Origin of the sequence: Alkalispirochaeta alkalica DSM 8900, assembly GCF_000373545.1 — a bacterium.
GTDB classification, from domain to species: domain Bacteria; phylum Spirochaetota; class Spirochaetia; order DSM-27196; family Alkalispirochaetaceae; genus Alkalispirochaeta; species Alkalispirochaeta alkalica.
Genome location: NZ_KB891761.1, coordinates 1 through 57,671, shown reverse-complemented (window position 1 = coordinate 57,671; position 57,671 = coordinate 1). Strand labels below are relative to the sequence as shown.

The window sequence follows — 57,671 nt, the reverse complement described above, 5'->3', positions numbered from 1 at the left end:
TGGCGTCAACCGCAGCGACCTTGCTGTCGTTTACTCGCGTCTCGTAACCTTGTTTCATCTCAGTCTCCCATCGAAACCCGGACACCGGGACCCATCGTTGAAGAAATTGCAATGGTCTTTACAAAGACACCCTTTGCCTCGGGTGGACGCCGTTTCTCTACCTCGGAAACGATCGAACGAACGTTTTCCTCGACAGCGACAGGATCCATGGAGGCCTTCCCCACGGCGATGTGGACAACGCCGGTCTTGTCGGAGCGGAACTCGACCCGCCCCTTCTGAAGCTCGGCCAGAGCCCCCGTGATGTCCATGGTAACGGTCTGCGTCTTGGGGTTGGGCATCAAACCGCGACGACCCAGAACAGGGCCCAGACGGCCCACGTCTTTCATCATGTCGGGCGTGGCCACGGCCACGTCGAAATCGAGCCAGCCGCCCTTGATCTTCTCGATCAGGTCGTCATCGCCAACGTAGGCCGCCCCGGCAGCGCGGGCTTCCTCGGCCTTGTCCCCCTTGGCGAAGACCAGAATCTTCTTGTCCCCCGTGAACTGGTTCGGAAGAACCAGGGTATCACGCACGGTCTGACTCTTTTTCAGATTCAGGTTCAGGGAGAGCTCGATGGTCTCGTCAAATTTCGCAAACGCCAGCTCTTTTACCAGTGAAACCGCCTCGGAGAGGGGGTAGTTTCTGGCTCGATCGATCTTTGCGATCGCTTCCCGGTATTTTTTTCCCCGCTTCATACTAGGCCTCCACCTCAACACCCATGCTTCGGGCTGTTCCCGCGATGATCGTCACCGCAGCATCCAGGTCGTTCGCGTTGAGATCGGCCATCTTCGTTTTGGCGATCTCCTCGAGCTGAGCCCGGGTAATCTTCCCGACCTTGGTCTTGTTGGGCTCTCCCGACCCCTTGGCAAGACCGAGGGCCTTCTTGATCAGAACGGCCGCAGGCGGCGTTTTGGTCACGAAGGTGAAAGACCGATCGGAGAAAACCGAGATGATTACAGGAATCGTGAGACCGGGCTCATAATTCTTTGTTGCATCGTTGAACTGCTGAACAAACTGCGGAGCACTCACACCGTGAGGACCCAGGGCGGGCCCAACCGGGGGCGCCGGTGTCGCCTTTCCGGCGGGCACCTGCAGTTTGATCTGCGCCACTACCTTTTTCTTAGCCATATACCCTCCTCGTGGTTCTACCGTCCCCGGCGCATCCTTGCCCGGGTGACTCCCACCAGATTTTTGCTCGTGCGTTCACCCGCGCAAAAACCCGGGCGCAGAATCTGCTTCAGCACAAACTGTGAAAGCAGAAACCGCTAAATTTTTTCTACCTGCGAGAAATCGAGCTCCACCGGCGTAGAGCGCCCGAAGATACCCACCGTAACCCGGAGCTTCGCCTTCTCGCTGTTTACTTCCTCGACTACCCCGGTAAAGGTGTTGAAGGGCCCCTCGGTGATACGAACCGTCTCGCCCTGAACGAAGGAGTCCTTCTGGCGATGAACGGCGTCACCCTTGATCTCACCGGTTTTCTGGAGGATGACCCGAGCCTCCTCCTGGGAGATCGGCCGGGGTTTTGCCCCCGGAGCAGAACCGACAAAGCCGGTAACCCCGTTGATGCGCTTGATCTGCGCCATCACAGAGTTCCACCCCGCATCGGGGAGGTCCATCTCCAGGAGAATGTACCCGGGGAGAAACTTCTTGCTTGTGACGCGACGCTTGCCGTCTTTTGTGCGCTCCTCCACATCTTCGGCGGGGACCTTGATATCGATCACCGCCTCACCAAGCTTCCCCTCATCCATGAGCATACGAATAGATCGTTCGATCTTGTTCTCGTAGCCCGAGTAGGTGTGAAGCACGTACCAGTTTTTTGCCATAATGTATCGCTCCAGAGTAGCAGCGATCAGAAAAGGAAATCAATCCCGGCCAGGAAAAAGTAATCCAGCGCACCGAGAATGACAGCAAAGATGAGAACCGAGACCAGCACCACCCGGGTGGAAGATCCCACCTCTTCGCGCGAGGGCCAGGTCACCTTTTTCAGCTCTGCGTAACTGTTCCTGATAAATTCGACTAGTTTCTTCACCAATGACTCCTCGCTCGACCCCGGAACGCTCTAGACAATCCCGGCGAGAGACAGGCCAGGCAGGATTCGAACCCGCAACATCCGGTTTTGGAGACCGGCGCTCTACCAATTGGAGCTACTGGCCTATAAAAAACGGACCCGCACCGCGAGTCCGCCGCAGCCCTCGATCGGACTTGAACCGATGACCCCATCCTTACCATGGATGTGCTCTACCGACTGAGCTACAAGGGCAACTGTCAGGCTGGACGGAAGGTATCAGTTCCCCGAAAAAGTGTCAACCGCTGGCGGGCCACCGGGGGAGAAAAACCGTGCAGAACAACCGGCGGTCCTGTTGATTCTGCAGGACCTCACCGGCTATCATGACGCCGGGTCCGGGTACTCCGGCCCCGGACCCGGCTGCGCAGGTACCGCTCATACATACATGACTGTATCACTGAGCAAACCCTATGGAGAGAACAAAACACATGCACTACTACTTACTCCCCCTGGGATGTCAGATGAACCTCTCCGATGCCGAGCGCATCCGCACCGTTCTGGAGGAGACGGGGTACACCCCCTGCGAGACAGAGGAAGAGGCCGATCTTATCGGACTGGTGGCGTGCTCGGTCCGGCAAAAGGCGATCGACAAGGTCTACAGCAAGATCCACAAGTGGAACCAGTGGAAAGCGGACCGCCCGCTTGTCACCTTCGCTTCGGGATGTATTCTGCCCGAGGATCACCGGAAGCTTCTTGGCCGGTTCGACCTGATCTTTCAGATTCAGGATCTTCCCCAGCTCCCCCAGATGCTCCGCCAGTACGGGGTCACCACAGCTTTGAACGGAGCTTTCCCCGCTCTGTCCGGAACGACCCAGGAGCCCGGGGAGGAGGACTACTGGAAGGTGTCACCCACCTACACCTCCCCCTTCGAGGCCTACGTGCCGATCCAGAACGGTTGCGACAAGTTCTGCACCTTCTGCGCTGTCCCCTATACCCGGGGCAGGGAGGTATCACGGCCGAGCAGCGAGATTCTGCGGGAGATCGAGACGCTCCTGGAACGCGGCTACCGCACCATCACCCTGCTGGGGCAAAACGTGAACAGCTACGGCCTGGACCGTCCGGGCCGGGAGATTACCTTTCCCGAGCTGCTGGATCGGGTGGGCTCCCTCACCCGGGGACACCCCCTCTGGACGTATTTCACCTCTCCCCACCCCCGGGATATGGGGGAGGACGTGCTGGAGCGGATCGCGGAATACCCCACGCTGGCACAGCAGATTCATTTGCCCCTTCAGAGCGGGGACGATACGGTCCTCACCAGGATGAACCGGAAATACCGCCTCCAGGACTACCGTTCGATCATTACATCGATCCGGACCATTCTTCCCGAAGCCACGCTCTTTACCGACATCATTGTGGGGTTCACCGGTGAGACCGAGGAGCAGTTTCAGAATACCTGCGCAGCCCTGGAGGAGTTCCGCTTCAATATGGCCTACATAGCCCAGTATTCGCCACGCCCCGGGGCGGCGAGCTCCCGCTGGGCCGACGACGTACCGCAGGAGATCAAGAAGGAGCGCCTTCACAGGCTCACCGCCATTCTGGAGGGGACCGCAGGGAACTTTACCCGCTCTCTCCAGGGGAGCACCCGGCGGGTCCTTGTGGATGGGCCCGACCGGAAACCGGGGTTTCTCAGCGGCAAGACCGAGGGGCGCATCCCCGTGCGCATGAGCGATCCCGGGGGGATCGAGCCGGGGACCTTCGTGACGGTTCGAATCACCGGGGCGCGACCTCTTTCGATCGCCGGGGAGATCATCGATCCGGCCCGGGGCGGGAACCGGTGAAGGTTGCCTTCGAGACGCTGGGGTGCAAGCTCAATCAGTACGAGACGGACTCGATCGCCACGACCCTCAAACAGCGGGGCTGGCGTCCCGTGTCCTTCCACGAGGAACCTTTGGCCGACGCCTACGTGATCAATACCTGTACCGTAACGAACAAGGCCGACCGAAAGAGCCGCAACATCCTCTACCGGGTCCTGCGCCAAGCCCCCCCGGGGGCGCCGGTGATCCTCACGGGGTGTTTTGTGGAGAGCAGTCCCGATTTCTCTCCGGAGAGCGACCGGGTATACCTGGTAGACAACAGCAGGAAGAGCACCATCCCCCATCTTCTGGAGGCTCACCTGAGCGGAGAGATGGTCGATCCCCGCAAGCTGGCGGGTGACATTTTTGGCTTCACCACGCCGGAGCAGCTCTTTCATACCCGAACCAGCATCAAGATCCAGGATGGGTGCGATAATTTCTGTTCCTTCTGCATTATCCCCTTTGTGCGAGGGGCCGCCACGAGCCGCCCCGCCGAGGCGGTGCTGAATGAGGCCCGCCAGGCTCTGGAGGGAGGCTCCCGCGAACTGGTACTGACGGGGATCAATATGAGCCGCTACCGGTCTCCCCGGGAGGGCACGGGCTTCCCCGCCCTGGTGCGAGAGGTGCTGGAGCTCCCCGGGTCATTCCGGCTTCGAATATCCTCGCTGGAACCCGATCAGCTGACGCCGGAGTTCCTGGAGCTCTTTTCCCACCCCCGTATGACCCCCCATCTCCACCTGTGCCTGCAGAGCGGCAGCGACCGGATCCTGAAGGCGATGAACCGCACCTACACCAGCGAGAGTTACCGGAGGACCCTTGAGGCCCTGCGCAGGGAGAATCCCCTCTTCAATGTGACCACCGATATTATTGTGGGGTTTCCCGGGGAGAGCGAGAGCGATCTCGAGGAGAGTCTTCGGGCGATACGGGATATGCGGTTCGGCCACGTCCACACCTTCCCTTTCTCGGTCCGGAAGGGCACCGGGGCGGCCCGTCTGGCGGGATCAATCTCGACAGCCGAGAAGCGACGCCGCAGCGAGGCGGTTCTGGCCGAAGCTACCCGGGCAAAACGAAGCTACCGAAGCGAGCTGAGGGGGGTCGGCGAGGTTGTTCTGATTGAAGGGGTTGCTGAACAGCCGGGGTCGACCACCGGGGTGGTTCTGGCCGAGGGGCTGGGAGCGCACTACGTGCCGATCCGGTTCTCCGGGGAGTCTTCAGCGGCTGGGCCGGTACCGAACCGGTTCTACCGGGTGGTTCCCGAGGCGCTCGAAGCGGAGGGCGACGATCCCTTCCTCCTGACCACACAGCTGGAAGAGTTTTCGCCCTGACCTGTCTGACCTGTCTGGTCTGTCTGGGCTGCCTGACCTTCCTGGTTCTGCATGGCCAGGCAGCCCGTGCAGCCGGAGCACCCGCAGCACTACCAGGGGAAAAATTTCAGGCGGGAGCCCCGGGAGAGGCGAGAACAGAGGCCAGCTCCCCGGGACGGTAGCTCCCCCGGGCGGCCCGATGCAGCCTGTCCACCAGCCCCTCGGCCAGACCCGGCGGGGGATCCTCGGCCAGGATGAGGGAACACCCCCGTTGCTCGGCTTCCCAGAAGGCCCGGTAGACCCCCTCGGCGTAGGCGTCGTACCCCCCGAAAGACCCGGCCGAGAGGACCCTCAAGGCCCCGGAAGAGAGCAGATCCAGGGCCTCCTCCCTGGCCCGCTCGAGGTCCGGCGGGGCCACCAGGACCACGGGGACCCGGGGCGTATAATGACGGTAACGGGTTCCAGGAGAACGACGGTCCCCCCGGGTCTGGAGCCGGACCGCACACCCCAGACGGCGCGCGATCTCGTCGCGGCTGATCGTCCCGGGTCGGAGGATGACCACGTCCCTGTCGCTGGTGGCGTCCACCACGGTCGATTCGATCCCCACGGCGCAGGGGCCGCCATCGACAATGGCAGCTACCCGCCGGGCCATCTCTTCCCAGGCCATCTCCCGGGAGGTGGGGCTGGGACGCCCGCTGCGGTTGGCGCTGGGTGCCGCCACGGGAACACCCGCCCGGGAGATGATCCTCCGGGCCAGGGGGTGGTCGGGAACACGGAGGGCCACCGTGGGCAGACCGCAGCGCACCTCGGGAACAGCCCAGGAGGGAGCGGGAATGATCACCGTGAGGGGTCCCGGCGCGAAGGCCTCCAGCAGGGCCCGGGTAAGGCCGAGGGGAGGAGGAACCACGGCAACCGCATCGGAGGAATCTCCAAAATGTACGATCAGGGGGTTATCGAGGGGACGCTCCTTGGCAGCAAAGACCGCCCGGACAGCTCCGGGGTCCACAGCCGAAGCGCCCAGGCCGTAGACCGTCTCGGTGGGGATGACCACAAGACGGCCCTCTGCAAGCAGACGACCTGCCCGGTCGACCCCGGAGGCGTCCAGGAGAAGGGTCTCCTCCTGGCCCGGGAGGTCTTCCCCCCCCGAGGCGACCTGCCCCTGGATCGGGTGGTTCGGCTCAGACCTTGACGTAGACCACCCCCTCTTCGACCTTGACGGGGTAGGTTTTCACGGGGCTCGTGGCGGGAAGATCCAGCACGGCCCCGGTGGTGATGTCGAAGCGGGAGCCGTGTTTCGGGCAGTAGACGTGGGGCCCCACCACCATCCCCTCGCAGAGCGGTGAATATTCGTGGCTGCAGGAGTTGGCGATCGCGTAGATACCGTCGTCCAGCCTGAAGAGGGCGATCTCCTTCCTGCGGTGCGTGAAGGAGGTCGCCTTGCGGAAGGAATCTTCCCGACAGGCCTCACGCCATTGCGCCATTGCTCTCGTCTTCCACGGGGATCCGGGAGTCTACGATCGCCTCGATCCGCTCCCGCGCTTCCCGGGGAAAGGAGGCCGAGACCTCGGCGAAGAACCCTTCGATGAGAATTCTCCGGGACTCCTTCGGCGTGTACCCCCGGGTTTCCAGGTAAAAGAGCTGGCGGGCGTCGAGCTTGCCCGTGGTGGAGCCGTGGCTGCACCGCACCTGATCGGTGTTGATCTCCAGCATGGGGATCGAGTCGGCCTCGGCCTCATCCCCCAGAACAAGGTTGTTGTTGGTGAGGTAGGCGTCGGTATCGAGGGCGTCGTGGTCGACCTTGATGAGGCCCTGGAAGACGCTCCGGGCCTCGTCGGCCACGGCCCCCTTGTAGAGGGCAAGGCTGTGTGCCTTGGGCGCCCGGTGGTCCTGAACCGTCCTGAGATCCACGTGCTGATCCTGGTGGGGAAAGTAGATCCCGCCAAAAAAGGCGTCGCCTCCGGGGCCCGCCATCTCGCCCTCCATGCGGTACTTGCTCAGGAGCCCGCCGAAGACGGCGGAATAGACGCGGAGCGTGGCGTCGCTCCCCACCGAGGCGTAACTGTTGGAGAAAAAGGAGGAATCGATGTTCACGTCCTGGAAGAGGAAATAGTCCACCTTGCTTCCCCGGGCGAGATCGAGGATGATCCCTTCGTTGAAGAGGATCTCCCCGGAAACGTCGGTATCGCTCTGGTGAAGAAGGGAGAACCTCGCCCCCTCGTCGGCGATCACCACCACCTGGGGTGCGCGCATGATCTCCGAGGCACCCTGGGCGCCGCCCGAGGCTGTCTCGTTGAAGGTTACCCTGAAGGGCTCCTGAAGCTCCAGAAAGGGAGGAACATAGAGAACCGCCCCGTGGGTCATGGTGACGTAGTGCCACAGCGCCAGGCGGTTATCGGCCCGGTCGAGGCCCTTCCGCAAGGCAGCGGCTACACTGCGGGCCACCTTCTCGGGGAGTGCTCCCGCAGCGATCTCGTCGAAGCTCAGAAGAAGGCACCCCTTTCCGGCCAGTTCCGGGTCGAGGTATCTCCCCGCCAGGGAGGCACCCTCGAAGGCGATCTCCCCCGGTGCGCTTCCGGCTGCCGGAGCGGCCCCCTCCGGAGCGGGACTGCCCTCGCCACGGGAAAAGCCCCAGGATTCAAAGTCGAAGGACGAAAGGTCGGTGCGGCGAAACTCCTCGTCCCGGGCCGAGGGCCAGGGGAGGCGAGAAAAGCGTTCCAGGGCGTCGCGGCGGATCCCGGTGAGCCAGGCCGGCTCGGTAAGCCCCTCGATGTAGGCCCCCAGGGTCTCGGGGGAACTGCTGGTATAGACGGCGGTACTCATCCGATGGATCCCTCCATTTCGAGCTCGATCAGGCGGTTCAACTCCACGGCGTACTCCATGGGGAGCTGCTTCACCAGCGGATCCAGGAAGCCGTTGACGATCATGCCGGCGGCTTCTTCCTCGGTCATACCGCGGCTCATGAGATAGAAGATCTGGTCGTCGCTGATCTTGCTCACCGTTGCCTCGTGCTCTATCGCTACCTGGTCGCTCTTGATGTCCATGTAGGGGTAGGTGTTGGTGGTGCTCTCTCCGTCGATCAGGAGGGCGTCGCATTCCACCTTGCTGCGGGCGTTCTGCACCCCCTGGTCGACCTTGATAAGGCCCCGGTAGGTGGAGATACCCCCGTCCTTGCTGATGGACTTGCTGGTTATGGTGGAGGTGGTGTTGTGGGCGGCGTGAACGATCTTGCCCCCNGAATCCTGCTCCTGACCTTTTCCTGCGAAGGCGATCGAGAGAACCTCTCCGTGGGCGCCCTCGCCCTTGAGGTAGACTGCGGGATATTTCATGGTGCGCTTGCTGCCCAGGTTGCCGTCCACCCATTCCATGGTGGCGTTCTTGTGGGCCACGGCGCGTTTGGTCACCAGGTTGTAGACGTCGGAGGACCAGTTCTGGATGGTGGAGTACCGAACCCGGGCTCCGTCCAGAATAATGATCTCCACCACAGCGCTGTGGAGGCTGTCCGTGGTGTAGACCGGGGCGGTNCAGCCTTCCACGTAGTGAACAAAGCTCTCCTCCTCGGCGATGATCAGGGTCCGCTCGAACTGGCCGAAGTTCTGGCTGTTGATCCGGAAGTAGGCCTGGAGGGGGACATCGACCCGCACTCCCCTGGGAATATAGACGAAGCTNCCCCCGCTCCAGACCGCGGTGTTGAGGGCCGCGAACTTGTTGTCGTTATAGGGAATAACCGTGCCGAAATACTTCTTCACGATCTCGGGGTGCTGTTCCAGAGCCTGTTCGGGGGAGAGGAAGATCACGCCCTGCTTCTCGATATCTTCGCGAATGCTGTGGTAGACCACCTCGGAGTCGTACTGGGCTCCCACGCCGGAGAGAAACTTCTGCTCTGCCTCGGGGATTCCCAGGCGGTCGTAGGTTTCCTTGATCTCTGCGGGCAGGTCCTCCCAGGAACGAGCCTGCTCNTCCGTGGGTTTTGCGTAGTAGTAGATATCCTCAAAGTCGATATCGCTCAGGTCGCATCCCCAGGAGGGCATGGGCAGTGTCTGGAAGGACTTCAGGGCCTGAAGGCGGTACTGGAGCATCCATTCGGGCTCGTTCTTGGCGGCGCTNATGGCGCGGACCACCTCTTCGTCCAGCCCCTTGCGGGTCTTGAAAACCGACTTGTCCTCGTAGTGNAAACCGTACTTGTAGTCCTCAAGCGAGACCTGCGGGTTGCTGCTCATGGCTCGCCTCCTCCTGTATGCCGTGCTGCTTCTTGACCCAATCGTAGCCGTGCTCTTCCAGCTCCGCCACCAGATCGGCGCCACCGGAGGTCACGATCCGGCCCTGGTACATGATGTGCACGAAATCGGGCTTGATATAATCCAGCATCCGCTGGTAATGGGTGATGATAAGTGCCCCGAAGGAGGTTTCATCGCGGAGCTTGTTCACCCCCTGGGAGACGATCTTGAGGGCGTCGATGTCGAGGCCGCTGTCGGTCTCGTCCAGGATGGCGAACTCCGGCTGGAGCATGAGCATCTGGAGGATCTCCATGCGCTTCTTTTCCCCCCCCGAGAAGCCCTCGTTCAGGTAGCGGTTGATGAACTGCTGATCCATCTCCATGTACTCCATGTTGGAGCGCAGGTGCTTTACAAANGACCGCACCCGGGCATCGTCACCGGGAAAGCGGATCTCCGAGGCCCGCTTGAGGAAGCGCCCCACCGTAACCCCGGGAATCTCCACGGGGTACTGAAAGGCGAGAAAGAGCCCCAGCTGGGCGCGTTCGTGGGTTTCCATCTCCAGAATGTCCTGGCCGTCCACCAGNATCTGNCCCCCCGTGACCTCGTAGGCCTCGTTCCCGAAGATCACGTTGGAGAGGGTCGACTTGCCGGAGCCGTTGGGCCCCATGAGGGCGTGAATCTCTCCGCTATTGAGGGTGAGATGTACCCCCTTGAGAATATCCGTATCGGCGATGCGGGCGTGCAGATCCTTGATCTCTATTTTCATTGTGCTTCTCCTGCAAAAAAATGATTCGGTAATTTGGTTGAGCTAGATGGGGTATCCCAGGCTTACCCGAGCGTCTTCGCTGAGAAACTCCATGCTCCAGGGCGGGTTCCACACCAGGTTGGTCACCACCTCCTCCACGCCGTGATCTTTCTTGATCACATCGATGATCTCCTGATTGATCGTATCGGCCAGGGGGCACCCCGGTGATGTGAGGGTAAAATCAACCTCCACGGCTCCCTCCCGTGGCTCGACACGGTAAATGAGCCCCACATCGACGATATTGATCCCGATTTCGGGGTCGATGACCTTCTTCAGGGATTCGAGTATATCGGTCTTGCTAATCATGTTTATTGTTCCTAACTCCTCTTGTAAGGTACCGCTTTCGAGGCCGCTTGAGCAACCTTTTTTGCTCTTTTTTTAAGAACAATTCCGAATAAGACGCCTGCACAAGATGAATGATTTTTTTCTGTACCGAGAGTATACTGAAAGATAGGGGAAGAGGGAACGCGTTTGTGACCAGTTTAGTCGTCTACAGTCACCCCAGAACGGATAGTTTTACCCACGCNATCGTGGAGCGGATCGTCTCCGCCCTGGATGACGGGGGGCACGGGGCCTGGTGCCACGATCTCTACGCCGAACATTTCCAGCCCGTTCTGGAAAACGAGGAGATTCGCCGGCGGTTCAGCTTCGACGACCTTGTGACGCAGCACACCCGGGAACTGCGCGAGGCCGCAGGGCTCATCCTGGTCTACCCCGACTGGTGGGGGATGCCTCCGGCGATTCTCAAGGGCTGGGTGGACCGGGTTCTGCGCCCGGGNGTGGCCTTCGACTATGAGGGGCCGGAGTTTCTCCAGAAGGAGNGGGTCCCTCTTCTGACGGACAAGAAGGGCCTGGTTATCTCCACCACCGACGAGACCAATCCCCTGAGCCAGGATGCGATGAATACGATCTGGCGGGAACGGGTCTTTGCCCAGGCAGGAATCCGTTCGGTGACGTTCAAGACCCTCTACGGGGTCCGCCAGAGCTCCCTCCGGGAGCGGCGGGAGTGGCTTCTGGAGGTGGAGGAGCTGATCCTGCGCTGGCTCTGAGGAGCTGCGCGGACGCCGAGGGCTCCTCAGGAAAAGCGGCGGAGAATCGCCTGACAGCTGGAGCGGTAGCTCCCCCCGAAGAGATTCATGTGGTTCATCAGGTGGTAGAGGTTGTAGATGTCCCGGCGTTCGCCATAGCCCGGTTCCAGGGGCCAGACCTGGCGATAGCCTTCATAAAAGGAAGGGGGAAACCCGCCGAAGAGCTCGGTCATCGCCAGATCGGCTTCGCGGTGGCCGTAGTATACCGCGGGATCGATGATCACCGGCGTGGCGGTGCTGTCGGCCATGAAGTTGCCGCTCCAGAGGTCCCCGTGCAGGAGCGAGGCCTCCCCCTGATCGACCTCGGGAAGGATATCCGGCAGACGGTGCAGCAGAGCCTCGAGGGAGCGGAGGTCCCCTGCNCCCCAGAGCCCCCGGGATCGGGCCAGCTCTCCCTGAAAGCGAAGCCGATGGTCCGAGAAAAAGGGTATCCACCCCTCCGTCCAGGGGTTCGGCTGGGGAGTCGCGCCGATATGGTTGTCCCGGACAAATCCGCAGCTCCCGTTCCGGCAGGTCTGGTGAAGCGCCGCCAGGGCACCCCCGAAGCGGGGGAAAAAATCCCCCCGGGGACGCCCAGGTTCGATGTATTCCAGCAGAAGATACTGGCTGGCGTTACCGGAGAAGAGCGCCAGGGGCCGGGGAACGCGGGGACCCCGGGGTGCTGCGGCCAGAGCAGCGAGCCCCCGGGCTTCCTCCCGGAAGAGATCGCCCTGACCCAGGCCGTTCTGCTTGAGAAAGACCTTCCCTCCCGAGGAGAGCTCGAGCAGGGCCGTGTCGTTGATGCTGCCCCCGCCCACGGGGCGCCGTGCGCTGATCGAGACAGACCGTCCGAAGAGGAGCGCCACCGCCTCGTCGGGGCTCTCGACGGGCAGGAGGATCTCATCACCCTCGGGCGGGCCGGGCACACCAGTCAGGCCGGGCACGCCGGGACCGTTGCTCACGGCAGGCGGCCCTCCTGGATCCCGTTCAGGATCTCGTCGCAGGTACGTTCCACGATCCGGTAGACCTCGTGAAACCCCTCGGGTCCTCCATAGTAGGGGTCGGGCACGTCGGGGGCCTTTCCCCCGCCCGGGAGGGCCGGGTCGAACTCCCGGAAGAGGAGCACCCTGGCCCGGGCCTGCCCTCCCCTGCGGCGGTCGATCTCCCGGATCGCCTTGAGATGGTTGCTGCCCATGGCAAAGATCAGATCGAAGTCCTGCAGGTCCCCGGGGGAGAACTGCCGGGCCCGATGATCCAGGGGGACACCCCGGGCAGCGGCCGTCTCCCGCATACGAGAATCGGCGTTCTCGCCCACGTGCCACCCGTCGGTCCCCGAGGATTCGACCTGAAGGTGCTCCGCCACGCCCCGATCACGAGCCATTTTCTCCAGAACGGCNTGGGCCAGGGGACTGCGGCAAATATTTCCGGTACACACGAACATTACCCGCACGNCTGCCTCCTTGCGTTGTGCNTTTCCTGATGGCCGGTCGAGCTCCCNCACCGGCTCTGCCATTGTACCATCTGATTCATCCCCGGGCCCGCTCTAGATTTCCGGGGCTTCCCTGAGCAGATAGGCCTCGGCCTCGGCGCTCCAGATATTGTTGTTCTTTCCGCAGATTTCCGCCAGGGCGGCNTAGAAGGGATCGGTTGCTCCCCGCGCGGCAAAATCGTCGATCGCCACCAGAGGCAGGTTCTTGTGGGTGTAGATCAGCTTTTTCCCCCCGGGAATTGCGGGGAGATTCAGGGTTGTCTCTATTACCGCATTGAGGCCTCCCACGTGGGTGATCATCCCNGCGGGGTTTACCAGGCCACNGCCCATCAGGTCCAGAGCCTCGCGCATGTCGTCGGTGTTCCCGCCTGAGGTACCCACCAGATGGTGAGCGGAGTAGTGGACCTCGTAGAAGTTCAGCTCCGCCCTGAAGTCGGGGCTCGAGGGCCCTGCGAAGAAGTTCAGGCACCCGTCGTGACCGAGGAGACGGTCCCCCTGCTCGAGCACGGGCCGTACCGGTGCAAAAACAAAGACGTCGTCGTAGCCCGCCCCTCCGGTGAGGTCCAGCAGTTCCTGCTCCGAACCCTGACGGGAGGTGTTGATATAGTGAAGCTCCACACCCTGCCGACGCGCCTCCTCCACGGTGTACACCCGGGAGGCCCGATCCAGCCGCTCCTGGTCGATATCGGTTACCACGAGCAGCCCCGGTTTTCGGGGGTTATGAATGGCGTAATCGATCGCAGCGAGCCCCATGGGACCGACTCCCGCGAGGATCGCCGTCTTTCCGCCCTCCACGATTCCCATGGAGTGCTCGTAGGACCCCTGGCGGGTGTGATAGTTGGCGTGAAAGGCACCGGCAACGCAGGAGATAGGTTCTGCCAGGGACCCCAGAAAAAAGGCATCGCCCTGGTACTCCAGGAGGCAGTCCATCTCCATCACCTCTTCGGGAATGATTACACGGGTGGCGTCTCCCCCGATATAGGGATAGGAGTACCCCGGGGCATCGAGGGTCCCCCGGTAGTTGAGGGCCGGCTGAATGGAAAACCGCTGCCCCGGAGAGAAGCGATCCTTCCACCGGTCCCCCACCTGGAGGATCTCGCCGCAGAGCTCGTGGCCGAGCATAACCGGGTGACGATCGATATCGNCGGGAACCCGCTTGTGGGAGCTCCCCTGGATCGCGGCTTTATAGGAAGACATGCAGAGGCTGTCGGAGACCACCTGTGCCAGGATCTCGCCCGGTTTCAGGGGCGGGAGCTCAAACTCCTCCAGCCGAAGGTCTTCTTTCCCGTACATTCGNACGGCTTTCGTTTTCATTCTCTCTACTCCTCGCAATGCTTGCGTTCAGCTTTTCATAATACTACCANGATATGGTTAAATGAAAAAGAGGAGAAAGGGTTAACAAAGAGATCAGTAACGCAGGAGCGCCAGCAGCCCCTGGTCCGCGAGAGAGGCCACAACCTCGCCGGGCTTCCACCGGAGCAGAATGGTTCCGGCCCCGTCGGGGAGTTCCTCCTCTGTGGGCGGCAGGTCCCCCGCAATCCGGTTCTGCGGGGACTGATTCTGCGGGGGCTCGCTGTGCGGGGACTGGTTCTGGAGCGGCTGGTTCTGCCCGGGAAGGGCGTCCCCGGTAACAGAAGAATCCTCCGAGGCGGCCACCACCAGGGCTTCCAGGGGAATCGAGAGCTCTCCTTCGGNGGAGCTGTACCGGGGAAGCAGGCCCGCCCGGCGGAGTTCCGCCAGAGAAAGCAGTGCCAGCGAGGGNCGATCCTCTCCGCCGGCGCGATCGAGGATCACGGCGTAGGTGAGGTCGGGCTCGGGGAGGCGCTGGACCAGGATCTGCCCCGAGGGNCCCTCAAGCCGGTAGCCCCCCTCCTGCGGGGCAGCANCGCTCCGCCAGACCCCCTGGAGNGAAGCCCCCCGGTAGAGAGACACCTCCGCCGTGGAGGANGTGTCCAGCCCCGCGCCCCCCGTGTGGAGCAGGAGGGCAACCATGACCATGGCGAGGGAGGTCATCCGGCCAACCGCTTCACCACCTGCAGGAGNTTNTCCGAGTTAAAGGGNTTGACNATCCACCCCGTGGCACCGGCCGCCTTGCCGGCGCTCATCTTGCTCTCCTGCGANTCCGTGGTGAGCACCACCACGGGGGTGTACTTGTAGGCTTCGAGCTCCCGGACCTTTCCCGTGAGGGTGATNCCNTCCATGTTCGGCATGTTGACATCGGTAACGATCAGATCGAAGGCGGTGCCATCGAGCATNCCCAGGGCGTCCAGACCATCCCCGGCCTGAACAACCTCGTAGCCGGCCTGATCCAGAACATAGGAGACGCTCTCGCGAACCGCTGCGGAATCGTCAACTACCAGTATCCGTTTAGCCATATTCTTTCCATCTCCTGTTTTCTCGCTCTTCTGTNTTCNCGCTCTTCGCGAGTCTCTGCNAGTCTGTNGTTGTACGCGCTCTCTCAGTCAATCATAGAACCTGTGNGGGGGTTTCTTCAACTCGCNGGGAGGAGCTTCGGGGAGATTGATCGCTCCCGAGCGNTTACAACCCCGGGGAGCGCCCGCCAGCACCCAGGCCAGTNCCTTCGATGGTGCCAAAACTCCCGCAAACCCGGGGCTAGGGACCGGCCATGCGGTAGGGAAGGAAGATCTCCTCCGGAACATCGCTGCCGCGAAGGGCCGCCGTGGCCCGAACGAGGGCCACNTAGCCGATGGCGAAGGGGTCCTCCACGAGAATTCCCCGGATAACCCCTTCCTCGAGAAGGGCTTTCGTGCCGGGGGTCTTGTCGAACCCCGCAACCACCACCCGTCCGGCTGCCCCTGCCTCGCGTACCCCCCGGGCAGCNCCTTCCAGNGAGANGCTATCGGTGGCGATGATCCCCGCCAGATCGGGCGTGGCTGCCACGAGGCTTCGGGTTGCCACGGCAACCGCCTCCAGAGAGACAGGNCCCGACGGCAGGGGTTCCAGAACCCTCACCTCGGGGTGATGCTCTTCCAGATACCCCAGGACCTGTCGCGCCCGGTCCCGGGAAGGCNGAGCCCCCTCGGGCCCCGNGAAGAGGGCCACCGGGCCCGTTCCCCGATAGCGAAGAAGTTGCTCTACCACGCTACCGCTGGCAGCAGAGGCGTCGGTTCCCACGTGGAAGGAGGCCCCGCGCTCCAGGGGGTTCATCAGGGTGACCACCAGAACTCCCGCGGCCCGGGCCCGTTCCACAGCGGCAACCAGCCCCCGGGGATCGAGGGGGTTCAGAAGAATCACGTGAGCCCCCCCGGCCACGGCCCGCTCCACCAGGTTGATCTGGANATCCAGGGCATCCCGGGGGGGCGCATCTCTCTGGAAAAGNACCATCCTCTCTCCGNCGGAGAGGGTGGTGTTCTGATCGTCCAGGGCCTGGCGNACCCCCGCTTCCAGGGAAGATTCGTCGGGCCCNGGNGGAACGAGGGCGACCCGAACCACCCTGGCGGGCAGTGGCCCGGCTGGGGGTTCCCTGAGAGATGGTTCCGGCCGCTCGGGGAGCTCCTCCCGCAGTCCCGTAGCCCGAAGAACCCCCGCCGGCAGGAGCAGCAACAGCGCCAGGGCGAGGAGGAAGGCCCCGCGCCGGGAATCCTCCCGAGATCGTCTCGTCTCAAAAAACACGGTGCCCTCCTCTCCCTCTCTCGAATCGCGGGGTCAAAACCGCAGGGCCAGGAATNGCGAGGCCGGAATCGCAGAAGCAGGGCCGCAGTGTCTCGGGCCGTNCCAGATCGAGCTATGACCCTGCCCCTTCGCCCCNGCCCCCCTGTCCGGCCTTCTCCTCACCCCAGAGGTTACCCCAGGGACTGAAGAAACTTCAGCAGGAACTCCCAGGTCCGCCCGGTGGATGCAATATGAAGCTTTTCCTCCGGGGTATGAACGCCCACGAGGTCGGGCCCCAGGGAGATCATGTCCATCTCGCCCACCCGGTCGCGAATCACACCGCATTCCAGCCCGGCGTGCACGGCCCTGACCTGGGGGTCCTGGCCCCGGAGCTCCCGGTAGACCTGGACAGCCCGTTCCAGCAGGGGGCTCTCAGCGTTGGGCGTCCAGGCGGGATACCACTCGCCCACNCGCACAGAGGCTCCGGCCAGCCGGGCCGGGGCTGCCACGTGGAGAGCGGCCCAGTCGATGAGACTGTTCCGGGACGAACGCTGACTGGTNAGAACCAGGAGGCGGTCACCGGAAACATCGACGGCAGCCAGGTTGTTCGAGGTCTCCACCAGACCGGGAACGTCCCGGCTCATGCCGAGCACACCCCGGGGAATGGCCAGGAGCAACTGGATGACCCGGTCGCAGCAGGATGGAGTGAGGACCAGCTCCGGCAGATCGGCCTCCTTGAGAGAGACTTCGAGCCCCGGTTCCAGCGACCCCAGCTCCTGCCGGAGGATTTCCTCCTGGCGGGCAACCAGACGCTGCACCTGTTCACGGTCTGTCCCCCCCGCCCCGGTGCAGGCCAGATCCACCAGAAGTTCCCGTGGAATGGCGTTGTGCTTTCCCCCACCCGAGAGGCTGGATACCATCACCTCGGGGAACTCCTGCCGGAGTACTGCCAGTATACGNGCTCCCAGGGCCAGGCTGTTGCCCCGTCCCTCGTGGATGTCCATNCCCGAGTGACCACCCTGCAGCCCCGTGATCTCCAGGCGGGCGCCCCAGGGTGCGCGGTCCTGGGGGGAACCCTGGGGAAAGGACTCCCTCACCAGGGGAAGCTCCATGTAGGTGTTGCAGCCACCCGCGCAGCCTATGTAGAAATAGCCCTCTTCCTCGCTGTCCAGATTGATCAGGACGCGCCCCGTGATGAGGGAGGGATCCATCTCCAGCGCACCGGTGAGACCCGTTTCCTCGTCCACCGTGAAGAGGCACTCCAGCGGCCCCAGTGGTTCATTCCCCCCCAGCAGGGCCAGCATCATGGCCACGGCGATCCCGTTGTCGGCTCCCAGGGTGGTGTTGTTCGCCCGCAGCCACTCGCCCTGACGAACCAGCTCTATGCCCTGCCGGTCAAAGTCGTGACCGGTCCCCCGGTTCTGCTCGCAAACCATGTCCAGGTGACCCTGAAGGACCGTCACCGGCAGGTCTTCGTAGCCCGGTGAGGCCGGTTTTTCCACCACCACGTTGCCGATGGTGTCCCTTCGGGACGGCAACCCCCAGAGGCGGGCCTTTTCCAGGACGTAGTTCCGTATCTTCTCTTCCTTCCCCGATTCCCGGGGGATCGCCGAGATCTCGGCGAAAAACTTCCAGACTTCCTGTGGTTCCAGACCGTCGATTACACTACTCATGGAACATATAGTAAGACGAAAGACCCCGTCCTGCCCAGAGCAGAAATCCGCGCCCGGGGAGACCTCTGCCGGAGCGGCCGTATTGCCCCGGAGGGCTAGTCTTGTCGATCCTCCGGCGGTTCTGGTATGGTAGGGGTATTATGAAGTTCGATTTTACTACCCGCGTGTTCGAGAAAGAGAAGATCACGCTGGCCGGAACGGAAGAGTACATTGTGCGTGGCGGCCGCCACCTGTTTTCCAAACTGCCCGAGGCTTTCGCCGGTATCACGCGCATCGGCGTGATCGGCTGGGGCAGCCAGGGACCCGCCCAGGCCCAGAACCTGCGCGATTCTCTCAAGGAAGCGGGAAGTGATATCACCGTCACCGTGGGGCTTCGCAGCGGATCCTCGTCGTGGAGCAAGGCCGAGGCGGCGGGCTTTACCGAAGCGCANGGAACGCTGGGAGAGATGATGCAGGTGATCGCCGAGAGCGATATGGTACTGCTTCTGATCTCCGATGCCGCCCAGGCGGAGCTGTACCAGGATGTCTTCAAGGCGATGAAAAAGGGCGCCACCCTGGGGCTCTCCCACGGGTTTCTCCTGGGCCACCTGAACTCCCGGGGCGAGTCCTTNCCCGCCGATATGAACGTGATCGGTGTCTGCCCCAAGGGCATGGGNCCCAGCGTCCGGCGCCTCTACGAGCAGGGCCGAACCACCGAGGGAGCGGGAATCAACAGCAGCTTTGCCGTGGAGCAGGACATCGACGGACGGGCTACGGATTACGCCATCGCCTGGGCCGTTGCCCTGGGCGCACCCTTCTCCTTCATGACCTCCCTGGAGATGGAGTACCGCTCGGACATCTACGGCGAGCGGGGAATCCTCCTGGGGGCGGTTCACGGCCTCGCCGAGGCTCTCTACCGGCGCTTCATTGACCAGGGCATGACCCCCGAGCAGTCCTTCAACGAGACCGTGGAGAGCATCACCGGGCCCATCTCGAAGACGATCTCCCACGAGGGGATCAGGGCGCTCTACGGAAAGTTCACGGGCCAGGACAAGGAGACCTTCGAGACCGCCTACAGCGCGGCCTACCGNCCCGCCAGGGAGATCCTCCAGGAGATCTACGACGAGGTGGCCAGCGGGAACGAGATCAGGTCGGTCATTCTGGCGGGCNCACGCCTCCAGGAGTATCCCCTGGACACGATCGACAACACGCCCATGTGGAAGGTTGGNGCCGGAGTTCGCGCAGCCCGGACCNCCGGGNGCGCTCCCCTGAACCCCTTTACGGCGGGGGTCTACGTGGCAACCATGATCGCCCAGATCGATGTGCTTCTGGCGGCCGGCCACGTCTACTCCGANGTGGTGAACGAATCGGTGATCGAGGCTGTGGACAGCCTGAATCCCTACATGCACGCCCGGGGCGTGAGCTACATGGTGGATAACTGCTCCACCACGGCCCGCCTGGGAAGCCGGAAGTGGGCACCCCGCTTCGACTATCTCCTGTGCCAGCTGGGTTTCCCCCGCGTCGATGCCGGCGAAGGGGCGAACCGGGAACTCCTGGGAGCCTTCGAGNCCCACCCCGTTCACCAGGCCGTGGAGACCCTCCTGGCCTACCGGCCCAGCGTGGATATCTCCGTCCCGACCTGAGACGGTACCCCCCGCCGGGGGNCGTCTCCGCCTGCGGGCGGAGCCCCCGGCCGTATTCTGACCCGGGGGTCAGCCCGGAAATCACTCCGGGGTTCAGACTGACCCCGGATCCTCTCCCTCGTCGGCGAGTCGCCGGGCGGCTTTTTCCACCATGAGTTTATAGATATTCCCGAAGGCGTTGGCCCGGTTGGGGGTGAGCGAGGCCTTCAGATCGGTCTTGCGGGCGAAGGCCTCCACGGCCTCCTTTGTACCCGTGATGACATCCTCGGGGGTCAGTCCGCTGAGGGCATTCAGCAAAATGGCCAGGTACCCCCGAACCACGTGGGCGTCGGAGTTTCCCCGGTAGAAGATCCTTCCCTGATCGTACTCGTCCACGATGTAGACGTTGCTGATGCAGCCGTAGACGTAATTTTCCTCGGTACATTCCTCGGGGGAGAGTTCCTTGAGTTCCTTCCCCAGGTCCGTCAGGAGCCGGTACATCTCGAGGTTGTCGATCTCCCGGAGCATCAGGAGCTCTTCGGTGATCTCGTCGAAGTAGCCGTGCATGGCGGCCAGGTCTTTTGTCATGTTCGTGTCCATCCCGTGGTTCCATCCTTCCCGTCTTTGAGTTGAATGCCCGCAGCGCCGAGCCGATCNCGAATCGCGTCGGCCCTGGCGAAGTCCTTTTCCTCCCGGGCTTTCCTGCGGATCTCCATCAGGAGCTCCAGGGCCGCTTCCAGGGGGGCGTCGTCCGAGGCTGCGCCACCTGCTGCAGCGGGGGGGCGGAGGCCCAGAACGTCCCGGGAGAAGGCTACCAGCGTGCGGGCGGCGGCGGCGCGAACCTCCGGGGTTGCCTGGAGGTGAGCCTCGCCCTGGGTGAGCCGTCCCAGATCGAAGAGCGTGGCGATCGTCCGGGGCGTGTGAAAATCGTCGCTCATGGCGCGCCAGCACTCCTCGATCCGGTCGGCCACGGCCCGGGCGTGATCATCGCCCTCGGCGAAGGCCATGTCCCCCGGGGCGGGAACGGTGCGGCCCGATACGGCCAGGGAGTCCTCCCGGGGAGCGGCGGAGCGGCGGAGCGCGATATCGTCGAGGGAGGCCGCCCGGGGCGTCGCTTCCTCGCCGGAATGATCGGCCAGGTAGCGCTCGGCCTCCTGAACGGCGGCCATCAGGCGGGTGTAACCCTTNTCGGCTGCGGCCAGGGCCTGGCCGGAGAAGTCGATGGTGCTGCGATAATGGGACTGGAGCATGAAGAACCGCACCACCATGGGNTCCCAGGCCCGGTCGAGGGCGGGGTGGTCGCCGGAGAAGATCTCCTCCAGGGTGATAAAGTTCCCCAGACTCTTGGCCATCTTCTGCCCCCCCACGGTGAGCATATTGCTGTGGAGCCAGTAGCGGGCGGGGTCCTCCCCGAAGGCGCCGTGGCTCTGGGCGATCTCCGCCTCGTGGTGGGGAAACTGGAGGTCCAGCCCTCCNCCGTGGATATCGAAGGTCTCACCCAGGTAGCGGGTGCTCATGGCGGTGCACTCCAGGTGCCAGCCGGGGAACCCTTCTCCCCAGGGGCTGGGCCAGCGCATGATATGGCCCGGTTCAGCCCGCTTCCAGAGGGCGAAATCCAGGGCGTTCCGCTTCTCTTCCCGCCCCGAGGTGTTTCGGGTGTTCTCCAGGAGATCCTCGAAGACCTTCCCCGAGAGCGTTCCGTAGGGTGACCCCTGGAGGGTTTTCCCCTGACTCACGTAGCGGTTCAGATCGAAATAGACGGAGCCATCCTGCTCGTAGGCCAGGCCCGCCGCAAGAATCCGCTCGATCACCTGGATTTGCTCCACGATGTGGCCGCTCGCGGCAGGTTCTATCGAGGGAGGGAGGCAACCGAGGCTGCTGATCCCTTCGCGGTAGAGGAGCGTATAGCGCTGGACCACCTCCATCGGTTCCAGCCGTTCCAGGCGGGCCCGCTTCAGGATTTTGTCCTCCCCCGCCTCGGCAGCTTCGTCTTCCAGGTGCCCGACGTCGGTGATGTTCCGAACGTACCGGACCTGGTANCCCAGAAACCGCAGGTACCGGAAGACCGTATCGAAGGCCAGAGCCGCCCGGGCGTGGCCGAGGTGAGGATCGCTGTAAACCGTGGGACCGCATACATACATCCCCACGTGGGGAGGGGTGATCGCACGAAAGGGCTCCCGGGAACGACTCAAGGAGTTGAAAACGGTGAGCCCGATCTGCTCGTACAGTGGTTGATCTGCCATAGGGGGTAAACGGTACCGAGCCGGCGACCTTTCGGCAAGATCGAAAGCATCTTTTTTCCTGACCTGCGGGAAGATTCTTTTCCTCTGCGCTATACTTGGGGCAATGAAAAAACGAATTTCTTCACCCGTAGCAGGGAAAAGGGGCGTTGCCACGGCGGGGCTGGAACAGACCGTGGCCCTCTGGTTTGTGGCGATCCTCACGGTGATCGCCCTCATACTCGCGCCGATCTTTCTTTTCCTCCTGCAGAACCTCCCCGCTGCGATCGCTGCGGGCGTAGCCCTGGCCAACGGAGTGGCNTGCCTCGTTCTCATTTCCCGGGGACGGGTTGTCACGGGGGGGATTCTCTTTTTCTCTCTCTTTATCGTGATCATTACCTTTCTCGCCCTGCCCGATCTCGCCCCACCCGGTGAGTACGCCACGGTTCTTATCTCTGTGCTGGGGCTGCTCCTGGTGGTTATCTTCCCCACGGGTGTGGTGGTACACCCCGCCTTCCCCCTGGCCTCGTGCGCCGTGGCGACCACCATTCTGGGGTATCACATCTCGAGCAGCGCCTACCCCGCCCTCATCGCGAGGATACCGCTGTTCTCGGTGGTGCTCTTTTTTGGTGGCGCGGCGGGCCTGGTGGTGGGGATCGTAACGCGGATTCTTCTGAAACAGGCCGCCGATTCGAGCGAGCAGAGTCAGCAGGCCCTGATAAAGCTCAGAACGATCATCAAGGAGATGAACGGGCTGCAGGAGCCGCTGGAGCACACCCGAAGCGAGACCCGGGATAACATGGGTGGCATCGAGACGATCTTCTCGGCCTATTCCGGCACGGTCTGCCAGATCAGCTCCGATGCGGGAACAATGCAGAGCAGCCTTCAGACCACGCAGAGCACGCTCTCCCGCGTTACCGAGGCCATGGCCCAGGTACTGCTCCGCCTGAAGGAGCAGGAAGAACGGCTCTGCGAATCTCTGGAACTCCGGGAGGAGCTGGACAGCACCTTGCACAAGACCTCCGGGGAGATCAGCCAGACCCAGGAGGCGGCCCGGCGCCTGGAGGAGGCCTGCAGGACGGGCGAGACCGATCTTGCCAGCGTCCTGAACCGGATCGGCCTGATCGAGCAACGCCAGACCCAGCTCACGGAGATCAACGCCATGATCCGGAATATCGCTGACCAGACCCATCTTCTGGCCATGAACGCCTCCATCGAGGCGGCCAACGCCGGGAGCGCGGGGCGGGGATTTGCCGTGGTGGCCCACAAGATCAGGTCCCTCGCGACCGACGCGAACCAGCGGTCCTCGGAGATCTCGTCGATTATCACGGAGATGAAAGAGGCCGTGGACGCTTCTACCAGCGATGGCGCACGGGCGAAGGATTCCTACGGCAGGATACACAAGGAGCTGGAGGAGGCCCGCAGGTATATCGAGACGATCGATGCCAGCACCAGGGGCTTTATCTCTTTCGGGGAGCGCCTTGGCCAGGATCTTGCTGCGGTTCACGNCGATTCCGAGCACGTGGCCGAGGTGGCCCTGGAGACGAAGACGAATCTGGACGAGTACCAGCGATCCTTCCAGGATCTCACGGCGAAGCTCCAGGAGGTCTCCCGCCAGATAGAGCTCCTCTCGTTCCACAACGAGAAGGGAGGCGAGATCATGGAAAAACTGACCCGGGTGAGGGAGCAAACCCTCCAGGTGGACCAGCAGGTTTCCGAACTGATCCAGCGATCCCTGGCGATTCGCATCGGGGAGGATTCCAGAGTCTCCTGAGTCAGCCCTGAGGAGCNACCCCGCCNCCCGGCGGNGTGNCAGAAAATTGCACAACACCCGTCGCTGTGGTACAGTGGGTCCCCGCGCGAACCTGCGGTACCTCAAGAAAGTCGGGAGAGGCCTGTGCGTTGTCCGAAGTGTACGTCCCTGGAAGATCGTGTTATAGAATCCCGGGCCCTGGCAGACGGGGGCACGATACGNCGCCGTCGCCAGTGCGACTGCTGCGGGTACCGCTTTACCTCCTACGAACGGATCGAGGAGAAGCCCCTCATGGTGGTAAAGAAGAGCGAGGCCCGGAGAGAGCCCTTTGATCGGGCAAAGCTGGAAAAGGGTATCCAGCAGGCCCTGCGGAAGCGCCCGGTGAGCCAGAACGCGATTCTCTCCATGATCGACGAGCTCGAGGAGGAAGCCACCCGGGAGGGCATGGATTCTCACGAGATCGCCGCATCCCGCCTGGGGGAGATGGTACTGAACCGCCTCTACACGATTGACCGGGTCGCNTACGTCCGGTTCGCCTCGGTGTATCGAAACTTCGAGAGTGTCCACGAGTTTATCCGGGAAATAGAGCAACTGGAGCAGGGGTAACGGCCGGGGGGACGCCCTGGAGCCCCCGGCGTGGCGGTCCACGGTGGCATTCTGGCCCCTGGCGCACCGGTGCCTGGCACACCGGCGAAACAGCAACAAAAAAGGCACANCCGGGGATGTGCCTTGAAAGATAGTGGCGAAGGGACTTGAACCCCTGACCGAGCGGATATGAGCCGCTTGCTCTACCGACTGAGCTACGCCACCCTCTGTTACGGTGACCNACTGTACCGAAAGNCCCCCGTTCTGTCAAGCCTGCGCNCCGGCCCGGAACGGGATTTTCTCCCGATCCGGCCCTAGACCAGATTATACCGCCGCGCCGCCTCCAGCAGCTCTCGCGTCCAGAGATTNTTGCGGGTAAACCCCACCCGGTCCTGGTGGTCCTCGATCCTGCTCGATCGTTCCTGACAGATTTTNACGGCCCGCCCCAGAATGGTGGCCCGGTCATCCTGATCGGGNGAGCGTTTCTCGGGGAGAACCGTAGCGTAGAGGTAGGTAAAGACCAGGGCCTGGGGGTCCCGGGAGACGCCGTTTCCAGACCGGGTGAGCCCGAAGAAGAGCGGTACCGCTTCGTCCATTCTCCCNGTCCGCGCCAGCGCCCAGGCCCGGCAGGCCGTGGCGAGGCGTCCCAGCTCGCTTGTCCCGGAGGCGGCCCCTACCAGGAGGTCCTCAAGAGGCGCAAAGCCGTTGTCCCAGGCGACGCCCANGTGAGGCCAGCGATCGCTCCCCCCCTCGATCTGGCAGACCTGATCGAGAAGCGGCAGGGCCCGGGCAAAGAAGCCCCTCCGGCAGAGCGCCTCGGCAAGAAAGAAGGTCTCTTCCGGGGAGAACTCACCCTCGTCCCGGGAGAAGATCTCTTCGATCTGCGGGTCCGATTTCCCCGAAGCTGCTTCGGGAGAAGAAACCCTCTCCCCCGATCGGTCGTGAAGAAAACAGAGGGCCCGTCGCTTCCAGGCCCGGGCGGTCTCCCGTACCGGCGCGAGTTCCCGCTCGCCGCTGTAGCGTTCGAGGAAGGCGAATCCTGCCCGAGCCTCGGAGTATTCACCCAATTCGAACCGCAGGCGAGCCCTGACAAACCAGGAGAGCACCAGCAGGTGGCTCGCCCCCGCCTCGAAGAGCCGGGGCTGAATCTCCCCGAAGATCCGGTCCGCCCGGGTGTAGTTCCCCAGGAGAAAGCAGTGGATACCCTCAAGAACTCTGGCTTCGCACCATACCAGCGTATCCCGGGNCCCCTCGTCCTGGGCGAAGGAAATATACTGGCCCGACTCCCTGAGCTGNCCCTGATACAGGGCGATTCGTGCCATCAGAAGGTGGGCCATACCCCGGCAGGACCGCCCGNCCTGACNGTGCTGCTCTGGTCGTTCCTGGTTCAGGAGCACGGCTTTCTTGCAGAGTTTCTGCGCCCCGGCGTAATCCCGGCAGGCCATCTGGTATTCCCCCAGGGCGAGAAGCAGGTCACTCTCCCAGGGAGCGGGGGCCCGGACCTCNCCGGAGGAGAGNCGATCTGCCAGAGGGGAGAGGCGCTCCACCAGAGACGGGGACTCTTCGGGNCCTTCTGCCCAGCGGAGGGCAAGACGNAGCTGCGCGCTCTCGAGGCTGCCNCGGGTTTCCCGGAGAATATCCCGGGGAATCTCCCGGGCGAGTTCCTCCAGCTCTTCCTTCCCGCCTCCTTCGGCACACCGCTGGAGAAGCGGATGGAGAAGGGAGGCCTGCTCCTCCCGGGAGAGACCGGTACGCACCAGGTCCCACATCTCCGGAACCAGGGCACGGGTGCCCGCCATAACGGCCCCGGCGAGGTGGCGCGAAACCTGCTGTTCCAGCTCAGATCGTTCCCGGGGAGAGAGAAGCTCCCCGGCANCACAGGCCACCGCCTCGTGAACTCTCGGGGGNGTCAGCGACGGGAGAAGNCCGAAGTACAGGAGNTCCCGCAGGGCGTGACTCTCCTCTGCCACGGGGATTCCCGCGCNGCGGCAGAGTTCGTCCAGGAGGGTGATTCCCCCGCGCCCCCGGAGGAGGTACACCAGGAAGAGAACGCGCCGGTGCAGCGGGTTCAGCCCCTGGCGAAGTATCCCGGCCAGANCGCGGCCTGAACCGAAGGAGGTTTCCCAATAGCGAAGGGCCCGACCGAACTCACCCCGGTACCGCGCTTCTTCGGCCGAGGAGAGCAATGAGGAGGAGGGAGCGATATCTCCCTGGGAGGAACGGTCGGTCCGGGAGGAGGAATCAGTCGGCGAAGAGAGGTCGGTCACCACCCAGGGTCCATGATCTTCCCCGGGAGGGGCCGTGGCAGAGACAACAAGGAGAGCTCCCGCAGCAACCTCGGGAATCCACGAGAGAAACTCCCGGGCTCCCCCCTGACAGAGGTCTCCGTCGGCCAGATAAACCCGGCGGCGGGAGTCGCTCAGAAAAAAGCGGCGCACCAGAAAGGCTGCCGTGGCCCGAAGGTCGTGGTCGATCATGGTGCGGGCCAGATACCCCCGGCCAGGNTCCCNCAGCTGTTCCCGNAGNGCNCCGTACACCCGGTCTTCCTCGGANCGTTCCGACGCCGGAACGGGTGTGTCGGGGATCGCCTGGATAACCATGCGAAGGAAGTCCCGNCGCGTTGCGGCCCGGGAGCACTGGATCACCACGGCGGGNCTCGAANCGGCAACCTCCAGGGCCGCCTCNATCCAGGCGGCCAGGGCCGACCGGTCGGGACCGCAGAACCAGAATCCCCCGGAGCTCTCGTCCCCCGAGAGGACCTGAAGAATGCTCCCGATTTCCCGGTCCGGCTGGTTCTGGTCTGGCTGGCTTTGATCGGCCNGGCTCTGGTCTGGCTGGCTCCGGTTCGCCCTGGCCGGGCCCCGGTGCCCGGGGCGGCACAGGGTCGCGTCGCGCTGCTGGCTGCACCGCAGGGCCTGGCTGTAGGGCCCCGGCCTGGCCTGGTCGGCCCGGACGAGAGAGGCCACGCGAAAAAGGGCCCCCTCCCTGACCAGCTCCAGGGCATCCCGAAAGTACTCCGCCGCTTCTCCCGTGAGATACAGCGCGTTTTCCTCCCGAGCCGCCGACAGTTGCTGAAGGAAGCCCGGGAAGGCCTCGGCCGCGCCGGACCGGTCCCTGAGGTCGGCAGCGAGAAGCACGGTGTAATCCAGCAGGTTTTCCGCGCAGTCAGCAAGAAAGGACCGAAGGCCCAGCAAGAGCTCGCCCATTATCTCCCGGGTCTCCTCGAGCGAGGAGACCCGGGAGGGGTTCTCCTGCAGAAAGAGGAGCTGATCACCGTCGTGACGAAGCGGAATGAAATCGTACCGGCCCAGGAGTTCTCCCAGGTCCAGCAGAAATCGCCGCTGCCAGGAGGGNTGAATCCGGGCCATCTGATGAAGCCCACCCGCTTCTACTAGAATAGCGTACATTTCCTGTAAGTATCGGCCAGGACAGGGGGGGAATTAATAACCCTGACCGGTGGCGAGGCTCCTGCGGCGCGACCACTCCCGGGGAATCACCTCCCCGTCCACAAAAAGCCCCTCTTCGCGGTAGAGAAGGACCCGAAAGGCTCCGGAACGGTAGAAAAGCAGCAGTTCCCGGGGCGAGTCCCCGGNNGGGGAAGAANCGGGAGCCGGGGCTACCCCGTAGGCCGCGATGAACCCCCGGGCACCCGAGAGGGCCCGCAGGAGCTCCCCCGGGAGATATTCCCCCAGGGAAGGCGCAAAATCCTGGAGAGGCANCTCCGCACTCCCGGGACTCACCAGCCAGGCCACGAGGCGCTCCCCCTCGGGGCAGAGCAGGTCCAGNTGATCCCGCGAGGNGAGGGTCGCCCGGGGAGGNACCTCCGAGGGNGGNCCNAAAAGATCCAGAACGGTTCTGGCCGTCTCGTCGCGGAGAGAGCGCAGCCGCAGGGGCTCACGATCCTCCGGGGGAGTCCCGGCCTGAGCTATCCCGGCCCGGGCCGTCCCGGCGAGGGGGCTCCAGAGCGCCAGCAANACCGCCAGGGCTCCCGCCAGAGTCCGGCAGGTTCTGAAAATACCCGGTCTGCTCATTGCCACAACCTCACCCGGCAATGGTAGTATAGTCGGCCATGACGGGACAACAGGAAATACTCCGATACCTCGACGAGGCCTTTACCGAGCCTGTACGGGACCCGCTCTGGGGCCATATCCATCTCACCCCGGCCCTGCTCTCCCTGGTGGATACCGGGGCCTTTCAGCAGCTGAGCCGGATCCGCCAGCTGGGCCCCACCTATCTGGTCTATCCCGGNGCGACCCATACCCGGCTGAACCACAGCCTGGGTGTACTCCACCTGGCGCGACGGCTGCTCCAGCAGCTCCTGCGTCACCCCGAAACGCCCCGCCTCTCCCTGCAGGGGGTCCGGTCCTTTCTGGCTGCGGCACTGCTCCACGACCTGGGCCATTTCCCCTACACCCACAGCTTCAAGAGTCTGCCCCTGCGGGAACACGAGGAGCTCACGGGTCTGCTGGTGCAGTCGGGAGAGATGGCCCACAAGCTCCGCCACAACCTGGAGGTAGCGCCCGAAACGGTGGCGGCCATCGTNGACACGAGCCTGCCCGCAGGAGAGGATCGGGAGATCCCCTTCTACCGATCGCTGCTCTCGGGGAGCCTCGACCCCGACAAGCTGGACTATCTGAACCGGGACGCCTTCTTCTGCGGCGTACCCTACGGGATCCAGGATGTGGACTTTGCCCTGGCCAGGCTCGTTCCCGCCGGTGACGGCCGGATCGGGGTCGATCAGGCCGGGGTGGCCGCTGTGGAGACGGTCCTCTTTTCAAAATACCTCATGTACCGGGCGGTCTACTGGCACCGGACGGTGCGCGTTGCCACGGCGATGATAAAAAACGCCGTCTACCGGGCCCTTCAGGAGGGCGTCCTCGTCCCGGAGGAACTCTACGGGCTGGATGACGAACTGCTCCTCTCGCGCCTGGACGAAGAGACCTTTCCGCCCTTCGAGCTGATCCGCCGGGTGGGCCGGAGGGACCTGCTGAAACCTCTGGCGGAGATCCCCTTCTCGGAGAAGATTCCCGGCCATCGCCTGGTGGAGGACAATCNGCGCCGCCAGGAGCTGGAGGCGGAGATCGCCCGGGACCTTCGCGGCCGGGGCCACCGGTCCCTCCAGGACCATCANGTTCTGCTGGACCTCCCCGACGCGATCTCCTTCGAGGCCGATCTGCCGGTACTGTCCCGGGAGGTCTCGAACTTCTCCGAGGAGAGCGTCTTCTCCCCCTCCGTGGTGAGCCGCTTTACGGCGACGCTCCGGAAGATCCGCCTCGTGGCGCCTCCCGAGACGGCGCGCACCATGGGTGACCCCCTGCAGTACCTCCAGGAGCTGCTCCATGGCCGATAACATCCGGCGTTTTGACGAGATATCCCGCTATCTCCGGGAGCAGCCGNCCCCGGTGATCATGCGNTTTCTCCGTTATACCGGGCGGGGAATCAACCGCCANNACATGATCGGCCAGGGGGATCGGGTTCTGCTCTCCGTGTCGGGGGGGAAGGACTCCCTGGCCATGGCCCTGGCCCTGCGGCTCCGTCTGCGCTTTCTTCCCATCACCTACCGTCTTGAGGCGGCGCTTGTGGACTGGCGGGAGCACCCCCACGCCCCGGAGTCCCTGGATGCGCTCCACCGCTATTTTGAGGCCCTGGAGATTCCCTTTACGGTTCTCACGGCCGATATGCGGCCCGATTCCTTCGGCGGGCGTTTTGACTGCTACCGCTGCGGCAGAAACCGGCGGCGCATCCTCTTTGATCACGTCCGGTCCTGGCCGGAGCGGCCCCTGATCGCCACGGGCCATCACCTGGACGACATCGTCCAGACCACCCTGATGAACCTCTTTTTCCGGGGGAGTTTCTCCACCATGATGCCGGTCCAGCCCTTCTTCTCGGGGGAGCTGGCCGTGATCAGACCCCTCTGTGAGGTCCGGGAAGAGCTGGTCCGGGCGGTCTCGGAGAGCCTGGATCTGCCGGTGACCTCCATCGACTGTCCCTTCCACACAACCAATGTGCGGGCACGAATCCGGCCGCTCATCGAGGAGGTGGCCAGAATCAACCCCCAGGTCCGGGAAAACATCAACCGGGCCCACACGAATATCGATCATCAGTATCTGCCCGAGTTGTGATCACCGCCATGATGCAGTACAATCACGGGAGAGATGAAGCAGAACCGTCTGATGCAGGAGCGAATCCACCGCGTGAGTGTCCTGGTCCGCGAACTGGGCTACGAGATGCACCCCGGGGATCTCTCGGAAGAGAGCTACGATGCCGCCTTTACCACGCCCGACGGCTTTGAGGCGGACCTCTTTATCGATGCCGACTCCAAGTTTCTGGAACTGGCNTATACCTTCACCTTCTCCGGAGCCATGGCTGATTTCGTGCGGGAGCGTATCGAGGAGATCATGCATACCCTCTACGAGTTCGGCTGCTACTTCACCCTCCAGATCGCCGACGAGGAGATCATCCACACGGTCTGCTCCAAGATCTACTTCGCCGGCCTGAACTACTTCGCCCTGAAAGAGACTGTCCGGGATTTCCGCGATGCCGTGGAGGCGCAGCAGGAGATCTTCGAGATCAATTTTGAAGAAGAAAGAGAAACAGGAGACGCCCATGGAAGTTCGTAACCTTCTGGAAGAGATCGCCGCATCGGCGGTGCAGGACGTGTGCGCCGAGGACAGCGCCAGCGAGTCTCCCCGGTACAATACCTCCCAGGAGTGCCGCCTCGATGCGATCTGTTACGTTCTGAACCGGATCCCCCCGCGTTACATCAGCTCCGGCCGGGGCTACGCGCACCTGACGGAGGAGCTCCGGGGGGANACCCAGCTCCAGGTGGATCTGGTCCGCCTGGCCCACGAGGGGCTGCAGCGGGTCAGCGCTGTCTCCCGCGCCTTCTACGGGACNCCTTCGGGGTCGGTTCCCCACGGCCCCTGCTTCAATTTCCCCACCGTGAAGGGCCGGGTCCTGGACGGGAACAGCTTTTTTCCCCTCAGCGAGATCACGGCGACCCTCCGCCAGGGGGGGAGCCCGGCGGCGATGTTCGACAACCGCTGGAGCAACCCCTACACGACCTCGGAGAAGACCCGGGGCATGTACAACTTCTGGCCCGCCTCGGTGACNGCCGAGGGGGAGGGGGTCACCCGCACCTTCGATTTCGAGATCCTTCTGGAGGGTCCGGGGTTTGCACCGGTGACGCATTTCTTCTCCCTGGAATGCACCAGCGAGAAGGCTGCCTCAACCATGGTGAGCATGCAGCGCGACCACACCCTGCCCGATCTCTACATGTTTTCCTGAGGGGGCGTTTCGTAGATCTCGCTGTGGATCTGCACGTCGGCGACCCGTCCGGGGAGGTGGTTCTCCAGAAAGGCCAGGACCTTCTGCATGACCCGCTCGCCGTAGACCTTGTCGTTACTCACCAGAGCCACCCCGATCTGGGAAAAGGAGTGGCTGTTCTGAAGGTCCACCTCGGCAACGCTCACCTTGTAGGTGCGAATGAGACGATCCCGCAGGCTGTGCACGATCCGCCGCTTGTCCTTGAGCGACGAGAGCCCCGGCAGCTCCAGAATGGCCAGAAGCATCGTTACGGTCACGGCCTCTTCCTCCTGCTACGGCCCGACGGCGCGCGCCCTGAGCCACCGGCGCCCCCCAGAAAACCGGCCCCCAGGACAAGCACCCCCGTGAGTGTTGNGTANCGCAGCCCCGCCGCACCGTGGCTCCGCAGGAGGGGTTTGAGATCACTGAACAGGGTTATCTCCCCCGCCTCCAGAACCTGGTAATCACCGGGGCCGTAGAGGCGATCGTAGTCGGCCTGGTCGTGGCGGCTGTAGAGGACCGTTCCCCGGTATTCCAGGAGGAGCACCCCCCGAGCCTCAAGAAAACGNCGCAATTCGCCGGGCTGATCCAGGAGCTGCTCCTCCTGGAGTGCGGCCAGGGTACGTTCCTGATGGGGCAACTCCCCGGCACCGGCGGAGCCCCCCCAGGGGATAAGCAGATCGATCCCCGCCAGGGCGATCACAGCCACCGCCAGAATCAGCGGGACCCATCTCCGCGAAGCAGGAAGCTCACCGCCGGCCGGTGCGGAATCATCACCGGGGAAGCCCATCCCGGGGCCGAGGTAGCGCAGAAGCTTCAGAAACCGGAGCAGACGCAGGTGGCGCAGGGCCAGCCCCAGGCCGAGTGAAACGGGAACGATCCCCCCCGCCAGCTCNCCCAGAACGGCGGGGCCGCTCACCAGAAGGAGAAGGGGCGCGCTCGCCACCAGATCGATCCACCCGCCCTGACGCACAAGGTAGCGGCGGAATTGTCGATATCTGAAAGCGTGATATCCTCGAAGGATACATTCCATGAAGAGAAAAAGGTCCAGCCCCAGCCCCGCAAAGAGCAGTCGNCGCCGCAACAGGAGGCTCCCGTCGATCACCAGGACGAGGTCGTCCAGGACCGTGTGGGTCAGGGCAGCCAGAACCGCTGCAAGAGCAAGAATTTCCAGAAGAATTCGTGTTTTTTTCATCGCCATCCACCACCTGGTTTTTCGATCGTGCTGTTCAGGAACACCGCCCCTGCATCATACTATGACCATGCCGGCTATGACCATGCGGGCTATCCCCATGCCGGCTGCGGCCCTGCGGACTCTGGCCATGCGGGACGGCCCAATCAGATCATTATCACGCCCCTCCCGGCCTATCCTGCTTCTGCTGATCTTTTCGGGGATCTTTCCTTCCCCCGGCTGGGCCTGGGAGCCCTATAATCCCTTCGAACAGGAAGAGGCCCCGGCAGCGCTCTTCTCCCTGGACCGGGATGACGCCGAGGTGGANCTTCATCTGATCGGGAGCTGGCTCGCCTCGACGCGGGTCNCCTGGGGGTTCGCGATCCACCCCAGGCTCCCCGGCACGGGCCGGCGGGTAACGGTCCCCTACCCCTACAAGGGGTTCGAGACGGANCCCTTCTCCCAGACCCTGGACCTGATGGTATCGCTGTGGCTCTATCAGAAGTTTTTCTTCGAGGCCTCCTTCGAGGATCAGTCGCGCCTGAATACCCTGGCGGCGGGCTACATCGGTGNCGAGGATGAGCTGATCCAGGAGGTGGTCCTGGGAAACGTCCCCCTGACGATCTCCTCCTACCCCTACCAGTACACGGGGAGCGACCAGGGAAGAACCGGCACGACCCCCAACCCGGGGGCTGTCCTGCGCCTTGCCACGGCCCGGACCCACCAGGAGCTGCTGATCCAGCTGGAGAGCTCCCGGCTGGAACGGCGCCACTTCGGCCAGGGAGCGCTGGAGCAGCAACGGATCTTCCCCGAGGAGTACCTCCAGAACCGGGTCTTTCTTCTGCCCCAGGCCCCGGTGCGGAACGTCACGGTCTACGCCCTGGACCCGGAAGGGTCCGTNCTTGTTACCCCCGACAAACCAAACCGGCCCCTGCGGTTCCGACGCCTGGACCCCGAAAAGGGCGATTACGTCCTGGACGAGACCCTGGGGATGATCCGCCTGGCGCCCCAGGTGGCCCGCCACGCCACCCTGGCNGCGTCCTACGATCCCCTGGACCCCTCGGGATCGGTGGTGAAGCTGGACGAGGAACGGACCCCCACGAACGAGACGGTGCCCTTCCCCTACGNAAACAGCCCGGCNCCGGAGTTTGTGGAGTCCTACGGGAGAGATCCGGGGTACCACCGGATGACCGTCACCGCCGGGAGCGNATCCGGCCGCCGGGGGGTGATCCTGAGCACCCCCGGTCTCTACTCGCCCTTCGCTGCGGCAAACCACTATGACCTGAGTCCCGAGGCCGGGAAGGCCCTGGCGCGGGGCGACGCCCGGGTGCGGCTGGTGCACCGCAACACCCGCACCCCCCTGGCCGAGGAGGAGCGNTACGTGATCGAACCCGCCGGAGAGGGGGCGTTCCTGCGGGTGGTCCGCCGGGAGGACGANGGCCCCCAGNAAGAAGCGCGGTTCCGCTGGATGTACCCCTTTGCGGACCGCTCGCCCCGGGCCTCCCACGCGGCGATGTACGGACCCGGCGCGGAGAGCTCCGCCCGCAGGGCCGATTTTGATATCCTTCTGGAATACGAGAGCGAGAGCGGCAGCCGGTACCTGGACGGCGACATCGTGCCCGGCACCGTGACGGTCACCCGCAACGGCCGTCCCCTGGGGGGAGCCCGGATCGACTACGACACGGGGGAGATCATTCTGCCCCGGGAGAGCGGCCAGGGGGGCGATATCGAGGTACGCTACCGCGTCTATACACCCGACGAGCCGGTGAACGANCTGGTCGTTATCGGGGGGACCCGCTGGGAACCCCGGGATTCCCTGCTCCTGACCCTGGCCGGNGGAATCCGGTGGAGCGTCGGCGAGGCCCAGTACTCCCGGGAGATGGAGGAACACCCCGGCCAGGGCACCATCTCNGCGGGAGCCACCTACCAGGGAAGGCGGCTCTCCCTGGAGACAGCGGCGGCGGCACAGCTCTACCANCCCGACACCACGGGCTACTTCCGGCTCTTCGGGGGAGAGGCCCGGAGCTTCACCCTGGCCCCCCGGGAGCGCACGCTCTTTCCCTCGTCCTTTCCCGAGGACCTCCCCGGGGCGGGCCAGACCTTCCCCCGGGAAAAGCGCGCACGAGCGCTCTACCGGGATTACTGGGAGACGGGAACCTTCGGTTCCAGCTCGCTCCAGCCCTACCAGAGTTCCCGGGAGGCCGATCCCGACCGGGAGGGGGCACGCCTGGGGCCCTACCTGGCCCGCAGCACCGACAGCGCCTACACCGGCACGGTGGGCGTCCTGGAATGGCAGGACCTGGAAGGAGGCCAGTGGGTGGGCGCCCTTCTGCGGGCCCCCGCCTCACCGGCGGATCTGCGTGATACCCGGCAGGTGACGGTGACCTACCGCTATATCCCCGGCGAGGAGGATCAGCCCGGACACCCCCNCCTGGACATACAGCTGGGCGCCCTGGGAGAAGACCTGGACGGAGACGGCACGGCCGCCACGGGACGCAGCGCCCTGGACCCGACCTTTCCCTTTATCTTTCCCGAAGGNCCCCTGGCGGGATCGCTCCGCCGGGCAGGACAGGACGCCCCGGGGCTCACGGCGCCTCACCGCGAGGACCCGCGCCGGGACGGGGTACTGCTGGAGGAGGTTCCCCAGGGAATCCTCTCCCTCGGCGATGGTGCCGGGGCAGGACCGCTGGACCCCGACCAGCACCAGGGCTGGCAGCGCCACACCGTGACCCTCACCCCCCAGGAGGCCGAGCGGCTGGCCGATCTTCGGGGCGTGCGCTTCCTCGTGACACACCCGGACGGGACTTCCCTTTCGGGCCTCTCGGGCCTCTCGGGCCGGCTCCTGATCGGCGAGGTGGAGCTGGACCGCCGGGGCAACGCCACGATCACCTCGGGACGGGACCGGGACGCCCTGGCAGCGGTGCAGGATGACCCGGCTACCCCCTCCCTGCGCGCCCGTTTCAGCCCCGTCCGGAGCCGGTTTAACCCCGACGACAAGGACCAGCCCGTGCTGAAACTCTCCTGGGAGGAAGATTCGCCGGAGCCTTCGCCGGTGCGGGCCGAGTTCCCCCTGCCCGATTTTTCGGTGAACCACTACGACACCCTGGTCTTCTACGCCTACCTGGAACCCGATCCGGAGGATCCACTCCCCCCGGATTCCCTGGTGGATTCCCTGGTGGAGCTGACCCTGGCACCCTACCGGGGAGCCCCCCTCCGGGAGACCCTGGGATTCCCTGGTGGAGCTGACCCTGGCACCCTACCGGGGAGCCCCCCTCCGGGAGACCCTGACCATAACCCTCCCTGCCGAGGCCCTGCGGGGGAAAACCGGGGAAAACCCCTGGAAGGAGATCACCCTGAACCTCTCCTCGGGGTCCGTGGCCGTCTCGGGCTGGTCCGGAACGATCGAGCGGGCCCGGCTTCCCCGGGATCGCCAGGCGCTGTTGCACCTGGGAGAGATCGCCCTTGTGGGGGTATCCCCAAAGGGAGCCTTCTACTTCGACGAACTCCACGCCCGGGACCCCCGGGCAGGAAGCGCCTTCGCCGGACGGCTGGATGCGGCCTGGACCACCCCCCTGGGACCGGGAACCCTCACCCTGGAGCAGGGAATACAGGCCCACAGCGAGGGGTTTCAGGGCACCGAGAGCGACTCCCCCGTGAGCACCCTGAACACCACCAGCCGGGCGAGCTACCACCAGGAGCGCTTCCGCGTCTCGGGNGAGGTTGCCCTGCGGGGNGAAGAGGGCTACGGCACCACCGGCGCGGCAGGCCANCGCCTGGTGATCCCCCTGATCCCCTCGGGCGAGGGGGAAATCACCCTGGAAGAGGAGTTCTACCGGGACTTTGACTCCCGCAGCCCCCTGGCAGAGCGGCGGCTGGCCCTCTCCCTGGGAGACCCGCGCCTGGGACAGTACCGCCTCTCCCACCTTCACCGCAGCGACGACCGGGAAACCCTCCTGAACTGGAAGACCAGGGCAGCCCTTCCCTCGGGAGAAACCTGGGACCTCACCCTGGAGGGCACCGCCGAACTGACCGATCTGGACCGCACCTTCCCGGGAGGCGACTACGGGGAGAGCTGGCAGGAGACGGGGCGGTTTCTCTTTTCCCAGGGCCCCCCGGGCCAGAACTCGCGCCAGGAACGGCGGACCTCGGTGACGGGCGAGGGGTCCTGGCACGGNGCCTTCCTGCAGGGAGCATCCCTGAANAGCGGCGGCAGCTGGCGCAACAGGAGTGCCACAGCGGGAACCCAACGCCAGGAAGCCTTCCTGGACCTGACCATCCCCCACGAGCAGAACGATCCCGGCCGTCGNCCCTGGCGGATTACCCCCCGGTACCAGCGCACCTACAGCATCACCCGGCGCGTCGAGAGCGACANCCTCTCCCGGGACGCCGCCCTCTGGGCCCGGGCGCTCCACCGGGAACCGGTCATTCTGAGCTCCCCCCCCCTGGCGGAACTCTTCCTCTCCCCGGAATCGCTGGGGCTGGAGGAGCTTTCCGGCACCAGNGAGAACCGCAGCTACGAATCCCGGGCGAGCCTGGGCTTTACCCGCTCCTTCGCCTCCCGCCTTCAGGATCTGATCCTGCCCGCCGAGGCCGAAGGGAGTCTCCAGCGCCGCACCGTCTGGGAGAGTGACACCCGGACCGACACCCGCACGTACCAGCTCACCACCACAGCCCGGGCGATAAACCTCTTCGGGTCTCTGGGCAGNCGCCCCCTGACGGAGCGATACGAGAGCGACGAGTTCCGCAATCGCCTCAGTTTTTCCCTGACCGAAGCGGTCCCGGGAGAGATCACCCGCTGGGAAGCATCGCTGCTCCAGGAAACAACCCTGACCGTGGCCCGTCACCGCCAGGCGTCGATCCTGACCACCCTCACCGTGACCGGCAACGACGAGGTCAGGACCAGGACATCCTCTACCCTGGGATACCGGTGGCGTCAGGACCGCCACCCTCCCCTGGAGTTTCTCCGCCGCCAGAAGGAGCCGCCCTTCCTGAACCACCAGGAGCGGATCACCGCCACGGCCACGCGCCGCGACGGCGACCTCGAGACCCGGGAGATCCAGCTCGGCCACGCAACTACTTTGGTGATTAANCCCTCCAGCGAGATCAGGCTCTACGCCGACCTTGGCTGGTACACCGACACCGCCGAATACGACGAGGGAGCCCTCCACGTCTTCGGGATTCAGGCGGGGGTGGAGGGGGTGCTGCGCTATTGAGATCGGCGCGGTGGGAAGGGCTGGAATCGAGGTCGTGGAAATTCAGGATTATCTGTCATCCGAACTGACCCGGGCGGAGTTCACTGAGCCCGGAAAGAGTATTGCTCTCCAGAAGATCACACCATCGCGCATGGGGAAAGTTTTCCCGGAGGAGCGGGGTTTTACCCGTCTGACGCGGCCCGAAAAGAAAAAGCGAGTAGCTGAGATTTGCCAGGGACAGCGTCGGTGGCTATGTACAGGAAAATCACAGGACAGGACGTTAAAATCCCTGGAATTGAATCCGGGAGATTCTCTACTGTCCAGTGCCTCCCCTCGACCAGAGCAGAAGAGCAACGTATTCGCTAACTCACCCCCTTCGTTACGATGAATGGAACATTCATTCCCATTTTAGCGAAAACCCATTGTATAACTATAGAGGTGGCTAAATCTGACCGGATGCAACAAATTGAACGCCTTCTGCTGGATCACCCCGATGGCTTGTCCCGTTCGGAAATTGCCGGCCGACTGGGAGTCCACCGCAGTACTATCGGCCGGGATATCACGTCGCTCACGCCCATACTTCCGCTGCAGGAATCCGATTCCGGCCGCCTGTTTCTGGACAAGAAGGGATATCTCACCACGATCAGATTGACGATGTTTGAACTGGAGGCCTTGCATCTGGCGGCTCGCCTCTTCGCGCGGGTCATGAAGTTTCCCTTTCCACACGCTTCCGCGGCACTCCGCAAGCTGGCAGACGCCCAGGGTCGAGTCAGTATCCGTCTTGCTGATCGAATTCGGGAGACAGCGGAGGAGATCGAACGCTTTCCCTCCGGCTCGGGACATCAACCGGGGGTGCGATACCGTGCCATCATGGAGCAACTGGGTATCGCGATCACGGAATACCGCCCGATAGAAGTAACACACTATTCCCGGAATCACGACGAGGATCGTATCTATCGACTCGTTCCGCTTACGCTGGAACCACACCATGAGGGACGTTCAGTTCACCTGCTGGCGTGGGACCTTGACTCCAACAACCAGACCGATGGCAAGCCTGGCATCCCGCTACACCACACATCGTCCGGCCGCTTCCGAACGCTCAAGATAGAACGTATCCGCAAAATAATCCTGCTGGAACCGGACGAGGGCCTCCTGAAAGCGATCCCCGTGGAGAAGATTCCCTCCCGGCTGATGCACGCATGGGGTATCTGGGCTGGGGATGCCCCACCCGTGCAGGTTGTCCTTCGCTTCGGACCGGCGGTCGCGGACCGCGTCTCGGAAACGCTGTGGCACGGCAGCCAGACATTGGAACCACAACAGGATGGCGGAGTGATCTGGAACGGTGCCGTAACGGAACCGCGGGAGATGTACCCCTGGATCAGGGGGTGGGGTCCCGATGTTGAAGTAATCGAGCCCTCGTGGCTCCGGGAGGAGCATCGACAGGATTTTGAGCGGGGATTGGAGGTTTACTGCGAGAGCAAGAGAGAGAAGGAAACGTTTGTGTAGTTCTTTGAAGATGATTACGCTTATTTTACGGAAAGTTTTCTTTGGTGTTGCCGGAATTGCAACATGTTGATGGGAGGATCTATACGCAGGCCGGAGGGCGCAATTAGGAGGCAGAGTTGTTTTTTGACGTTTCTGACTTAAGGATTGAATACTGTGTATCGTCAGCGCGGCAACAGTGGGATTCGGAGAAGCGTGTGCTTGTTAGGCTCGTGAGTCTGTCTCATTCCCTTGTGTACCAGCGTTGCGAGAGTGATCCGATAAATAGGCGCGGAAGTGTCAACGAGCTAACGGGCTGTGTACCTGAATCCATCACAGGAAAGCAGACACCTCACGCATTAAAGAAAACGGCGTAATTTGGATTACTTCTTTGTTTGCAACCGCCATTCCCAACGCGGGCAGGGAGGATTAGGTGGACTTTATCGCCCATGAGAACCAATCGCTAATCGGTCATCTGTGCGGTGTCGCGACGAAATGCAAGGAAAATGCAAGCAAGATCGGTTGTGGTGACTACGGTGAAGTGCTTGGCTTACTTCATGATGTCGGCAAATACAGCACGGAATTTCAAAACTACATTAAGTCGTCCGTTGGAGAACTAGATCCCGATAAGGATGAAGACTTCGTCAACACGAGTGAATATAAGGGAAAAATTGATCATTCTACAGCCGGAGCACAGTTCATTTGGCAAGAACTGGCGGGAAAAACTTCGTCGCAGCGGTTTCTCGCCCAAATACTATCCCTTTGTCTTGTTTCCCATCATTCCGGGCTCATTGACAATCTTCGTTCTGATAACAATGGAACTGTTGACTCATTTACGAAACGCATACGTAAAAATACCGATAAAACCCATTTAAAAGAGATTAAAGACAAAGCCGAGGTTCTGGCCAGAGTTAATTCAATCATTTCTAATCAAACTTTTTCTGAACCGATGGAACGGGTACTGAGCAGCGTTTTTAAATCTCTTCCAGACGGACAAAGAAATCAGACATCATCCCTATTCCAGTTTCATGCGGGACTCTTCGTCCGGTTTTTGTTCAGTTGCTTGATCGATGCTGACAGACAAGACACGGCGGATTCCGAAAAAATGCAAGCGGCCGGGTTTCGCCAGAACGGAATGTATGTCGGCTGGAAGGATCTGATTAGCAGACTGGAAAAAAAGATTGTAGAGTTCGGCGAACCTGAAAACGATGTTGATATTCTGAGAAGACACGTCTGCGACTCCTGTCTGGAAGCAGCCAGTAAAGACAAAGGTATCTTTACGCTAACCGTGCCGACAGGTGGTGCAAAGACACTTTCGAGCCTGCGGTTTGCGCTTCACCATGCAGAAAAACATAAAATAGACAGAATCATTTATGTAATACCTTTTACATCGATAATCGACCAGAATGCCGAAGTCGTTCGGAAGATACTTGAAACAAGCGCAGCGGACAAGGGAAGAATCGTTCTCGAACATCATTCAAATATCGGAGCCGAGAAGCAGGGATGGAAAGAAAAACTCCTCACGGAAAACTGGGATGCTCCCGTCGTTTATACGACCATGGTACAGTTCCTCGAGGCATTATTCGGAGCCGGGACCCGGGGAGCCCGGCGGATGCATCAATTGGCAGAATCCGTCATCGTATTTGACGAGATCCAGACGCTTCCAATTCGGTGCGTTCATATGTTCTGTAACGCGGTAAACTTTCTCGTGAGGCAGTGCGGGAGCAGCATTGTCCTGTGCACCGCCACACAGCCTCTTCTTGGTAGAGTAGACAATCAAAAAGGTTCCCTGGATCCCTCTTCGATGCGTGAAATCATGCCGAACGTGTACGAGCTCTTCGACGATCTAAAACGGGTTGATGTAATCGATCTTCGTAAGGCAAAAGGATGGAGCGACGAGGAAACCGCAGATCTTGTACTCGACGAAGTAACGAAAACTGGAAGCTGTCTCGTAATCGTTAATACGAAGCGTTCAGCGAGAGCGTTGTTTAGAACCGTACAGCAAAACGGAGACGCAGAATGCTTCCATCTGAGTACGGGAATGTGTCCTATCCATAGGAAAAAAATTCTGAAGACCATCAGAGATCGAATGCAGGAAATTATGAAGTGCGTCTCTATTTTAACTGGCCGGATGGTCAATTCAATGTGCGGTATCGTTCTTTAGTAGTGGTAACTGATGAAAAAGCTGATCAACAAGAGGTCCACACCTCACGCTACCTCCATACTGCTCAATCTTCTTATAAACCAGGCGAACAAATAAAAGTCTTTTTTAAAGATTTACCGGGGTACAAACAAGATTGGATTACCTTGATAAATAAAGACGCCCCCACTAATCAGTACGGGCAGTGGTTCTACACAGAGGGACAGCGCTCAGGGAGTCACACTTTTTCAGGTTTATCCGCAGGGGTTTATGAAGTAAGGCTCTATTTCAACTGGCCGGACGGTCAATTCCATGTTCAGGATCGTTTGGAAATTGTTGTAAATTAAAGAGACAAGGATTATAACGTTCACCGAACTGCGAGATCTCACCGGTGAAATAGGGGAATCGGCGTTGTACTGCTGACGGGGATGATTACAACCTAATTTCCCTGCGAACCTTATACCTACGCTCATTTGACCGATTCTGAATCACTCGTATTTTGATAACTCGTTTGCAGCAATGACATTATTCAATTGACAGCCTCTCGTTGTGTAGGTATAATGTCGCTAACCTACTGGAAGGGGTTATCCATGGCTTCAATCGTTCGCCAGAAAGTGAGGGGCAATACCTACCTCTACGAGTCAGTTTCTTACCGCGATGAGCAGGGAAAACCNTGGTACACCGACACCGCCGAATACGACGAGGGAGCCCTCCACGTCTTCGGGATTCAGGCGGGGGTGGAGGGGGTGCTGCGCTATTGAGATCGGCGTGGTGGGAAGGGCTGGAAACAGCAACCCCTCGGGGGTATACACCGGCGGGATGCGGACGGTGGTTCCAGAGTAAAATCAGTCGAGGAAGAGGTCTGCATGCCCAAGCTCCGCTGGGCTACCGACGAGCCAACAGCCGCGACGGTACTAAGTTATGGCCTGTACCAAAACCGGGATGATTACAAGTGCCTTTTCCAAACTCAAACAGATGTTTGAATATCAGAATAATGGCTTCAAAGAGATTGGACTTCCCCGAGCCGTTTTTGCCGACAAAGATATCGATAAAACAAGCGGTGTTGAAGTTGAGGGCAAAGTCTTTGAGGTTTTTATAATCCCCAATGTGTATACTTTTTAGCCGCATACTCTCTACACCTTCGCCAGCACCGCATCAAACAAGTCGGTCTGTTTTGCAGTTGCCTGTTCTATCTGCTTTTCCAGCTTTTCGCAGAGTGCCATAAGTTTGTCGATCCTGGCGACAATGCGTTTTTGTTCAGCGAGGGGCGGGAGGGGGAACAAAAATGATAACAACTCTTCTTGCCTAATCCCTGATACAGTCATTCCTGTACCAATAATCTGAAAATTTTTAAACTTCTTAAAGAAGTACATTTGGTCAATTTGGCTCGTTAATTCAAGTGCCTTTAAATCTTGATTTATTGCCATTTCAACAGTATTTATGGCTATTTTTCCTAAGCCCATCCTAGTACAGACAATGACTCGATTTTTTGGTATAAGGTTAGTACTACTACTTTGAATTGCATCTTCAGTTATGTGGTCAATTGTATCGGATATAAATACATCAACATTAAGATCTTTAACACTTGCCCAAGGGATTGTTCCATCCCAGAATAATGAGTTATTTTTACTTGGAGTACCACCCCCAGTGATCGAAAGGACGACATCCCCCAATCTCGTCCAAACCCACCCATCCGGCATCTGATAAGGCACTTCTTCCGGTTTAATCGGTGGTAGTTCTTTTTGCCTCTTGATTTTCCCTTCCTTAATCAGCCGTTCCTTTTCCGCCCGAATCTCCTTGAGCAGCTCACTAGCCGGTTGATCCTTGGGGTCTTGCTTTACCAGTTTGCCCTGCATGGCCAGGGTGAGGATGGCTTTTTTCAGTTCGGCCACATTTTCTTTGACACTGTAGAGCGGGTCAAAGTGGCGAGTGATAAACTGCCAGGCAGAATCAAAGTCATTTTTGTCAGCAGCGGTCAGCAGGCGATTGATGGCGGCTGTATGAACTGCCAGCCGTTTGTCATTGCGGGCATTGCGCTGGGCTTCCAGCTTGTCGCAGAGCGCCATAAGTTCGTCAATCTTGGCGACAATCCGTTTTTGTTCGGCGAGAGGCGGGAGGGGGATATCAATATCTCTGATTGTTCCCATTGAAATACTCGGTTGTGCGGTAGATTTAAGATGTTTGAATATTTCCCTTCGTCCATACTCTGAAATCAAGAAATAGTTAATGTAAATTAGATCGATAAAATAATCGCAATTATCAAACAATTCCATTTTGGCTACATTAGGAGCAAGATGCCAACGTTCCTTTTCAGTAAATAGTGCCACATCACCAATGCCAGCTCCAATAAAAGTTACCAACAGAGCTGGTTTACTTAGAGCACACCGTTCTAGAAGAATCGATGTTTCTAAATCTATGTACAATACATTCGTTAAATCTAACTTCAATTTTCGTACATTTTGAGCTCGAATAACAGGAACATCGCCATACTCTAGTAAATTAAAATGTTTAGTGTATTCAAATCCTGCTAACTTAGTAATAAAAAATATTTCTCCGGCTTTTGCTAATTTCCAATTTACAGGCAATATAGAAGCATTAAATATTGTTGTCGAATCCTCAGTTAGTTGTCCCCGTTTTAATTTCTTGTTGGATATAAGCCGTTCCTTCTCCGCCTGTATCTCTTGGAGCAGCTCGCAGGCTGGTTGATCCTTGGGATCCTGCTTCACCAGTTTTCCCTGCATAGCCAGCGTGAGAATCAGTTCCCTTAGTTTTTTTATCCCATCGGGGCTTTCAAGGGCGGTGTCGAAGTGTTTTTGCAATAAAGATAGCTGGTCAGACATTATTTACCCTCCAGCTCTTTTTCAATCTGCTCAATGGTAGGCAGGCTTGTTTTTAAATCTTCAGGAAGTGCGTCTTCAAGTTTGTATTCCGCAATACCCATAGGCTGGGTTTTGTCACCCAGAGCATATTCGGCTACGACTTTATTCTTGCTTTTACATAATAGCAAACCAATAGAAGGATTATCCTGAGCACTTTTTACTTCCTTATCAATTGCCGTTAAATAAAAACCCAGCTGACCCAGGTGTTCTGGTTTAAACTTTCCTGCCTTGATTTCTATCACCACATAGCAACGCAGCTTCAGGTGATAAAAAAGAAGGTCAATAAAAAAGTCATCACCGCCCACTTCCAAATGAACTTGCCGACCAACATAGGCAAAACCGGCCCCCAGCTCAATTAAAAACTGGGTTATATGCGTAACCATGGCGGTCTCAATCTCTTTTTCAGCAGCTTCCGAGCCAATACCAAGAAAATCAAATTTATAAGGGTCTTTTAGAGACTCTATCGCCAAATCCGATTGAGCTTTGGGTAGTGTCTTTTCAAAATTGGTAACGGCCTTTCCTGTTCGTTCAAGCAGCCTGGATTCAATATGAATAGTCAAAACATTACGGGACCAGCCATTTTCAAGTGCTCCCTGTGCATAGGAGAGCCGTTCCTGTTCGCTTTTCAGTTTCGTGAGCAAAACCAGATTATGCCCCCAGGGCAAATGTCCAACAGCCTGTTGGACAATTTGGTCTTCGTTCCAGGCTTCAGCAAAAGCCCGCATATACATCAGATTTGCTCGGGAAAAGCCCTTCATTTCTGGAAACGCATTGCGCAGATCGTGAGCTATACGTTCAATAACCTTGGCTCCCCAACCGGCTTTGTCTTGCCGGACAAGAATTTCACGCCCAATCTGCCAATACAAAAGTATCAACTCACGATTAACTGCCAGAGCAGAACGTTGTTGCGCCGATTGAATACGCTTCTTTAAATCAATTAGCCACTCAGAGTAACCTTCGGGTTGATTTTCCAAAGAAATCGGCAGTTCCCCAGATGGTTCAATTTTTGATTTCTTCATTTACCACCCCCCAAGGCCTGCATCAGTTCCTTTTTTAAGGCATCACGGGTGGCGTTCATATCTTTAACGATAGCTTCGTATTCCTGCATCAGCTCTTCGGGGTCTCCATGGTTTACTTCTACCTGATGGGGGTTTTTGAAATCCAGATTGTAGTTCCGGGCTTCTATTTCTTTGACAGAAACTTTCCAGGCGTGTTCAGTCACCTTACGCTTGTTCCACCACTTCTTTTCCAGATCAAATTCACCAATGGTCAGAGGCTTGGAACGGGAATAGGATTTATAGCCTTCCGGATAGGGATGCTCAAAGAACCAGACATCTTTGGTTTTATCACCCTTGGTAAAAAACAGGATGTTGGTATTGATGCCGGTATAGGGGCTGAATACCCCCTTGGGCAATCTCACAATAGTATGCAGGTTAAACTCTTCTATCAGCTCTTTTTTAAGGTTTGTCTTTACCCCTTCACCAAAGAGAAATCCATCGGGCAAAACCACAGCAGCCCGGCCGGTATCGTGTTTTAAAAGGTGCATGATGAGGGCCATAAAAAGATCGGCGGTCTCACGGGTCTGGTATTTTTTGGGGAAATTATTCTCGATGCCGTCTTCTTCCATGCCGCCAAAAGGAGGATTGGTAATCACGATATCTACCCGGTCTTTGGGACTGTAATCTTTCAATGGACGGCTCAGGGTATTGTCATGTTTGATGTTAGTCGGAACATCGATGCCATGGAGCATCATGTTGGTAAGCGCCAGCATGTGAGGTAGCGGCTTTTTTTCTACGCCGTAAATGGTTTCCTGCAAAGTCTCTCTATCTTTGGCTGTCTTTATCTGCGTGTCCAAATGCCCAATAGCACAAGTCAAAAACCCACCGGTACCACAAGCCGGGTCAAGTATTTTTTCACCCAGCTGGGGATTGATAATATCCACCATAAACTGCGTTACCGCTCGGGGGGTATAATATTCTCCGGCATTACCGGCAGACTGAAGGTCAGACAGAATTTTCTCATAAATGTCGTTAAACAGATGACGGTCACTGGAAGAATTAAAGTCCACATCCTGCTGAATGGTATTGATTACCTGACGTAACAGCGTACCTGACTTCATATAGTTGTAGGCATCTTCAAAAACACTACCAACCACTTTTCCCTGTTCATTAACACCGGCTGTTGTAGCGAGCTTCTTTAAGGCCGGGAAAAGCTCATTGTTCACAAAATCAATCAGTTCCTCACCGGTGATTCCTTCCGCATCGGCAGCCCAATTTGACCATTGAAAGCGGGTCTGCAAAGGCGACTTGTACGCCTTTTGCGTCAGTTTCCATTCCTGCTCTTTATCATCAAATATTTTTAAAAATAGAAGCCAGACCATCTGACTGATTCTTTGGGCATCACCATCGACACCCACATCTTTTCGCATAATATCCTGAATCGTTTTAATCAAAGTACCTATCGGCATCTCATAACTCCTGTTTGTTTACGCACAATAAAGCTGATATTCCAGCTCTTGGATGGCCTTTTGATACTGTGTCAGCCCGCCAAATTTTTTAATAATTTCCATTGGTGTTCCAAAGGAACTGAAAGGATTCACTGCCAATATCTGTGGTTCCTCGATATGAACAATTCCCTCATCGGCATATTTATCCAATAACGCTTGCAGTACCATTTTTGCCTGCTCACCATATTTATCAAAGTAGTTTCTCTTCTTTACATTCTCTGCCCGTTCTTTGCGGGTTAGGGGCGGTTTATCCCAGGCCACATGACAAATCACATCAAAGGGGTCCAGGTCTTTACCAACTTCTTCAGCTAGTGCCTCAAAAAAAACTCCCTGCTGGGAAAGCTCTTCAATAATGGCCTGCTTCTTATCAGCGTGATTCCATCTGTTTAAAAAATCATCCAGCGAAGAAAATTCCTTATACAATGCCTTTCGGGTATAATCCTTGAGTGACTCGGTAATCAGTTTGCCGTTGGCATCAAAGTACTGCACCCGTTCTGCCGATACCGTTACTTTGACATCGGCAACATAGTATTTTTTAATTTTTGTTCCCTCTTCAGTAGTACCAAATGATTCTGAACCATCTTCATTGACAAAACTTGCATTAGTGTTTTGGTCATTGAACGGGTATTCTGTGCTGGCAGTTTCCTCTTCTTCAAAATCGTCCGGAGGGACAGGGGAAGTGTCTGCGCCTTTGGGTTCATAAATCTGCACCGGATCACCGTCAAAATCGGGATCTGCAAAAAGCTCCGTCGCCTTTTTAAAATCCATAATGGTGAAGTAATACTTGCCATAGTCTTCATTGATACGTGTTCCACGACCGATGATCTGCTTAAACTCGGTCATAGACTGAATGCGTTGATCCAGTACAATCAGTTTGCAGGTCTGGGCATCTACCCCGGTGGTCATCAGCTTGGATGTAGTGGCAATTACCGGATATTTTGATTCAGGAAAAATAAAGTTATCCAGCTCCATCTTACCTTCTTCATTGTCGCCGGTAATTCGCATAACATATTTGGGGTTTTCTGCCGCGATATCGGCGTTCTCATTGACCAGTGCCTGCCTCATACGCTCTGCGTGGTCGATATTGTCACAAAAGACAATGGTTTTATCATAGCGGTTTGTCTGTTTTAAAAACTCGGAGATTTTACGAGCGACCATTTCTGTTCTTTTTTCCAGAACCAGAGAACGGTCAAAATCCTTTTGATTGTATATTCGGTCTTCAATCTCATTACCGTATTTATCGGTCATTCCTTTATCAGGACGCCAACCGGTCACATCTTTATCCAGGTCAATTCTGACTACCTTATAGGGTGCAAGAAACCCGTCATCTATGCCCTGCCGCAATGAGTAGGTGTAAATCGGGTCACCAAAATAGTCGATATTGGAAACGTCTTTGGTCTCTTTAGGGGTAGCGGTCAAGCCTATCTGTGTTGCGCTGGTGAAATATTCAAGAATTGTCCGCCAGGCGGAATCCTCGGCAGCACTTCCACGATGACACTCATCAATAACAATCAAATCAAAGAAATTAGGGCTGAACTGCTTATAAATATTTCGTTCTTCTTCAGCACCAGTTACCGCTTGGTACAAGGACAGATAAATTTCATAGGATTTATTCGCCTGCCGTTTTTGAATCTTTGTCATGGCACTGCCAAAGGGTTTAAAATCGTTGGTCATGGTCTGATCGACCAGAATATTCCTGTCAGCCAAAAACAGAATTCTCTTTTTGGTCTTTGATTTCCACAAACGCCAAATAATCTGGAAGGCAGTAAACGTTTTCCCGGTTCCGGTCGCCATGACCAGTAAGATTCTGTTTTGACCTTTGGCAATGGCTTCTATTGTTTTATTGATGGCAAGTAACTGATAATACCGTGGTGTTTTATTGCTTCCATCGCTGTAGTAATCCTGGGTTACAATAGCAGATTGCTCAGTATCGATTCCCTTATTAATTGCCCACATGTGCCATAGTTCTTCAGGGGTAGGAAAGTCGTTCATGCTTATTTCTTTTTCCACTTGCCCTGAAGTTTGCAATTTGTTGTGAAATAGAAAACCATCCCCATTGGAGCTGAAAACGAAAGGCACCTGAATCATCTCAGCATAGCCTAAAGCCTGCTGCATCCCATCGGAAATGGTATGTGTATTGTCTTTAGCTTCAACCACAGCTATAGGAATGCCCGGTTTATAAAAGAGAATATAATCAGCCCGCTTATTTGCCGCCCTGGTATGAAGTTTGCCCCTTACAATAATCCGACCATTGGTCAAAGGAAATTCTTCCCGAATCTGCGTAGCAATATCCCAACCAGCCTGCTCAATAGCAGGGGTTATATATTTCGTGCAGATATCTCTTTCCGAAAGTTCCTTTTTATTCATTCATTTCCTCAATCTTTTTCTTCTCTTAGCCCGCCATGGACGGCGGGCTTCTTGGGGCGCGGGGATTTTAAAATCTTCCACATTTCCATTCTATCTTCTTCTCTCTGTCTTGGCGCGGTATTGCCTATAACGTTCCGCAAATATAAGAAGTTGCCGTCGGGAGCTTGCGACCAAAGACAATTTGGGTGAAGCCGAAGGCGTAACCTTATATTTGCTGTTAAGTACAGTACCAAACCTACTATTCTTGCCTCTCCAAAAGTACACGGATGTACTTTTGGAGATAAGTTTAACATTGAGTTGCGCCGCAAGTCGTTAAATGTCACGGAACTTGCCCAGCGAATGCCGGATAAGCAAGTTCCGTGACATAGCGTTGTCGCGTTCGAACTCGTTGTTAGATTTTATCCATTGAGTTTCTTTTTGCCATCCTTTTTTTCTTCTTTGGAATCCTTGATATACTTGATTGGAAGCTTTTTGGGCTCAGTCGGCTTTTTAGACTGGTTTCCACTGTTATTAGTATTTTTTTCTTTCGCCATGTGTAACTCCTTTCTATTTAATGATCCAAGCGATAAAAACTAAGACGCATATTGAAACTGAAATAATCATGAGGGTCAAAATCAAATTATTAATTGTAACCGCCTTTAACACCAATTGATTATTGATTTCTTCATTTTTCTGGGTTGTTTCAACAACGTGATTATATACCGTTTCCAAATATGTCTTTTCCGATATTTCGGAATTTGCTTCATTCCAGTATTGTTCTGGAGTTATTTCAGCGCGATTCTTTGGTTTATAAACATTGTGAATATTTATGAAAGCAATCGTCAAGACTGTTAAAAATCCTACCAATAACACAATCATAATTGCGCTAAGTATTCCGTGTATGTCACAGCTCCACCTAAACTGTTTTTCTAGCCAGAACGGATAGATAACTAGAAAAGCGGCTAAAGTAATTCCTAAAACCGTATAATATCCAATTGCTTTGGCTTCTATTCTATCTTTGCGCGAAATCTCTTCAGAGTACTTTTGTACAGCTAAATTTAGAGCGCTTCTAATACTTTCTTTTTTCATTTGACTTCCTCTCAGCCCTCAGGGTCAGTCTAACGCCCGCATCAGCTACGATTTTGTCCCGAAGGGTTGTCGTAGTTTTTGAGCATTCAAAAACTACGACAAAAAAATTGTCAGTTGCATGCGATTGTTATATTTCATTTATCTAATGCATCAATGGCTTCTAATCTATTCTTTATTAATTCAGAACTCTCAATATTCTCTAAATATTCAATAATATATTTAGATTCAATTGAATTTTCTTGGTCTTTTGCTATTTGAACTATTCCAATTTTTGTATAATCAATATATAGGGGTTCGTCTTCTGGATAACTTGCAAAACAATAAGATTCTCTAAACGCTTCATCTAAATCTCCTGAACCTTTTAAATTAGTAAAGAAAATATATGGCCGTTCCTGTTCCATCTTAACTCCATCCCAATAGTTATAAAAAAGTATTCGAACACCAATTAATGAGTTTAGTTTTTTCCAGCAGCGCTGAATATAATGGGGAAGCCATTCAAAAGAATGATTATAGCTTCTAGAGCCTCCGTGTCCAAAAACATCTGCTCCTCTTCCACCATTAGGATTAAATCCATCGCCTCCCATTAGTGAGTCTATATCACGTAATAAGAAGGCACTGTCTTCATACATTTGAATTATATTCTTCATCGATAAATACATATTACTTCCGTACTTTTCATCTTTCATAGTAGCTCTCCATTTTTTTTACCACATGATTTGTTTCAAACAATCGATCTATATCAGCAGCAGTTTTATAGAAGCTACTTTTCATAGATACATTTATAGATTTATTAAAACCATCAAAATTTTTAAAATTATGAAAATTTAACAACTCAACACATTTCTTTGCCATTGAGTTATACGGTTCTTCAAAGGCAGTAAAATCTAATATTTCTTTTAATTGCTTCCAAGTTAATGAAAAAATGGTCTTCTGTATTTCCTCAGAACAAGTATTAAGAATAGAATGGTAATGATGCATTGGAGATAATAGAATGATTAATGGATTTTCCATATTATATTCATCTTTTAATAATTTGTAATAGTTTTCTAATTGATACTGACCAGGTTTTGAATTGTATTTAATTTCAATTATTAAATAAAAATTATCAAGTTTTAAAAGTAGATCAGGTTCTCCATAATTTTTATATCGCGGCCAAAAGTTGTAATTTATTGATTTAATCTTTGGTTCTGGGATTGTACCAATTGCAAATTTATTAAATATATTTTCCGACTTTTCTAATATTTTTATAAGAATTTCATTGGGAAGAAATTGTATAAAACCAAATATTTCAGAGGTCAGGAGATCCTCTAAAGAAATAAATTCTTTAGGTATTTTATTATTTAAGTATGATTCTATCATTCTTGCAAACCTTCCTCATGCCTTTGTAAATATAACATATTAACCTGTTTTCCGTTAAACTATACTATACCACATGCTTATCCGCTAGACTTTTTTCTTTCTTTTCCTCTCGTCGACCCACGGACGGGTCGACACTACAACACCGTTTGGTATTGGACTTAACGGGGCGGCGGGTATCCGCAGTGGCTTGGGCAAGCCGAAGGCTTGACCGAGACATTGTGGATACCCGCCAGTTGTCCGAAGTTGCGAAGCAACGTAGGACAGCTGGCGGGCTTGCCCGCCGCCCCGTTTTCCAAAATTGCTTCGCAATTTTGGAAAACGTTCCGCGAATATATGACGTTTTTGCGTAGCAAAAATGTGGCGAAGCCCAAGCCGAAGGCGCTGCATATATTCGCTGTTATGAGAAGTACCCAATTTGACTGGGTTGTAAAGAAAGTCCATGGACGGACTTTTTTATTTGTCATTTAATCTAATAAAGTGCTTCATGAAAGAAGCTGTAATCTCACAAATAAATTCTATTTCTTCTTCATTAACAGCGTCACCATGCTTTACATAAGTATTTTGATATTTTGTATAATAATCAATCAACTTATGAAACATGTTTGAAAGTTCTGTAGAGCCTCCTTTGTCCTTTATGAAACCACCTAAAATTGGTAACTGGTTTTCTAAGGATTTACTATTTTCAAAAATATTTTTTAATAGAAGTTCTAGAGAAAGTCGCAAATCATCTAGAAGATTCCGTTTATACAATCCATGACTCTGTTTTTCTATTGCAGAATTGAATACATCTAATACTTCAGGAAATTTTGATAACCAATGCCTTGTCTGTTGAATCAGCTCTTCGTTAACACCGTCGGGATTTGGATTCCTATTTAGATGTCCATATCTTTTTATCAGTAATAAAAGTAATTCTTGAGATTCATCAGAATCAAGCTCTTTGCACATAGTGTCAATAATTTCAAAAAGTTGGGCACCATCAAATTTGATAAGGTTTTCAGCTAATGCAGTTTTCTTATTACGCATACCAAAAGGATATGCACTATGGGGTATAGATATATTATATTTTACTGCATAGCTTGTAGTAATTTTTACGATTTGCGGTCCAGAAAAACCAGAACTTGTTTCACCTAAAATGTTTGCAGCATAAGTAACAAATTCATTCGGAATTTCTCTATCATTCATTCTTTCTTCCTTTTTGAGCCATTGATGGCGATTCTTATGTAAAACTCTAAATCGGGTATTTCTCATAACGGGGCGGCGGGTATCCGCAGTGGCTTGGGCAAGCCGAAGGCTTGACCGAGACATTGTGGATACCCGCCAGTTGTCCGAAGTTGCGAAGCAACGCAGGACAGCTGGCGGGCTTGCCCGCCGCCCCGTTTTCCAAAATTGCTTCGCAATTTTGGAAAACTCCCCGATACACGCAAACTTGCGTATATACACCCTTTAGTCCCCCCCGCTATTGCGTGTATCCCCCTTCGTCTCTTTATTACACGCAGACTGTCACGCCAGGTCCGGCTCATCCAAAGAGGGAGAGGATGCAGGTCCAAACCCTGGTGATCCCGGTGCTGGTCTCATCGGGTGCATGAAAAAGAAGTTCTCCCAGAGAGCCGGGCAGAGCCCGCAGCGGGGAAGCAATTGTCGGGTTGCAGGCTCGCCGGTAGAGTTCCATGCCCTGTATCACAAAATTCCCCAAGAAAGAGCATAAAACAGAAACCCCTACCTGTCATCAGGAACATCCTGGATCGTCCTGCGAGGAGGGTGCCGGAACCACCGGCCCCCATACGAGCAAGGAATTCCTGATTGCTCAATCATTGCACAGGACATTATGGCAAGGGGGGGCGACAAAAACTGTGACACCCCCCCTGAAATGTCCACACCGGTGTTTTTGAAAATGCCCCAGAGCTGTGCCCGGTGGAACCATTTGCTGATCGCTTTACGGTCCACAGGTTGGGTTCCTGCGCTTGAGCAAAATATGTATGGTCCGGCGGATTGCTCATGGGCCGGACTTGCAGGAGCTTGTGAAGTTGTATACACCGGCTCAACCGACAGCCGTGATGTACGTAATATTCGGGGAGACAGGCTGGTAAATGCAGGTTGCTGCTCCTGGGGAACACAGCACTTCCTGTTCGGGCATAACCTCAGACGCCGGACGCAGGCATCTGCCAGACCGGGTCGTCGTCCCCCATCTCTACAAAGCCCTGGGGATACACGAGATACTCCGTTTTCGCCAGAATTGTGCCGTAGAGCGTATAGGCCGAGAACAGATAGTATCCGGCCTCATCCTCACGGATAAGCGTCGGCGGGGCTATTTTTTTAATAACGTCCGGATCCATCATGGGGCGCAGCTGCTCCATTCGCGGATCGTTTTTCCCGTCCAGAACGTAAAAATTGCCCTGGTCGGAATGTATAAAATAGCAGAAGAACGGCAGATACACTGAGGCCGTCTCCGGGGTCAGTCGAACGTTTTCGTACTCGTTGGCATCATGTATCACACTGGATGATCCATCCAGACGAACAAGTTGTCTCTCGTCGTTGTATCCAAGATAGTAGTCGAACAGATCGTCGGGTCCCTCAAGACCGACCGGCTTCGGCATGCGCACCAGTTCTATTCTCTGATAAAACGGTAATTGTGCAGTATGGAAGACGGTCGATATCTCTCTTTTTTCCGGATCATTCTTTTCCGGATCATTATAGCTGGAGCGTGCTTCGTGCCACTCAAAGGGTAACGCCATGGTATTCCTCCGTACGTGATCTGCTACCTGTTTTCGCTACGCACCGCGTCATGACAGACAGCGGCAACCTTATTCACCACATCGATTTGTGATCGAAGAACGCCCGTGCCGTACACTTCTTGCCTAAAACGGACGGAACAGAACGCCAAGGACCAATCGGAATGGATCTTCCCGATAACTGTCGACCGTAAGAAGATCGTTATCGACCGTAAACGAATCCGAGTCGGAATTGTTGCGGTTTTCCTTAACCTTCCATTCGTTGAGAGAGGGAGCCAGCCGAAACGAGAGCGCCCCGAACAGTTCAACATTATCGGCGACTTCAAACGTGGCTCCCAGGGACGCATCGAATCCCAACCCCACACTTGTCGCGGTATCCCCGGGTGTCGGGTAGTCCTCCTTAATAACTTTAATCGAAGAGCTGGGGACCGATTGTGTCGCGATCGTGACGAAGGGACCGACGGACGGGCGCAGTTTGAATCGCGGCGTGATCACGGCGGCTTTGAACCCAAAATCCGCACCGAGATTCATGAAGAATTTGAGGTCATCCACAAAGGCGGTCTCGAAACGCCCCCCGATGAACCACGGCCGAAGCGGGTGATCAAAGGCGCCCACAAAGCCACCGCCAACCCCGCTTGAACCACCGGTTGTCGGCAGCATGGTGATCAAACCGAAATACGCACGCCTCAAGGAGTAATCGGTATCGTCGATGAGTACATCTCCCGGTCCGGGAAGCGAACCGGACACTATGCGACCTCGGGCAGACGTGGCCGCTACATCAGTAACGACAAGGCGCCCCACCGAACCGGAGAGGGATGGATCGATCCCCTCGTTTGGCCGTACCACACGAAAGACCGTTCCGGAATCGATGCCCGCATCACGGCCACTGGACAGGAAAACATGAAGGCCATCGATATGGGTAACATGGAGAGCCGCGCCGCTCAGATCCTGGAGGGGAAAAAGACGGCGTATGTCTGCGGTTACCTTGGAGGATATCTCCCGCAACGCGTTCATCCGCGCCTCCTGGCGGCCTTCCGAGGATGTCCCCGTGCCGGTTACCTGGATTGCACCAGCGTAGGAGGCGGTTTCAATATTGATCAGCGCGTAGACGGCGTCCGCCACCGCGCGATAGTAGGGCCTGCCCTGTCGGGGGCGAACCCGCTGTACCTCAAGGGAAGATACGTGCCCGAGAAGTTGGTACTCGGCACCCAGAAACGCACCGCTCCGCATTTGCGTCTCCGGTGTCATAAGACCGCTGAGCAGGGTTACTTCGAGCTCTCTCATGATGCCGGTGATGTTCTCCCGCTCTACCACGTTAAAGCGCCCTAATCGGGAGAGGGCGGCCGCTATGTATCGAGATGTCGTGGCCGACTCGTCTGGAAAGTTCGTGCGGGGATCGGTAACAACGGAGATCGAGACGCGGGAATGGTCCTGCGCGGACACGAACGAGACTGCGAGGACAAGAACGAGAATACAAATAGTAACACGGCGCAATTGGAACTCCTGATACCGAAAGTAATTCATTCCAGAACGTTACATTTTGGAGGAAGCTTTTTCCGGGTAAATTGTAGATACATCCGACTACCGAGTGCAAGCGAGGATCGGTGCTTCCAGAACGAATTCTCGCAAAATATTTATAATTCCTGGCACGTAAAAGGTTCACCTTCGGCATCAGGATCAGGGAGCACGTAATACGTTGAGCGGCCAGCGGCATCACCTCTCTGGAGGAGGCCATTGCGCACCAGATCAGCAAGATCACGTTTGGCGGACTCACTGCTGGTACCGGTGATGGAGACATACTTCCTGTTTGTCATTCCCCCGGTGAACCCTTCCGGATATGCCTCGATCATCTTCCTCATCACCTTGGTCTGTCGGTCATTGAGAGCAGCATGGGCGATCTGCCGGTAGTAGCGATCGATCACCCGCGACCGGTGGATGCGCCCCTCGGCGGAGGTGAGGCTGGCGGAGTAGGTCTCAACAAACCAGAGGAGCCATTCGGTGATGTCCAGGTTACCCCGTTGAACCGTTTCCAGAACGCGATAGTATAGAGACCGAACGGCATGAATTCGACGGGAAAGTGAATACAACCGCCGCGCAGAGCGCTCGTCCGCCGCAAGCGCCATATCGGTGAGCGCTCGGGCGATCCGCCCGTTGCCGTCAGCAAAGGGATGGATCGTTACGAAGTACAGGTGGGCAACACCGGCCCGAAGGATGCCGTCCATTTCACGGGACGGGCCGTTCCACCAGGAAAGAAATCGTTGCATTTCGTCGTCCAGGCGATCTGCAGGTGGCGCGGTGAAATGGATCCGTTCTCGCCCCATTGATCCGGATACGACGTTCATCGGTGTCATGCTCCGACGCCAGCATCCTGTCTCCACGGCTATCGGTCCGGAGTAACCTGTGGGAAAGAGTGCCGCCTGCCAGCCGAACAGTCGTTCCGCGGTCAGTGGGGTGTCGTAGTTTCTGGTCGCATCAAGCAGGACGGAAACGAGGGCGTCGGATTTACCGTCAGGTACCGGCATTCCCGCCGTAGGCAGTCCGAGGTGCTCGGCCACGGAAGACCGCACACGCTCTCGATCAAGCGTTTCCCCTTCTATCTCCGACGTAGCGATCGCCTCATCAACGAAAAGATCCCGTTGATCTACCAGCGAGAACGTATCGGCATGAGCGAGAAGTGCACCTTGCAGCGATCGCGCGTGACCAAGGGCCCGCACCAGTTGTACCGTGTCGTACCGGAACCGAGGCCACTCGTTGTGTTCCCAGATAAACTCACCCACACTATTCACCGTTCCGACCGGAAAAGCAGCTTATTCCGGTCATTATCTGACCCGAATATACCATCTAATCGGGTCAGGGAACATACCGATCTGATTAACAAGACCGTTTATCTCGAGCACCGCATCAGCGACGCGACATTTTACACCTGGCGGGGATGATTACAACACCGTGAAGAGGCACCTGGGTGCCCTGGATTACCCTGAAACTGGACAGCATTTTATAGTGGTATCGTGGCCACAGGGATTATCTTCCCTCAGGGAGCTGTCCGTTTTCCCCGGAATCACTGTCCCAAATCACCGGCGTACACAAATTTGCAGAAATCCCTGTTTTGCGGTCTTAGATTTCGTGCATCTGCTGATTTTTTCCTATTACAACCAGAACATCATTTGATTCAAGAATTTCTGTTGAAACAGGATTGAAGATCATTATGCCCGAGTGCTTTTTTATGGCAACAACGATTATTCCGAAATCGTTTC

48 protein-coding genes and 3 tRNA genes (1 of these 51 running past the window's edge) are annotated in these 57,671 nt (G+C 57.9%); 12 read left to right on the top strand and 39 right to left on the bottom strand.

Annotated features, from left to right (window positions below):
- The 7 genes from rplJ to B071_RS0114535 form a co-directional block, all read right to left on the bottom strand.
- Positions 1–58, bottom strand: the 5' portion of a protein-coding gene (rplJ, locus tag B071_RS0114565; RefSeq protein ID WP_018527800.1) for a 50S ribosomal protein L10. It extends 485 nt beyond the left edge of the window; 58 of the gene's 543 nt are visible here — the first part of the coding sequence; the start codon lies at positions 56–58; its stop codon lies beyond the left edge, outside the window.
- Between the two features lies 1 nt (position 59).
- The gene (gene rplA / locus B071_RS0114560; protein WP_018527799.1) at positions 60–734 is read right to left on the bottom strand and encodes a 50S ribosomal protein L1; all 675 of its coding nucleotides are present in this window, start codon (positions 732–734) and stop codon (positions 60–62) included.
- 1 nt (position 735) lies between these two features.
- The gene (rplK, locus tag B071_RS0114555) at positions 736–1,167 is read right to left on the bottom strand and encodes a 50S ribosomal protein L11 (protein WP_018527798.1); all 432 of its coding nucleotides are present in this window, start codon (positions 1,165–1,167) and stop codon (positions 736–738) included.
- A gap of 137 nt (positions 1,168–1,304) precedes the next feature.
- Positions 1,305–1,862 (bottom strand): transcription termination/antitermination protein NusG, encoded by a 558-nt coding sequence (gene nusG, locus B071_RS0114550; protein WP_018527797.1) that lies wholly within the window; start codon positions 1,860–1,862, stop codon positions 1,305–1,307.
- Between the two features lie 26 nt (positions 1,863–1,888).
- Positions 1,889–2,068, bottom strand: coding sequence for a preprotein translocase subunit SecE (gene secE / locus B071_RS0114545; protein ID WP_018527796.1), 180 nt, complete (start codon positions 2,066–2,068; stop codon positions 1,889–1,891).
- Between the two features lie 51 nt (positions 2,069–2,119).
- A tRNA-Trp gene (locus tag B071_RS0114540) sits at positions 2,120–2,193 on the bottom strand.
- 33 nt (positions 2,194–2,226) lie between these two features.
- Positions 2,227–2,299: transfer RNA gene (locus tag B071_RS0114535), tRNA-Thr, on the bottom strand.
- 233 nt (positions 2,300–2,532) lie between these two features.
- Here B071_RS0114535 and miaB point away from each other — a divergent pair.
- Together miaB and mtaB are read left to right on the top strand one after the other, a co-directional pair.
- Positions 2,533–3,882: a tRNA (N6-isopentenyl adenosine(37)-C2)-methylthiotransferase MiaB gene (gene miaB, locus B071_RS0114530; protein WP_018527795.1), complete on the top strand. Its 1,350-nt coding sequence runs from the start codon at positions 2,533–2,535 to the stop codon at positions 3,880–3,882.
- On the top strand, positions 3,879–5,222 hold the full coding sequence (gene mtaB / locus B071_RS17965) for a tRNA (N(6)-L-threonylcarbamoyladenosine(37)-C(2))-methylthiotransferase MtaB (RefSeq protein ID WP_018527794.1): 1,344 nt from the start codon (positions 3,879–3,881) through the stop codon (positions 5,220–5,222). Before miaB ends, mtaB begins: the two co-directional genes overlap by 4 nt.
- 106 nt (positions 5,223–5,328) lie before the next feature.
- Here the strand turns inward: mtaB and B071_RS17960 are convergent, their stop codons facing one another.
- The 6 genes from B071_RS17960 to B071_RS0114495 form a co-directional block, all read right to left on the bottom strand.
- Positions 5,329–6,306, bottom strand: a complete 978-nt coding sequence (locus B071_RS17960) for an L-threonylcarbamoyladenylate synthase (protein ID WP_083915035.1) — start codon at positions 6,304–6,306, stop codon at positions 5,329–5,331.
- Positions 6,307–6,379: 73 nt separating this feature from the next.
- Positions 6,380–6,682 (bottom strand): Rieske (2Fe-2S) protein, encoded by a 303-nt coding sequence (locus tag B071_RS0114515; RefSeq protein WP_018527792.1) that lies wholly within the window; start codon positions 6,680–6,682, stop codon positions 6,380–6,382.
- A complete protein-coding gene (locus tag B071_RS18780; protein WP_018527791.1) occupies positions 6,666–8,021 on the bottom strand; it encodes a SufB/SufD family protein in 1,356 nt (451 codons plus the stop codon). The genes B071_RS0114515 and B071_RS18780 overlap by 17 nt, the downstream gene beginning before the upstream one ends.
- The gene (gene sufB, locus B071_RS0114505; protein WP_018527790.1) at positions 8,018–9,418 is read right to left on the bottom strand and encodes a Fe-S cluster assembly protein SufB; all 1,401 of its coding nucleotides are present in this window, start codon (positions 9,416–9,418) and stop codon (positions 8,018–8,020) included. Before sufB ends, B071_RS18780 begins: the two co-directional genes overlap by 4 nt.
- Positions 9,390–10,181, bottom strand: a complete 792-nt coding sequence (gene sufC / locus B071_RS0114500) for a Fe-S cluster assembly ATPase SufC (protein WP_018527789.1) — start codon at positions 10,179–10,181, stop codon at positions 9,390–9,392. The genes sufB and sufC overlap by 29 nt, the downstream gene beginning before the upstream one ends.
- A gap of 42 nt (positions 10,182–10,223) precedes the next feature.
- Positions 10,224–10,526, bottom strand: a complete 303-nt coding sequence (locus tag B071_RS0114495) for a metal-sulfur cluster assembly factor (protein WP_018527788.1) — start codon at positions 10,524–10,526, stop codon at positions 10,224–10,226.
- A 110-nt stretch (positions 10,527–10,636) separates the two neighbouring features.
- Here B071_RS0114495 and B071_RS17950 point away from each other — a divergent pair, with 110 nt between their 5' ends.
- Entirely contained in the window at positions 10,637–11,269 is a 633-nt protein-coding gene (locus B071_RS17950; protein ID WP_083915033.1) for an NAD(P)H-dependent oxidoreductase, read from the top strand.
- Between the two features lie 26 nt (positions 11,270–11,295).
- On the opposite strand, the gene B071_RS0114485 is transcribed toward B071_RS17950, so the two are convergent.
- The 6 genes from B071_RS0114485 to B071_RS0114455 all read right to left on the bottom strand — a co-directional run bounded on the left by B071_RS0114485 (position 11,296) and on the right by B071_RS0114455 (position 18,061).
- Positions 11,296–12,153 (bottom strand): fructosamine kinase family protein, encoded by an 858-nt coding sequence (locus tag B071_RS0114485; protein ID WP_094354968.1) that lies wholly within the window; start codon positions 12,151–12,153, stop codon positions 11,296–11,298.
- Positions 12,154–12,245: 92 nt separating this feature from the next.
- A complete protein-coding gene (locus B071_RS0114480; protein WP_040588722.1) occupies positions 12,246–12,728 on the bottom strand; it encodes a low molecular weight protein-tyrosine-phosphatase in 483 nt (160 codons plus the stop codon).
- Positions 12,729–12,830: 102 nt separating this feature from the next.
- Entirely contained in the window at positions 12,831–14,069 is a 1,239-nt protein-coding gene (locus tag B071_RS0114475; RefSeq protein WP_018527784.1) for a zinc-binding dehydrogenase, read from the bottom strand.
- 716 nt (positions 14,070–14,785) lie between these two features.
- A complete protein-coding gene (locus B071_RS0114465) occupies positions 14,786–15,151 on the bottom strand; it encodes a response regulator (RefSeq protein ID WP_018527782.1) in 366 nt (121 codons plus the stop codon).
- A gap of 238 nt (positions 15,152–15,389) precedes the next feature.
- Positions 15,390–16,229, bottom strand: coding sequence for a sugar ABC transporter substrate-binding protein (locus B071_RS0114460; RefSeq protein ID WP_438829749.1), 840 nt, complete (start codon positions 16,227–16,229; stop codon positions 15,390–15,392).
- Positions 16,230–16,579: 350 nt separating this feature from the next.
- Positions 16,580–18,061 (bottom strand): aminoacyl-histidine dipeptidase, encoded by a 1,482-nt coding sequence (locus B071_RS0114455; protein ID WP_018527780.1) that lies wholly within the window; start codon positions 18,059–18,061, stop codon positions 16,580–16,582.
- Positions 18,062–18,201: 140 nt separating this feature from the next.
- Between B071_RS0114455 and B071_RS0114450 the strand changes: the two genes are divergently transcribed.
- A complete protein-coding gene (locus B071_RS0114450; RefSeq protein WP_026245270.1) occupies positions 18,202–19,683 on the top strand; it encodes a ketol-acid reductoisomerase in 1,482 nt (493 codons plus the stop codon).
- Between the two features lie 93 nt (positions 19,684–19,776).
- Here the strand turns inward: B071_RS0114450 and B071_RS17945 are convergent, their stop codons facing one another.
- Positions 19,777–20,262 (bottom strand): SufE family protein, encoded by a 486-nt coding sequence (locus B071_RS17945; RefSeq protein WP_083915029.1) that lies wholly within the window; start codon positions 20,260–20,262, stop codon positions 19,777–19,779.
- Positions 20,247–21,905: a cysteine--tRNA ligase gene (cysS, locus tag B071_RS0114440; RefSeq protein WP_018527777.1), complete on the bottom strand. Its 1,659-nt coding sequence runs from the start codon at positions 21,903–21,905 to the stop codon at positions 20,247–20,249. The genes B071_RS17945 and cysS overlap by 16 nt, the downstream gene beginning before the upstream one ends.
- A 103-nt stretch (positions 21,906–22,008) precedes the next feature.
- Between cysS and B071_RS0114435 the strand changes: the two genes are divergently transcribed.
- Together B071_RS0114435 and nrdR are read left to right on the top strand one after the other, a co-directional pair.
- A complete protein-coding gene (locus B071_RS0114435; protein ID WP_018527776.1) occupies positions 22,009–23,655 on the top strand; it encodes a methyl-accepting chemotaxis protein in 1,647 nt (548 codons plus the stop codon).
- A gap of 123 nt (positions 23,656–23,778) precedes the next feature.
- Entirely contained in the window at positions 23,779–24,240 is a 462-nt protein-coding gene (gene nrdR / locus B071_RS0114430; protein ID WP_018527775.1) for a transcriptional regulator NrdR, read from the top strand.
- Positions 24,241–24,371: 131 nt separating this feature from the next.
- On the opposite strand, the gene B071_RS0114425 is transcribed toward nrdR, so the two are convergent.
- Positions 24,372–24,444: transfer RNA gene (locus B071_RS0114425), tRNA-Met, on the bottom strand.
- 89 nt (positions 24,445–24,533) lie between these two features.
- Positions 24,534–25,541, bottom strand: a complete 1,008-nt coding sequence (locus tag B071_RS20685; protein WP_498365813.1) for a hypothetical protein — start codon at positions 25,539–25,541, stop codon at positions 24,534–24,536.
- A 2,747-nt stretch (positions 25,542–28,288) separates the two neighbouring features.
- Here B071_RS20685 and B071_RS0114405 point away from each other — a divergent pair.
- The 3 genes from B071_RS0114405 to B071_RS18775 all read left to right on the top strand — a co-directional run bounded on the left by B071_RS0114405 (position 28,289) and on the right by B071_RS18775 (position 31,506).
- Complete coding sequence (locus B071_RS0114405) at positions 28,289–29,569, top strand: HD domain-containing protein (protein WP_018527772.1); 1,281 nt, start codon at positions 28,289–28,291, stop codon at positions 29,567–29,569.
- A complete protein-coding gene (locus B071_RS17940) occupies positions 29,559–30,341 on the top strand; it encodes a tRNA lysidine(34) synthetase (RefSeq protein WP_018527771.1) in 783 nt (260 codons plus the stop codon). The genes B071_RS0114405 and B071_RS17940 overlap by 11 nt, the downstream gene beginning before the upstream one ends.
- Positions 30,342–30,756: 415 nt before the next feature.
- Entirely contained in the window at positions 30,757–31,506 is a 750-nt protein-coding gene (locus tag B071_RS18775; RefSeq protein ID WP_083915027.1) for a late competence development ComFB family protein, read from the top strand.
- On the opposite strand, the gene B071_RS0114385 is transcribed toward B071_RS18775, so the two are convergent.
- Positions 31,491–31,802 (bottom strand): DUF503 domain-containing protein, encoded by a 312-nt coding sequence (locus B071_RS0114385; protein ID WP_018527768.1) that lies wholly within the window; start codon positions 31,800–31,802, stop codon positions 31,491–31,493. The genes B071_RS18775 and B071_RS0114385 overlap by 16 nt on opposite strands.
- Before the next feature lie 6,541 nt (positions 31,803–38,343).
- Here B071_RS0114385 and B071_RS0114365 point away from each other — a divergent pair.
- The 3 genes from B071_RS0114365 (at position 38,344) to B071_RS19810 (ending at position 41,856) form a co-directional block, all read left to right on the top strand.
- Entirely contained in the window at positions 38,344–39,393 is a 1,050-nt protein-coding gene (locus B071_RS0114365) for a helix-turn-helix transcriptional regulator (protein WP_018527765.1), read from the top strand.
- A 409-nt stretch (positions 39,394–39,802) separates the two neighbouring features.
- Positions 39,803–41,533 carry a CRISPR-associated endonuclease Cas3'' gene (locus B071_RS17925; RefSeq protein ID WP_018527764.1) on the top strand — a complete coding sequence of 577 codons (1,731 nt, stop codon included), beginning with the start codon at positions 39,803–39,805 and terminating at the stop codon, positions 41,531–41,533.
- A gap of 2 nt (positions 41,534–41,535) precedes the next feature.
- A complete protein-coding gene (locus B071_RS19810) occupies positions 41,536–41,856 on the top strand; it encodes a hypothetical protein (protein ID WP_169336363.1) in 321 nt (106 codons plus the stop codon).
- Positions 41,857–42,394: 538 nt separating this feature from the next.
- Here the strand turns inward: B071_RS19810 and B071_RS20360 are convergent.
- From B071_RS20360 to B071_RS20355, 15 genes are all read right to left on the bottom strand, one after another.
- Positions 42,395–42,637 carry an AAA family ATPase gene (locus B071_RS20360; RefSeq protein WP_083915025.1) on the bottom strand — a complete coding sequence of 81 codons (243 nt, stop codon included), beginning with the start codon at positions 42,635–42,637 and terminating at the stop codon, positions 42,395–42,397.
- Positions 42,638–42,642: 5 nt separating this feature from the next.
- Complete coding sequence (locus B071_RS0114345) at positions 42,643–44,349, bottom strand: restriction endonuclease subunit S (protein WP_018527761.1); 1,707 nt, start codon at positions 44,347–44,349, stop codon at positions 42,643–42,645.
- On the bottom strand, positions 44,349–45,407 hold the full coding sequence (locus B071_RS0114340) for a PDDEXK nuclease domain-containing protein (protein WP_018527760.1): 1,059 nt from the start codon (positions 45,405–45,407) through the stop codon (positions 44,349–44,351). The genes B071_RS0114345 and B071_RS0114340 overlap by 1 nt, the downstream gene beginning before the upstream one ends.
- Complete coding sequence (locus B071_RS0114335) at positions 45,404–46,855, bottom strand: type I restriction-modification system subunit M (RefSeq protein ID WP_018527759.1); 1,452 nt, start codon at positions 46,853–46,855, stop codon at positions 45,404–45,406. Before B071_RS0114335 ends, B071_RS0114340 begins: the two co-directional genes overlap by 4 nt.
- Positions 46,856–46,873: 18 nt before the next feature.
- Complete coding sequence (hsdR, locus tag B071_RS0114330; protein WP_018527758.1) at positions 46,874–49,261, bottom strand: EcoAI/FtnUII family type I restriction enzme subunit R; 2,388 nt, start codon at positions 49,259–49,261, stop codon at positions 46,874–46,876.
- 398 nt (positions 49,262–49,659) lie between these two features.
- Positions 49,660–49,794, bottom strand: a complete 135-nt coding sequence (locus tag B071_RS20195; RefSeq protein ID WP_018527757.1) for a hypothetical protein — start codon at positions 49,792–49,794, stop codon at positions 49,660–49,662.
- Positions 49,795–49,807: 13 nt separating this feature from the next.
- Entirely contained in the window at positions 49,808–50,329 is a 522-nt protein-coding gene (locus tag B071_RS0114320) for a hypothetical protein (RefSeq protein ID WP_018527756.1), read from the bottom strand.
- Between the two features lie 134 nt (positions 50,330–50,463).
- A complete protein-coding gene (locus B071_RS19800; RefSeq protein ID WP_157703277.1) occupies positions 50,464–51,015 on the bottom strand; it encodes a hypothetical protein in 552 nt (183 codons plus the stop codon).
- Entirely contained in the window at positions 51,005–51,688 is a 684-nt protein-coding gene (locus B071_RS19345; RefSeq protein WP_083915023.1) for a PD-(D/E)XK nuclease family protein, read from the bottom strand. Before B071_RS19345 ends, B071_RS19800 begins: the two co-directional genes overlap by 11 nt.
- A gap of 453 nt (positions 51,689–52,141) precedes the next feature.
- Positions 52,142–52,870 carry a hypothetical protein gene (locus B071_RS19340; RefSeq protein ID WP_083915021.1) on the bottom strand — a complete coding sequence of 243 codons (729 nt, stop codon included), beginning with the start codon at positions 52,868–52,870 and terminating at the stop codon, positions 52,142–52,144.
- Between the two features lie 334 nt (positions 52,871–53,204).
- Entirely contained in the window at positions 53,205–53,369 is a 165-nt protein-coding gene (locus B071_RS19795) for a hypothetical protein (protein WP_157703275.1), read from the bottom strand.
- Between the two features lie 457 nt (positions 53,370–53,826).
- The gene (locus B071_RS0114300) at positions 53,827–54,420 is read right to left on the bottom strand and encodes a hypothetical protein (RefSeq protein WP_157703274.1); all 594 of its coding nucleotides are present in this window, start codon (positions 54,418–54,420) and stop codon (positions 53,827–53,829) included.
- Positions 54,421–54,543: 123 nt separating this feature from the next.
- Positions 54,544–55,941: a CsgG/HfaB family protein gene (locus tag B071_RS0114295; RefSeq protein WP_018527752.1), complete on the bottom strand. Its 1,398-nt coding sequence runs from the start codon at positions 55,939–55,941 to the stop codon at positions 54,544–54,546.
- Positions 55,942–56,051: 110 nt separating this feature from the next.
- Positions 56,052–57,194 (bottom strand): Fic family protein, encoded by a 1,143-nt coding sequence (locus B071_RS0114290; protein WP_018527751.1) that lies wholly within the window; start codon positions 57,192–57,194, stop codon positions 56,052–56,054.
- A gap of 337 nt (positions 57,195–57,531) precedes the next feature.
- Entirely contained in the window at positions 57,532–57,654 is a 123-nt protein-coding gene (locus B071_RS20355; protein ID WP_369073160.1) for a TrkA C-terminal domain-containing protein, read from the bottom strand.
- Positions 57,655–57,671: the final 17 nt, after the last annotated feature.

Coding starts and splice junctions, on each gene's coding strand:
- rplA (WP_018527799.1), bottom strand. CDS start 734: ATGAAGCGGGGAAAAAAATACCGGGAAGCGATCGCAAAGATCGATCGA.
- rplK (WP_018527798.1), bottom strand. CDS start 1,167: ATGGCTAAGAAAAAGGTAGTGGCGCAGATCAAACTGCAGGTGCCCGCC.
- nusG (WP_018527797.1), bottom strand. CDS start 1,862: ATGGCAAAAAACTGGTACGTGCTTCACACCTACTCGGGCTACGAGAAC.
- miaB (WP_018527795.1), top strand. CDS start 2,533: ATGCACTACTACTTACTCCCCCTGGGATGTCAGATGAACCTCTCCGAT.
- B071_RS0114515 (WP_018527792.1), bottom strand. CDS start 6,682: ATGGCGCAATGGCGTGAGGCCTGTCGGGAAGATTCCTTCCGCAAGGCG.
- B071_RS18780 (WP_018527791.1), bottom strand. CDS start 8,021: ATGAGTACCGCCGTCTATACCAGCAGTTCCCCCGAGACCCTGGGGGCC.
- B071_RS0114495 (WP_018527788.1), bottom strand. CDS start 10,526: ATGATTAGCAAGACCGATATACTCGAATCCCTGAAGAAGGTCATCGAC.
- B071_RS17945 (WP_083915029.1), bottom strand. CDS start 20,262: ATGGACACGAACATGACAAAAGACCTGGCCGCCATGCACGGCTACTTC.
- B071_RS0114365 (WP_018527765.1), top strand. CDS start 38,344: ATGCAACAAATTGAACGCCTTCTGCTGGATCACCCCGATGGCTTGTCC.
- B071_RS20360 (WP_083915025.1), bottom strand. CDS start 42,637: ATGCGGCTAAAAAGTATACACATTGGGGATTATAAAAACCTCAAAGAC.
- B071_RS0114345 (WP_018527761.1), bottom strand. CDS start 44,349: ATGTCTGACCAGCTATCTTTATTGCAAAAACACTTCGACACCGCCCTT.
- B071_RS0114340 (WP_018527760.1), bottom strand. CDS start 45,407: ATGAAGAAATCAAAAATTGAACCATCTGGGGAACTGCCGATTTCTTTG.
- B071_RS0114335 (WP_018527759.1), bottom strand. CDS start 46,855: ATGCCGATAGGTACTTTGATTAAAACGATTCAGGATATTATGCGAAAA.
- hsdR (WP_018527758.1), bottom strand. CDS start 49,261: ATGAATAAAAAGGAACTTTCGGAAAGAGATATCTGCACGAAATATATA.
- B071_RS20195 (WP_018527757.1), bottom strand. CDS start 49,794: ATGGCGAAAGAAAAAAATACTAATAACAGTGGAAACCAGTCTAAAAAG.
- B071_RS0114320 (WP_018527756.1), bottom strand. CDS start 50,329: ATGAAAAAAGAAAGTATTAGAAGCGCTCTAAATTTAGCTGTACAAAAG.
- B071_RS19800 (WP_157703277.1), bottom strand. CDS start 51,015: ATGAAAGATGAAAAGTACGGAAGTAATATGTATTTATCGATGAAGAAT.
- B071_RS19345 (WP_083915023.1), bottom strand. CDS start 51,688: ATGATAGAATCATACTTAAATAATAAAATACCTAAAGAATTTATTTCT.
- B071_RS19340 (WP_083915021.1), bottom strand. CDS start 52,870: ATGAATGATAGAGAAATTCCGAATGAATTTGTTACTTATGCTGCAAAC.
- B071_RS0114300 (WP_157703274.1), bottom strand. CDS start 54,420: ATGGCGTTACCCTTTGAGTGGCACGAAGCACGCTCCAGCTATAATGAT.
- B071_RS0114295 (WP_018527752.1), bottom strand. CDS start 55,941: ATGAATTACTTTCGGTATCAGGAGTTCCAATTGCGCCGTGTTACTATT.